56 protein-coding genes and 5 tRNA genes (2 of these 61 only partly in view) are annotated in these 55,880 nt (G+C 55.8%); 40 read left to right on the top strand and 21 right to left on the bottom strand.

What is annotated here, in order from left to right:
- A protein-coding gene (locus MHM37_RS00570; protein WP_239295726.1) for an inositol monophosphatase family protein crosses the window boundary here: on the top strand, nt 1-219 show its end. The gene continues 594 nt to the left of window position 1, outside the view; only the last 219 of its 813 coding nucleotides appear in the window; its start codon lies off the left edge, out of view; the stop codon is at nt 217-219.
- 123 nt (nt 220-342) lie between these two features.
- Nucleotides 343-419, top strand: a tRNA-Pro gene (locus MHM37_RS00565).
- Nucleotides 420-797: 378 nt separating this feature from the next.
- Here MHM37_RS00565 and MHM37_RS00560 read toward each other — a convergent pair.
- From MHM37_RS00560 to ppnN, 3 genes are all read right to left on the bottom strand, one after another.
- On the bottom strand, nt 798-998 hold the full coding sequence (locus MHM37_RS00560) for a hypothetical protein (RefSeq protein ID WP_139527470.1): 201 nt from the start codon (nt 996-998) through the stop codon (nt 798-800).
- A gap of 123 nt (nt 999-1,121) precedes the next feature.
- A complete protein-coding gene (locus MHM37_RS00555; RefSeq protein WP_239295727.1) occupies nt 1,122-1,850 on the bottom strand; it encodes a sulfite exporter TauE/SafE family protein in 729 nt (242 codons plus the stop codon).
- A gap of 48 nt (nt 1,851-1,898) precedes the next feature.
- Entirely contained in the window at nt 1,899-3,281 is a 1,383-nt protein-coding gene (gene ppnN / locus MHM37_RS00550) for a nucleotide 5'-monophosphate nucleosidase PpnN (RefSeq protein ID WP_139527473.1), read from the bottom strand.
- A 209-nt stretch (nt 3,282-3,490) separates the two neighbouring features.
- Between ppnN and MHM37_RS00545 the strand changes: the two genes are divergently transcribed.
- Nucleotides 3,491-4,393: a LysR family transcriptional regulator gene (locus MHM37_RS00545; protein ID WP_219861036.1), complete on the top strand. Its 903-nt coding sequence runs from the start codon at nt 3,491-3,493 to the stop codon at nt 4,391-4,393.
- 38 nt (nt 4,394-4,431) lie between these two features.
- Here the strand turns inward: MHM37_RS00545 and gcvP are convergent, their stop codons facing one another.
- Together gcvP and gcvH are read right to left on the bottom strand one after the other, a co-directional pair.
- Nucleotides 4,432-7,326 carry an aminomethyl-transferring glycine dehydrogenase gene (gene gcvP, locus MHM37_RS00540; RefSeq protein WP_239295728.1) on the bottom strand — a complete coding sequence of 965 codons (2,895 nt, stop codon included), beginning with the start codon at nt 7,324-7,326 and terminating at the stop codon, nt 4,432-4,434.
- A gap of 85 nt (nt 7,327-7,411) precedes the next feature.
- The gene (gcvH, locus tag MHM37_RS00535) at nt 7,412-7,801 is read right to left on the bottom strand and encodes a glycine cleavage system protein GcvH (protein WP_139527479.1); all 390 of its coding nucleotides are present in this window, start codon (nt 7,799-7,801) and stop codon (nt 7,412-7,414) included.
- 407 nt (nt 7,802-8,208) lie between these two features.
- Here gcvH and MHM37_RS00530 point away from each other — a divergent pair, with 407 nt between their 5' ends.
- Both MHM37_RS00530 and gcvT read left to right on the top strand, forming a co-directional pair.
- The gene (locus MHM37_RS00530; protein WP_239295729.1) at nt 8,209-9,612 is read left to right on the top strand and encodes a sodium:alanine symporter family protein; all 1,404 of its coding nucleotides are present in this window, start codon (nt 8,209-8,211) and stop codon (nt 9,610-9,612) included.
- An 88-nt stretch (nt 9,613-9,700) separates the two neighbouring features.
- Nucleotides 9,701-10,813 carry a glycine cleavage system aminomethyltransferase GcvT gene (gcvT, locus tag MHM37_RS00525; protein ID WP_239295730.1) on the top strand — a complete coding sequence of 371 codons (1,113 nt, stop codon included), beginning with the start codon at nt 9,701-9,703 and terminating at the stop codon, nt 10,811-10,813.
- A gap of 63 nt (nt 10,814-10,876) precedes the next feature.
- Here the strand turns inward: gcvT and MHM37_RS00520 are convergent, their stop codons facing one another.
- The 3 genes from MHM37_RS00520 to MHM37_RS00510 all read right to left on the bottom strand — a co-directional run bounded on the left by MHM37_RS00520 (nt 10,877) and on the right by MHM37_RS00510 (nt 13,683).
- The gene (locus MHM37_RS00520; RefSeq protein ID WP_219863852.1) at nt 10,877-11,758 is read right to left on the bottom strand and encodes a LysM peptidoglycan-binding domain-containing protein; all 882 of its coding nucleotides are present in this window, start codon (nt 11,756-11,758) and stop codon (nt 10,877-10,879) included.
- 32 nt (nt 11,759-11,790) lie between these two features.
- Nucleotides 11,791-12,672, bottom strand: coding sequence for an acyltransferase (locus MHM37_RS00515; protein WP_239295731.1), 882 nt, complete (start codon nt 12,670-12,672; stop codon nt 11,791-11,793).
- A gap of 111 nt (nt 12,673-12,783) precedes the next feature.
- A complete protein-coding gene (locus tag MHM37_RS00510; protein WP_239295732.1) occupies nt 12,784-13,683 on the bottom strand; it encodes a LysR family transcriptional regulator in 900 nt (299 codons plus the stop codon).
- Between the two features lie 171 nt (nt 13,684-13,854).
- Between MHM37_RS00510 and MHM37_RS00505 the strand changes: the two genes are divergently transcribed.
- Nucleotides 13,855-14,553 (top strand): CoA transferase subunit A, encoded by a 699-nt coding sequence (locus MHM37_RS00505; protein WP_139527488.1) that lies wholly within the window; start codon nt 13,855-13,857, stop codon nt 14,551-14,553.
- 48 nt (nt 14,554-14,601) lie between these two features.
- A complete protein-coding gene (locus MHM37_RS00500) occupies nt 14,602-15,264 on the top strand; it encodes a CoA transferase subunit B (RefSeq protein ID WP_139527491.1) in 663 nt (220 codons plus the stop codon).
- Between the two features lie 37 nt (nt 15,265-15,301).
- On the opposite strand, the gene MHM37_RS00495 is transcribed toward MHM37_RS00500, so the two are convergent.
- Together MHM37_RS00495 and MHM37_RS00490 are read right to left on the bottom strand one after the other, a co-directional pair.
- A complete protein-coding gene (locus tag MHM37_RS00495) occupies nt 15,302-16,069 on the bottom strand; it encodes a DUF1338 family protein (RefSeq protein WP_219861031.1) in 768 nt (255 codons plus the stop codon).
- Between the two features lie 112 nt (nt 16,070-16,181).
- The gene (locus MHM37_RS00490) at nt 16,182-16,445 is read right to left on the bottom strand and encodes a GrxA family glutaredoxin (protein ID WP_139527494.1); all 264 of its coding nucleotides are present in this window, start codon (nt 16,443-16,445) and stop codon (nt 16,182-16,184) included.
- A 137-nt stretch (nt 16,446-16,582) separates the two neighbouring features.
- On the opposite strand from MHM37_RS00490, the gene hybE reads away from it, so the two are divergent.
- The gene (hybE, locus tag MHM37_RS00485; protein ID WP_139527496.1) at nt 16,583-17,032 is read left to right on the top strand and encodes a [NiFe]-hydrogenase assembly chaperone HybE; all 450 of its coding nucleotides are present in this window, start codon (nt 16,583-16,585) and stop codon (nt 17,030-17,032) included.
- 77 nt (nt 17,033-17,109) lie between these two features.
- Entirely contained in the window at nt 17,110-17,883 is a 774-nt protein-coding gene (locus tag MHM37_RS00480) for a 3-hydroxybutyrate dehydrogenase (RefSeq protein WP_139527497.1), read from the top strand.
- A 55-nt stretch (nt 17,884-17,938) separates the two neighbouring features.
- Here MHM37_RS00480 and MHM37_RS00475 read toward each other — a convergent pair whose 3' ends face one another.
- The 3 genes from MHM37_RS00475 to MHM37_RS00465 are packed head-to-tail and all read right to left on the bottom strand — an operon-like array spanning nt 17,939 to nt 20,211.
- Entirely contained in the window at nt 17,939-18,478 is a 540-nt protein-coding gene (locus MHM37_RS00475) for a response regulator transcription factor (protein ID WP_139527499.1), read from the bottom strand.
- Between the two features lie 36 nt (nt 18,479-18,514).
- Entirely contained in the window at nt 18,515-19,786 is a 1,272-nt protein-coding gene (locus MHM37_RS00470) for an ATP-binding protein (protein ID WP_139527501.1), read from the bottom strand.
- Between the two features lie 8 nt (nt 19,787-19,794).
- Nucleotides 19,795-20,211: a hypothetical protein gene (locus tag MHM37_RS00465; protein WP_139527503.1), complete on the bottom strand. Its 417-nt coding sequence runs from the start codon at nt 20,209-20,211 to the stop codon at nt 19,795-19,797.
- Nucleotides 20,212-20,360: 149 nt separating this feature from the next.
- Between MHM37_RS00465 and pyrC the strand changes: the two genes are divergently transcribed.
- The gene (pyrC, locus tag MHM37_RS00460; protein WP_239295733.1) at nt 20,361-21,398 is read left to right on the top strand and encodes a dihydroorotase; all 1,038 of its coding nucleotides are present in this window, start codon (nt 20,361-20,363) and stop codon (nt 21,396-21,398) included.
- Nucleotides 21,399-21,516: 118 nt separating this feature from the next.
- Here pyrC and mtnN read toward each other — a convergent pair whose 3' ends face one another.
- Nucleotides 21,517-22,224 carry a 5'-methylthioadenosine/S-adenosylhomocysteine nucleosidase gene (gene mtnN, locus MHM37_RS00455; RefSeq protein WP_139527507.1) on the bottom strand — a complete coding sequence of 236 codons (708 nt, stop codon included), beginning with the start codon at nt 22,222-22,224 and terminating at the stop codon, nt 21,517-21,519.
- 50 nt (nt 22,225-22,274) lie between these two features.
- On the bottom strand, nt 22,275-23,135 hold the full coding sequence (gene folD, locus MHM37_RS00450; protein ID WP_139527509.1) for a bifunctional methylenetetrahydrofolate dehydrogenase/methenyltetrahydrofolate cyclohydrolase FolD: 861 nt from the start codon (nt 23,133-23,135) through the stop codon (nt 22,275-22,277).
- A gap of 209 nt (nt 23,136-23,344) precedes the next feature.
- Between folD and MHM37_RS00445 the strand changes: the two genes are divergently transcribed.
- The 4 genes from MHM37_RS00445 (at nt 23,345) to MHM37_RS00430 (ending at nt 23,828) form a co-directional block, all read left to right on the top strand.
- Nucleotides 23,345-23,421, top strand: a tRNA-Pro gene (locus tag MHM37_RS00445).
- An 86-nt stretch (nt 23,422-23,507) separates the two neighbouring features.
- A tRNA-Arg gene (locus MHM37_RS00440) sits at nt 23,508-23,584 on the top strand.
- Between the two features lie 61 nt (nt 23,585-23,645).
- Nucleotides 23,646-23,720: transfer RNA gene (locus MHM37_RS00435), tRNA-His, on the top strand.
- 33 nt (nt 23,721-23,753) lie between these two features.
- Nucleotides 23,754-23,828, top strand: a tRNA-His gene (locus tag MHM37_RS00430).
- Nucleotides 23,829-23,920: 92 nt separating this feature from the next.
- Here the strand turns inward: MHM37_RS00430 and amt are convergent.
- Complete coding sequence (amt, locus tag MHM37_RS00425) at nt 23,921-27,298, bottom strand: ammonium transporter (protein WP_139527511.1); 3,378 nt, start codon at nt 27,296-27,298, stop codon at nt 23,921-23,923.
- A 334-nt stretch (nt 27,299-27,632) separates the two neighbouring features.
- Between amt and MHM37_RS00420 the strand changes: the two genes are divergently transcribed.
- The 4 genes from MHM37_RS00420 (at nt 27,633) to MHM37_RS00405 (ending at nt 31,771) form a co-directional block, all read left to right on the top strand.
- A complete protein-coding gene (locus tag MHM37_RS00420) occupies nt 27,633-28,874 on the top strand; it encodes an FAD-dependent oxidoreductase (protein ID WP_239295734.1) in 1,242 nt (413 codons plus the stop codon).
- Nucleotides 28,875-28,976: 102 nt separating this feature from the next.
- On the top strand, nt 28,977-29,186 hold the full coding sequence (locus MHM37_RS00415) for a putative motility protein (RefSeq protein WP_139527516.1): 210 nt from the start codon (nt 28,977-28,979) through the stop codon (nt 29,184-29,186).
- A 188-nt stretch (nt 29,187-29,374) separates the two neighbouring features.
- Nucleotides 29,375-30,964: a peptide chain release factor 3 gene (locus MHM37_RS00410; RefSeq protein ID WP_139527518.1), complete on the top strand. Its 1,590-nt coding sequence runs from the start codon at nt 29,375-29,377 to the stop codon at nt 30,962-30,964.
- A gap of 18 nt (nt 30,965-30,982) precedes the next feature.
- Nucleotides 30,983-31,771 (top strand): TatD family hydrolase, encoded by a 789-nt coding sequence (locus tag MHM37_RS00405; RefSeq protein ID WP_239295735.1) that lies wholly within the window; start codon nt 30,983-30,985, stop codon nt 31,769-31,771.
- Here MHM37_RS00405 and MHM37_RS00400 read toward each other — a convergent pair.
- Nucleotides 31,762-32,718 (bottom strand): folate-binding protein, encoded by a 957-nt coding sequence (locus tag MHM37_RS00400; protein ID WP_239295736.1) that lies wholly within the window; start codon nt 32,716-32,718, stop codon nt 31,762-31,764. The genes MHM37_RS00405 and MHM37_RS00400 overlap by 10 nt on opposite strands.
- Nucleotides 32,719-32,903: 185 nt before the next feature.
- Between MHM37_RS00400 and MHM37_RS00395 the strand changes: the two genes are divergently transcribed.
- The 7 genes from MHM37_RS00395 (at nt 32,904) to MHM37_RS00365 (ending at nt 40,572) form a co-directional block, all read left to right on the top strand.
- A complete protein-coding gene (locus MHM37_RS00395) occupies nt 32,904-33,101 on the top strand; it encodes a hypothetical protein (RefSeq protein WP_139527524.1) in 198 nt (65 codons plus the stop codon).
- Nucleotides 33,102-33,509, top strand: a complete 408-nt coding sequence (locus MHM37_RS00390) for an OsmC family protein (protein ID WP_239295737.1) — start codon at nt 33,102-33,104, stop codon at nt 33,507-33,509.
- 24 nt (nt 33,510-33,533) lie between these two features.
- A complete protein-coding gene (gene uvrB, locus MHM37_RS00385) occupies nt 33,534-35,558 on the top strand; it encodes an excinuclease ABC subunit UvrB (RefSeq protein WP_219861021.1) in 2,025 nt (674 codons plus the stop codon).
- A 3-nt stretch (nt 35,559-35,561) separates the two neighbouring features.
- The gene (gene nei, locus MHM37_RS00380) at nt 35,562-36,392 is read left to right on the top strand and encodes an endonuclease VIII (protein ID WP_139527529.1); all 831 of its coding nucleotides are present in this window, start codon (nt 35,562-35,564) and stop codon (nt 36,390-36,392) included.
- A gap of 176 nt (nt 36,393-36,568) precedes the next feature.
- Nucleotides 36,569-38,074 (top strand): fumarate hydratase, encoded by a 1,506-nt coding sequence (locus MHM37_RS00375; protein WP_239295738.1) that lies wholly within the window; start codon nt 36,569-36,571, stop codon nt 38,072-38,074.
- Nucleotides 38,075-38,179: 105 nt separating this feature from the next.
- The gene (gene cls / locus MHM37_RS00370) at nt 38,180-39,598 is read left to right on the top strand and encodes a cardiolipin synthase (protein ID WP_239295739.1); all 1,419 of its coding nucleotides are present in this window, start codon (nt 38,180-38,182) and stop codon (nt 39,596-39,598) included.
- 56 nt (nt 39,599-39,654) lie between these two features.
- Nucleotides 39,655-40,572: a LysR substrate-binding domain-containing protein gene (locus tag MHM37_RS00365; protein WP_139527535.1), complete on the top strand. Its 918-nt coding sequence runs from the start codon at nt 39,655-39,657 to the stop codon at nt 40,570-40,572.
- Between the two features lie 10 nt (nt 40,573-40,582).
- On the opposite strand, the gene MHM37_RS00360 is transcribed toward MHM37_RS00365, so the two are convergent.
- Nucleotides 40,583-41,677, bottom strand: coding sequence for a bifunctional nicotinamide-nucleotide adenylyltransferase/Nudix hydroxylase (locus tag MHM37_RS00360; RefSeq protein ID WP_239295740.1), 1,095 nt, complete (start codon nt 41,675-41,677; stop codon nt 40,583-40,585).
- A gap of 174 nt (nt 41,678-41,851) precedes the next feature.
- Here MHM37_RS00360 and MHM37_RS00355 point away from each other — a divergent pair, with 174 nt between their 5' ends.
- Complete coding sequence (locus MHM37_RS00355; RefSeq protein WP_219863769.1) at nt 41,852-42,751, top strand: YihY/virulence factor BrkB family protein; 900 nt, start codon at nt 41,852-41,854, stop codon at nt 42,749-42,751.
- A gap of 16 nt (nt 42,752-42,767) precedes the next feature.
- Nucleotides 42,768-43,043, top strand: coding sequence for an acylphosphatase (locus tag MHM37_RS00350; RefSeq protein ID WP_219863766.1), 276 nt, complete (start codon nt 42,768-42,770; stop codon nt 43,041-43,043).
- Nucleotides 43,044-43,072: 29 nt separating this feature from the next.
- Here MHM37_RS00350 and MHM37_RS00345 read toward each other — a convergent pair whose 3' ends face one another.
- Nucleotides 43,073-44,023 carry a D-2-hydroxyacid dehydrogenase gene (locus tag MHM37_RS00345; RefSeq protein ID WP_153843336.1) on the bottom strand — a complete coding sequence of 317 codons (951 nt, stop codon included), beginning with the start codon at nt 44,021-44,023 and terminating at the stop codon, nt 43,073-43,075.
- A gap of 200 nt (nt 44,024-44,223) precedes the next feature.
- Here MHM37_RS00345 and MHM37_RS00340 point away from each other — a divergent pair, with 200 nt between their 5' ends.
- From MHM37_RS00340 to MHM37_RS00280, 13 genes are all read left to right on the top strand, one after another.
- A complete protein-coding gene (locus MHM37_RS00340; RefSeq protein WP_139527544.1) occupies nt 44,224-44,499 on the top strand; it encodes a zinc ribbon domain-containing protein in 276 nt (91 codons plus the stop codon).
- A gap of 63 nt (nt 44,500-44,562) precedes the next feature.
- Nucleotides 44,563-46,344, top strand: coding sequence for an aspartate--tRNA ligase (gene aspS / locus MHM37_RS00335; protein WP_239295741.1), 1,782 nt, complete (start codon nt 44,563-44,565; stop codon nt 46,342-46,344).
- Nucleotides 46,345-46,441: 97 nt separating this feature from the next.
- The gene (ruvC, locus tag MHM37_RS00330) at nt 46,442-46,993 is read left to right on the top strand and encodes a crossover junction endodeoxyribonuclease RuvC (protein WP_239295742.1); all 552 of its coding nucleotides are present in this window, start codon (nt 46,442-46,444) and stop codon (nt 46,991-46,993) included.
- Nucleotides 46,994-47,060: 67 nt separating this feature from the next.
- Entirely contained in the window at nt 47,061-47,669 is a 609-nt protein-coding gene (ruvA, locus tag MHM37_RS00325; protein ID WP_139527553.1) for a Holliday junction branch migration protein RuvA, read from the top strand.
- A gap of 51 nt (nt 47,670-47,720) precedes the next feature.
- Entirely contained in the window at nt 47,721-48,758 is a 1,038-nt protein-coding gene (gene ruvB / locus MHM37_RS00320) for a Holliday junction branch migration DNA helicase RuvB (protein WP_139527555.1), read from the top strand.
- Complete coding sequence (ybgC, locus tag MHM37_RS00315; protein ID WP_139527557.1) at nt 48,755-49,153, top strand: tol-pal system-associated acyl-CoA thioesterase; 399 nt, start codon at nt 48,755-48,757, stop codon at nt 49,151-49,153. The genes ruvB and ybgC overlap by 4 nt, the downstream gene beginning before the upstream one ends.
- A 28-nt stretch (nt 49,154-49,181) precedes the next feature.
- The gene (gene tolQ / locus MHM37_RS00310; RefSeq protein WP_139527559.1) at nt 49,182-49,877 is read left to right on the top strand and encodes a protein TolQ; all 696 of its coding nucleotides are present in this window, start codon (nt 49,182-49,184) and stop codon (nt 49,875-49,877) included.
- Between the two features lie 11 nt (nt 49,878-49,888).
- Nucleotides 49,889-50,326, top strand: a complete 438-nt coding sequence (tolR, locus tag MHM37_RS00305) for a protein TolR (RefSeq protein ID WP_139527561.1) — start codon at nt 49,889-49,891, stop codon at nt 50,324-50,326.
- A gap of 13 nt (nt 50,327-50,339) precedes the next feature.
- Entirely contained in the window at nt 50,340-51,521 is a 1,182-nt protein-coding gene (gene tolA / locus MHM37_RS00300; protein ID WP_239295743.1) for a cell envelope integrity protein TolA, read from the top strand.
- Nucleotides 51,521-52,807, top strand: a complete 1,287-nt coding sequence (tolB, locus tag MHM37_RS00295) for a Tol-Pal system beta propeller repeat protein TolB (protein WP_239295744.1) — start codon at nt 51,521-51,523, stop codon at nt 52,805-52,807. Before tolA ends, tolB begins: the two co-directional genes overlap by 1 nt.
- A gap of 45 nt (nt 52,808-52,852) precedes the next feature.
- Nucleotides 52,853-53,392 carry a peptidoglycan-associated lipoprotein Pal gene (pal, locus tag MHM37_RS00290; RefSeq protein ID WP_139527566.1) on the top strand — a complete coding sequence of 180 codons (540 nt, stop codon included), beginning with the start codon at nt 52,853-52,855 and terminating at the stop codon, nt 53,390-53,392.
- Nucleotides 53,393-53,439: 47 nt separating this feature from the next.
- A complete protein-coding gene (ybgF, locus tag MHM37_RS00285; protein WP_139527568.1) occupies nt 53,440-54,249 on the top strand; it encodes a tol-pal system protein YbgF in 810 nt (269 codons plus the stop codon).
- 33 nt (nt 54,250-54,282) lie between these two features.
- Nucleotides 54,283-55,044 (top strand): YciK family oxidoreductase, encoded by a 762-nt coding sequence (locus MHM37_RS00280; protein ID WP_139527570.1) that lies wholly within the window; start codon nt 54,283-54,285, stop codon nt 55,042-55,044.
- 12 nt (nt 55,045-55,056) lie between these two features.
- On the opposite strand, the gene MHM37_RS00275 is transcribed toward MHM37_RS00280, so the two are convergent.
- Nucleotides 55,057-55,731, bottom strand: a complete 675-nt coding sequence (locus MHM37_RS00275) for an HAD-IA family hydrolase (RefSeq protein ID WP_219863850.1) — start codon at nt 55,729-55,731, stop codon at nt 55,057-55,059.
- A protein-coding gene (gene ubiG, locus MHM37_RS00270) for a bifunctional 2-polyprenyl-6-hydroxyphenol methylase/3-demethylubiquinol 3-O-methyltransferase UbiG (RefSeq protein ID WP_139527572.1) crosses the window boundary here: on the bottom strand, nt 55,731-55,880 show its 3' portion. 594 nt of this gene lie beyond the right edge of the window; only the last 150 of its 744 coding nucleotides appear in the window; its start codon lies beyond the right edge, outside the window; the stop codon is at nt 55,731-55,733. Before ubiG ends, MHM37_RS00275 begins: the two co-directional genes overlap by 1 nt.

Below are 55,880 nucleotides of genomic sequence, written 5' to 3'. Positions count from 1 at the left end.
GATATTGCCTGTGGGCGCCTGGATGCCTATTACGAAACCGTATCCCCTTGGGATTTTGTGGCAGGCTGGGTGATTGCCCGGGAAGCCGGAGCACGCGTGGGACATTTGGTCGAGGTGCCGGAAGGCATTCCTGCCGACCTTTTTCCAGAGCAGCTGTTGGTAACTGCCCCCGGTGTGTACGATGCCATGGCGGCGCTGCTGGCAAGCGTGGACCGCTAGCCTGACGGGTGCTTTTCAGCACAGTACGGCAACCATTTGAAAAGAAAGCGCAAAAAGGGCTTTTCATTTGGCTAATAAAGCGCTAGTATACGCACCGTCTTGAGGCAAATGCCAAACAGACCTCGGAGTGTGGCGCAGCTTGGTAGCGCGTTGCAATGGGGTTGCAAAGGTCGCAGGTTCGAATCCTGTCACTCCGACCAATACTGAAAAGCCGCTTCGTTTATCGAAGCGGCTTTTTTGTGTTTCACTCAACATAAAAACAGGCCCCGTTTCAGGGCCCGCCGGGTAATAAAAGGATTAGCGGTGACTGTCGCTAGGGGAGTTGGGCTGCCGAGGCGTGCTTCTTCCTGACATCGGTGTGGAAGCGCCCGGTGGACGCTTCCGCTGCCCGCGTAAGTCATTCCAGGCTGCTTTGGCTTTCTGGCGATTGGCTGGCTTGCGAAGCCAGTTGACGAGGGCCATCACTATCCATTTCCTCATAGAAACCTCCGGGTTTCCTGTGCGCCAATTATCGGTCTCCGGTTCTCAGCTCTGCGTCACGATACTGTATGTGTGAAACGTCATCAGCAGCGCGATGACTATCCCTGCGCTTTGTGATCGGCGAGCGCTGCCGCCACGGCCTCTTCCCATTGACCGGCGGTAATGCCCCAGTGCTCCATTTCTGCTTGATCGGGAGCGCCTTCTGCGGCGCTGTTGAGCTCCTCGGGGGAGTTACGCTCGAAACAGTGCTTGGCGAAGGCTTTAGTTTTACCGTCTTGCAGTTGGTCGATCATTTCCATATCGAATTTCTCTCCTTGAGACGCGGTGATATGACTCCATGGCCGACGGCGATGTGTGGTCGTCGAACTCAGGCTTAGTGTAGCGGCAATTGGGCTACTCTGCAGAGAGAAGGAAGCTGTCGATCATGCCCAATACGTATCGATGATGATTTTCAATGCAATACTGGCTAGCAGGCACATGATCAGGTTATCGAACCAGCGATGTGGCAAGCGCTTACCTAACCGAGCACCCAAAGGCATGCCAGTGAGAATCACTATCAGCGCACCCAGGCTGTAGAGGGTGCGTTCAGCCGTCAGAATGCCTGCGCTTAGAAGGGCAGGAATTTGCACCAGGGTGATGGCGACGAAGAATACCGAAATGGACCCGATGAAGACGCGTCGCTCCAGTCGCATGGCGTTTAGGAAAGTGACCGATGCCGGTGCGGACATTCCTGCGGCGCCTTGAAGCACTCCCGCCAACAGGCCAACGGGAAGAGCGATGCGTTCGGCCACGGATAAAGGTAGCGTGGCCGAACGTTTGGAAAGTTTGATGGCAAGATACATGGCAATGGCGCCCGCGACTCCCAGCGAGAGATAGTCTGGGGAGATGACGACGAGCCCCCAGGTGCCGAGAACGATGCCTACGCCGCCAGCGATGGCGAACGTCAACAAAAAGCGCCAGGGCAAAAGGGAGTGGCGGTATTGCCATACCTGAAGGGCATTGCTCAATAAATTAGGCGCAACCAACACCGCAATGGCCAATTTGACATCGTAGAGCATGGTCAGCACTGGGACGACGACAACGGGGACGCCGGAGCCGATCGCACCTTTGATAATGCCAGCAATGACAAGAGTAAGCAGAGCTATGATCACGGTCAGAACCTGTCGGTAGGCACCGATGTGCCTGCCTGGGCGATAGTGCTATTTCAGCACGTAGCAGGGCGTGTAGGGCTGCCCATCCAGTTTCATACGGCCTTGAGCAACAAACGAGCTGAGCAGGGCGTCCAGTCGCTCCATGAGCGCCGGTTCGGCGGTCAGCACGAATGGGCCATGGGCTTCGATGGCTCGGATGCCAGGTTCTTTGACATTACCTGCCACGATGCCAGAGAAAGCACGGCGGAGGTTGGCGGCTAGCTCATGCGTGGGCTGCTGGCGGTGGAGTGCTAGCGCACGCATGGCGTCGTGAGTGGGCTCGAAGGGGGCTTGAAACTCACGCGCGATGGTCAAGCGCCAGTTGTAATAGAACGCATCCTGGTGTTGGCGGCGGAAATCGGCAATTTGATCGATGCCCTCACGCATTTTACGCGCGACCGCCACCGGGTCGCCGGTAATGATGGTGTAATAGCGGCGGATCTCCTCTCCCAGCGTGTAGACCAAGAACTCGTCGATTTTCTGGAAATAGGCCGCCGAGCTGGCTGGGCCGGTGAAGACGAGCGGAAAAGGAATCTCTTTGTTGCTGGGGTGCAGCAAAATGCCCAGCAGGTAAAGGATCTCTTCGGCGGTGCCCACGCCGCCGGGAAAGACGATGATGCCATGGCCTAGCCGAACGAACGCCTCCAGGCGCTTCTCGATGTCGGGCATGACCACCAGTTCGTTGACGATGGGGTTGGGGGCTTCGGCGGCGATGATACCCGGCTCCGAAATACCCAGGTAGCGGCCATCTTTACGGCGCTGTTTGGCATGCGCCACGTTGGCACCTTTCATGGGGCCTTTCATTGCGCCGGGGCCACAGCCGGTGCAAATGTCCAAATCGCGCAACCCAAGGTGGTAACCCACATCCTTGGTGTACTCATACTCTTCGCGAGAAATCGAATGGCCACCCCAGCACACGACTAGACTCGGGTCGCGGCCCGGTTTGAGTGTGCCCGCCTTGCGCAGGATGTGGAACACCGCGTTGGTCGTGCCTTCGCCGGTGGTTAGGTCAAAACGGTTATGTTGCTGAATCTCGTTATAGACGTAGACGATGTCGCGAATGATCGACGAGAGATGTTCACGAATACCGCGAATCATGCGCCCATCCACGAAGGCTTCAGCGGGGGCATTAGTCAGCTTCAGCCGAATGCCCCGGTCTTGCTGTAGGACCTCGATATCGAAGTCTTTGTAGGCTTCGAGGATCGCCAAGCTGTCATCGGTGGGGCTGCCGCAATTGAGAACAGCTAGCGCACATCGGCGCAATAAATCGTGCAAACCACTTTTGGACGTGCTCTTCAGCCGGTTGACCTCATGCTGAGAGAGGACTTCAAGGCTGCCTTCGGGAGAAATAATGCTGGAAATCGTGGCACGAGGCGCTGGGGTCTGCGTCATTAGTTGAACTATCCCTAAGTGTGTTCATAACGAGCCTGCATACTAGCACGCTGCTTGGTACGGTTCAGCAGTGGGTCCTGCGACCGACCCCGCGGGGTTTATGCTACTCTAGGCCAGCGGCGCGTACGGTAGGCCGAACCGCGACGGTGACGTTAGTACGCCAAAGAGCGGCTAACGATGATGGATAATGAGGATGTTGTTCGAACCCTATGTTTAATGCCCAATATTTTCGGACGTTTATAACGTTGGTGGAAACTGGCAGTTTCACACGAACGGCGCGTCGCCTAGAAATGACGCAGCCAGGGGTTAGCCAGCATATTCGCAAGTTGGAAAGCTATCTGGGCAAAACGCTGCTCGAGCGTCGTGGTAGGAGCTTCACACTGACCGAATCGGGACGTCGTGCCTACGACTATGCGTTAAAGCTGTTTGCCGAGCATGAGCAATTTCGCCATGGTCTCGATGATGATTCGCTGGATAGCGGCGAGTGCCGCATCGCCTCGCCCGGCAGTGTGGGACTGATGTTCTATCCCTATATTCTAGGGCAGCAACAGATGCATCCCAATCTCACGGTCAATTACAGCTTTGCGTTCAACCATGAGATCGTCAACGACCTGTTAGAAGGGCGGTACGACATCGGTATTGTGACCGAGCAGGTCAATCATCCAGAGCTTACCTGTACGGTATGGCATAAAGAGCCGCTTTGCTTGGTGGTGCCCGCTGACTTTGCAGGCAGTACGCTATCGGAGCTAATGGGCATTGGCTTCATCAATTACTACGACGGTATCAATCACGCCAACGCGCTGTTGCGCGCGAATTACCCCGATGATTTTCGCTCCATGACACACTTTCGCCATCAGGGCTTCACTAATGAGGTCAGCATGGTGTTGGACGCCGTAGCACGTGGGTTGGGCTTTACGGTGGTGTCGCGCCTAGTGCTCGAAACATCGCCTTGGCAGCGGCAGGTCAAGGCGTTAGCGCTGCCGCAAGCGATTAATGAAGTTCTCTATCTATTGCGCCGCCAAGACTCCGTGTTGCCTAAGCGCTATGAAAAACTGCTGAACGGTTTTCACGACCAGCGTCTTCAAGAAACGACGCCCCTGGTACCCGAATAACGGGCCAGGGGCGCTATTGGCTGCTAAACGTTCAAGCGTTATTGGCGATATTCGTCGATACTAGGGCACGAGCAGATCAATTGGCGATCGCCAAAGACGTTGTCGACCCGGTTCACCGAAGGCCAATATTTAGACGCCATCACCGCTTCGGTAGGGAAGGCACCAAGCTGACGGTCGTAGGGCCGTTGCCAGGTGCTATCCATCAGGTCGGCTTGCGTATGTGGCGCATTCACCAGCGGGTTGTTATCCAGCGGCCACTCACCGCTTTCAACCCGGGCAATCTCTTCACGAATCGCAATCATGGCATCGCAGAAGCGGTCAATTTCATAAAGCGACTCTGACTCCGTCGGCTCGATCATCAGCGTGCCCGGCACCGGGAACGACATGGTCGGCGCGTGGAAGCCATAATCCATCAAGCGCTTGGCGATATCCTCTTCACTAATGCCAGAGGCGCTCTTTAGCGGACGGATATCGATGATGCATTCGTGAGCGACCGTGCCGTTCTGACCGCGATAGAGAATCGGGTAGGAGGCTTCTAAACGCTTGGCAATGTAATTAGCGTTGAGAATGGCCAACTCGGTAGCCTCGCGCAGACCACGGGCTCCCATCATCTTAATGTACGCCCATGAAATCGGGAGAATGGACGCACTGCCGAAAGCCGCCGCCGAGACCGCGCCGCTGTCTGGATTGACACCGTTAATGGGCGTCACCACATGGTTGGAGACGAACGGAGCAAGGTGCGCTTTCACACCGATGGGGCCCATGCCGGGGCCACCGCCGCCGTGGGGGATGCAAAACGTTTTGTGCAGGTTGAGGTGAGAAACGTCACCACCGAAGTCACCAGGGCGGGTTAGGCCCACTTGGGCATTCATGTTTGCTCCATCGACATACACTTGTCCGCCATTCCGGTGTACCACGTCACATACCTTGCGAACGTGAGATTCGAATACGCCGTGCGTCGATGGATAGGTAATCATGACCGCTGAAAGACGCTCGCTGTGCTGTTCGGCTTTGCGGGTCAAATCGTCTAAGTCGATGTTGCCGTTTGCATCACATTCGACGACGACCACTTCCATGCTGAGCATGGCGGCAGAGGCAGGGTTCGTGCCGTGTGCCGAGCTAGGAATCAAGCAGACGTCACGGTGCGCTTCACCTTGTGCTGCTTGGTAACGGCGAATTGCCAGCAGGCCCGCGTACTCCCCCTGGGCACCCGAGTTGGGCTGCATCGAGATGTGGTCATAGCCGGTGACTTCGACCAGAAACGCCGCCAATTCATCGATCATTTGATGATACCCCGCCACTTGGTCGCGGGGCGCAAACGGGTGCAGGTTGGCAAACGCAGGCCAAGAGACAGGAATCATCTCGCTCGTCGCATTGAGCTTCATGGTGCACGACCCCAGCGGAATCATGGCGTGGGCTAGCGACAAATCTTTGTTTTCGAGACGCTTTAGGTAACGCAGCATTTCGGTTTCGCTGCGATAGCGCTTGAACGTTGGGTGCGTCAGGAAATCGCTGTTTCGCTGGTACGCCGTTGGAATCCCACTTAGCTGCTCGGCAACGACCTGCTCATCTAGTGCGGAAACCGCCAAACCATGCTCATCGCCCAGCAGAACGTCGAAAAGGGCGGCGACATCGTGAGCAGTGGTCGTTTCGTCCAGGCTGATGCCTACGTCACCATTGGCGAAATAGTGCAAGTTGATGTCGTGGGTCATGGCGCGGCCATGAAGTTTACCCGCGTCCACCTGCGTGAGGCGCAGCGTATCGAACCACGTGTCGTTGGCTAGCTGAACGCCTGCGCGCTTCAAGCCGGTTGCCAGCACCGTGGTGAGGCGGTGCACGCGGCCAGCAATTTTTCGCAGACCTTCAGCCCCATGATAGGTAGCGTAGAAACCAGCGATATTGGCCAGTAGCGCTTGCGCGGTGCAAATGTTCGAGGTCGCTTTCTCACGACGAATGTGCTGCTCGCGGGTCTGCATGGCCATACGTAGCGCCGTTTTGCCTCGGCTGTCTTTGGAGACGCCGATGATTCGCCCTGGAATCGACCGCTTGAGTTTGTCGGAGGTTGCGAAGAAAGCGGCATGTGGCCCACCAAAGCCCATAGGCACACCAAATCGCTGCGAGTTACCGACGACGATGTCTGCGCCCATTGCGCCCGGCTCTTTGAGGAGTACCAGGCTGAGCAAATCGGTCGCTACACATGTCATGATACCGCGCGCTTGCGCCGCCTCGAGCATTGGGGCGAGATCGATAACGCGGCCGCTAGCAGAGGGGTACTGCACCAGTGCTCCAAATACATCGTGCTCGGCAAGGCGCTCGGCAGGAGCGATGATCAGTTCGAAGCCGAAGAACTCTGCGCGGGTCTTCACGACGTCTAGCGTTTGCGGAAAGAGGTCGTCGGCGACGAAAAAGGCGTTCGACTTGCTCTTTTTGTTGCCACGCTTGCAAAGCGCCATGGCCTCTGCGGCGGCCGTGGCTTCATCCAGCAAGGAGGCATTGGCCAGTTCCATACCGGTCAGGTCCATGATGACCTGCTGGAAATTGAGCAGGCCTTCCAGGCGGCCCTGAGAAATTTCCGGCTGGTAAGGCGTGTAGGCGGTATACCAGCCTGGGTTTTCCAGCACGTTTCGCTGAATCACTGCTGGCATGTGGGTGTTGTAGTAACCCTGGCCAATATAGCTCTTGGTGACGCGGTTTTGACGGGCAAGCTGGCTCAAGTACTCCAACGCTTCCGCTTCACTGCGGGGGTCGTCAAGGGCAAGTTCACGACCAAGCCGAATATCGCTTGGCACGGTTTGCTCGATCAGGTCTTCCATGCGCTGCATGTTGAGCGCTTTTAACATGGTGGCGACATCGTCGGGGCTTGGCCCGTTATGGCGTTTGATAAAAGCATCGTGGTCGGCCAATTCGGCCAAACGGCGTGATTCGAAAGGCATGGGGAGATTCCGGACGTGATGAGAAAACCGTGCAGAGGCGATCGATCAGCGCCTGTCAGATGGGCAGGCGCTGAGGCGACGTTGATCAGTCGTCGTTGCTTAGCGTCGCTTGATACGCATCGGCGTCTAATAAGCCTTCAAGGGCTTGGTCGGTGACACGAACTTTCATGATCCAGCCACCTTCGTAAGGGGCATCATTAACCGTTTCAGGGGCGTCTTCGAGGGCTTCGTTGACTTCCACCACTTCGCCATCGACGGGGGAGTAAAGGTCGGAAGCCGCTTTGACGGACTCGATGACACCAAACTCCTTGCCTTTATTCAGGGCTTGACCGACCTCGGGTAGCTCGACAAACACCACATCGCCTAATGCTTCTTGTGCGTGGTCAGTGATCCCAACGGTCACGGTGCCGTCTTGGTTGTCCAGCACCCATTCGTGGCTGGCAGCGTAACGAAGATTGGCAGGAAGATTGCTCATGATGTTTCCCTTTGCATTCAGTGGACGGAACAACGGCATACTAGCGCTTGTCGTTCGCCTTGGCGACTGTAGCCAGCTCGATGGAGCGTATGAGTCTCTCTATGGTACCGTGTTTCTTATCGGAAACAAGTTTCTTCATTGGTACTAAAACCTCACTTGTGGAGCGCCTTTTCCTAGCCTCCGGTCGTTTGTCGATTTCATAAAGAGAAGCTTTCTCTGCTAGCAAGCGACACGGGCGTGGATGCCCACTAAGAAAATGGTGTAAAACATACTCATCATGCGTTTTTCCAGCGAGAATTAAGCGCTATGGTAGAGACGCTTGGTGTTTTCATCTGCCTGATGGGTGGTGGGTGAGCAACCTAACCTTCATAACAAACGCATCAATCGAATTGGGTAAGGAGAGTCGTGTGGAAACGTTGACCAGCCTATTAGGCGCTATTAACGGGGTTGTGTGGGGCCCGTTGATGCTGATCCTGTTGCTAGGGGTCGGTATCTATCTGCAAATTGGCTTGAAACTGATGCCGATACGCAAACTCGGCATGGGTTTCAAGCTAATGTGGCAAGGACGAGATGCCAAACCGTCTGCAAAGGCATCGTCAACGCCCAGCGATGAGGGGGAAATTTCTCCCTTTAACGCGCTGATGACCGCGCTATCGGCAACGATTGGTACCGGTAATATCGCCGGTGTGGCAACCGCCATTGCGCTCGGTGGCCCTGGCGCCGTTTTTTGGATGTGGATCACCGCGTTAGTGGGTATGGCGACCAAGTTTGCCGAGGCAGTGCTGGCGGTGCGCTACCGGGAGACCGATAGCACCGGTTATCATGTGGGCGGGCCGATGTTCTATATCAAAAATGGCCTAGGCCGTAAGTGGCTCTGGTTGGGCGGCCTGTTCTCTTTCTTTGGCGCAGTGGCGGCGTTTGGAATCGGTAACACCGTTCAGTCCAACTCGGTAGCGGAAGCCATGGATGCCACTTTTGGTGTTCCTCACTGGTTAACCGGCGTCATCATCATGGTCCTGGCAGGCGCGGTGATTCTCGGCGGCATCAAACGTATTGCCAAGGTTGCTGGTAAACTGGTGCCGGTGATGGGCATTGCCTACGTCATTGCGGGCTTGCTGGTACTGGTCGTCAATGCAGGCCAAATTGGCGATGCCTTTGGGCTGATCTTCTACTACGCCTTCAACCCCATGGCAGCGGCCGGTGGGTTTGCTGGTGCCGCGGTGATGGCTGCCATCCGCTTTGGTGTGGCGCGCGGTATTTTCTCCAACGAAGCCGGTTTGGGGAGCGCACCTATCGCCCACGCAGCGGCACAAACGAAAAATCCGGTACGTCAGGGTTTGATTGCCATGCTGGGGACGTTCATCGATACCATCATCGTATGTACCATCACTGCGCTGGTCATTTTGACTTCGACGGTGTGGATGGAAGGAGAGGCGGGAGCGTCACTGACCGCGCTCTCTTTCGATGCAGCGCTGCCTGGTTTTGGTAACCAAATCGTGGCCATTGCGCTGGCGATCTTTGCCTTCACCACGATTTTGGGATGGTCTTTTTATGGGGAGAAGTGCTGCCAGTTCCTGTTTGGCACTCGCTCCATCATGCTCTACCGCGTATTGTTCGTGCTGGCCATTCCGTTGGGTGCCATTGCTCAGCTGGGCTTTATCTGGCTGATGGCCGACACCTTCAACGCCATGATGGCTATCCCCAACCTGATTGCGTTGGCGCTGCTCTCTCCCGTTGTCTTCAAGCTGACTCGGGATTATTTTGCAGGTAAGGACGTGCTGCCGGGCGAAGCCCTGGATCATGACAAGTAAGGCCTGCGCTTAAGGGCCGCGCACGTTGTAGTAGAGCCGGGAAGCCTAGTCAGGCTTCCCGTTTCTCTTTTTTGATAGAGGATATGCCATGACTGATCTGAACCGAACGCCACTTCACACGCTGCACACACAACTGGGTGCCAAGATGGTACCTTTCGCTGGGTACGAGATGCCGGTGCAGTACCCGTTAGGGGTGAAAAAAGAGCACGAGCATACCCGACAGTACTGCGGTTTGTTTGATGTGTCGCATATGGGACAGATTCTAGTGTCGGGTGGGCAAGTCGCTGAAGCGCTGGAAAGCTTGATTCCCGCTGATTTGGTGGGATTGCAAAAAGGGCAGCAGCGTTATGGTCTTTTCACCAGTACCGACGGTGGCATTCTCGATGATCTGATGGCCGTCAATGCAGGGGATCACTTCTATCTGGTGGTGAATGCGGCATGCAAAGAGCAAGATATTGCCCATTTGCGTGCCAATTTGGGGAATAGCCACCAAATTGACGTGCTCGACCGCGGGTTGCTGGCGCTACAAGGACCCCAAGCGCGGGAAGTGATGCAGCGACTTTGCCCCCAGGCTTGCGAATTGACGTTCATGCAGCATGGGCGTTATACCCTGGCGGGGCATGACGTTTGGATCAGCCGCAGCGGCTACACCGGTGAAGATGGTTTCGAGATCTCTGTCGCTGCCGACGAGAGCCAAGCGTTAGCAGAGACGCTATTGGCTGAGCCGGAAGTCGAAGCAATTGGCTTGGGGGCTCGGGATTCTCTGCGCCTTGAAGCAGGCTTATGTCTCTATGGCCACGATATGGATCAGAACACCACGCCCGTCGAAGCCGGCTTGATTTGGGCCATTGGTAAGTCGCGTCGGCGCGGTGGCGAGCGCGCAGCGGGTTTTCCGGGTGCCGATGTGATTCTGCATCAAGTGGATGCCAAAGATCATCCCCGAAAGCGCGTGGGCTTGGTCGGAGAAGGACGAGCGCCGGTCCGTGAAGGCAGCCTGCTAGTTGACGAAGCGGGTAACGAGATCGGTGTGGTGACCTCGGGGGGCTTCGGACCTAGCGTCGGTAAACCCGTCGCCATGGGGTATGTGACTCGAGAATGGGAGGCTCCCGGTACCGCCGTCTATGCACTGGTGCGCGGCAAGCAGCTCCCGATGAACGTCACTTCCATGCCTTTCGTAACGCCCGGCTACTATCGAGGATAGTCGTTCAGATAGTGGAAGAGCCCCTCATCGTGGAGGGGCTTTTTGTCAGCGCAGTACTTGTTGTCAGCGCAGTACTTGGCGCGGATCGATGGGTTTGCCTCCTTGACGTAAATCGAACAACAAATCATAGCGCTGTGTTGCGTTGCTTTGTCCCACTTCGCAGAGCTCGTCCCCCGCGCTGACTTGATCGCCTACGCGGACCAATATTCGTTCGCAAAGGGCATAGACGGTTTGCAAATTGTCTGCATGGTGAACGATGACGACATCGCCAAGCTGCCGCATGCTGTCTGCAAAACGAACCTCCCCGGGGGCGACGGCCTTAGCTCGGGCTCCTTCCTGCGTGGCGAGTAACATGGGTTGCAGGGTGCCACGGCTATCCGCCCCAAAGCGGCGCACCACGCGGTAATCCTCCAGTGGCCATGGCCAACGACGCGCTGACGCGGGCAGGCTCGCGCTGGGTGCGGGTGTCGGCGCCGATGAAGCACTCGACGAGCTGGTGCTTCGTGAACCGTTACGCTGGCTTGACGGCGTGGTTCTGGCCGCACTGCTGAGAGGAACGCTGATAATTTGTCCGACGCGCAGCCCGGTCGGCGACGTGCCCTGATTCGCGCTCTGTATACGTCCGGACGTGGTACCAAAATGTCGTGCGATGCCTGAAAAGGTATCCCCAGGGCGAATTTGATAGCGGTAAGGGCCGCCAGAAGGCGCTCGTTCCTGCTGAGTGGGGATGAGTAGACGCTGTCCCACCGCTAAACGGCGTGGGTCGACGCCCGGATTGAAGCGCTCGAGTCGCTCCAGTGGTACGTTGGCTCGCGCCGCGAGCTGACCAAGCGTATCGCCTCGTCTAACGACTACCCAATCACCACTGATACTGCTCGTCGAGCTGGCGGCAGGCACGCGCTGTCCCGAAGAGGAGGGCGACGAGCCAGCACAGCCAACGAGCATGCTCGCCAATACGCAAATCGTCAGCCAGTGGCTTAATCGTGGTCGCTGAGGCGGTCCAGCAAGGTATCTTTTTCCTGCCAGAGTGAATTGATCCATGCGTGGAAGCGTTCCTTGTGCTGCGGTTCGTCATGGTAATGAGCAGTCGACATCCACTCCGGAATGTCGAGCTGCCGAGCTTTAAGCGTAATGGGGGCTTCTTGACCACATAAAAAGCCTAAGAACGTGGGCGATGGGTTGGTATAGCTGATGGTGACATCTAAAATGCCATCTAACTGGTCGCCTAAAAGGCTCAATACTTGGGCAATACCGCCTGCTTTAGGGCGCAACAGGTGCTGAAAAGGGCTTTGTTGAGCGTCTCGCTTGGCGACGGTGAAGCGGGTCCCCTCGACAAAATTAAAGATCGCAATGGGCGCATGTCGTGCCCGGCGGCACATCCGCTCGGTGGATTCTCTATCCACGGTAGCCAGTCTAGGATTTAGCGCAATTTGTTCACGGCTGAAGCGGCGCATGAAAGGAAACTCGAGCGCCCAAAAAGCGAGGCCGACGATGGGAATCCAAATGAGCTGATGCTTGAGGAAAAAGCGCGGCATGGGAATACGGCGATGCAGGGCCATGAAAAGAATGAAAATATCGGTCCAACTACGGTGGTTGGAAATGACGAGCCACCACTGTTCTGAACTCAATGCATCGGGCACGTCAATCGATACATCGGGCTTGAGCCAGCGTCGCATCCACCACAAGTTGGCGCCAATCCAATTTAGCGCCACGGCACAAAGCCCTTTCAGCAGCCACTCCTTTTGTCGCCGCCCAGGAGCGATGACTTTCAGCAGTGTCAACAAAATGAGGGGAACGCCCCAAAACAGCGTGCACAACGTCAGCAACAAGATGCTAACGCCCCCTTTTATGATTGGCATACCACAATCCTCACAGCGACCTGACAGCGTGTCCTGTCTTACTCGACACGCGCTCTAGGATAAATGCTAATGGATCAACGTCACGCTGCCCAGCATAACCGCATCAAGATGTTAGGACGACGCCAACAGCGAGGGTGTTTTGATGCATTCCAATAGAACGCTGCGCAGCGCATGGGCGGCTACCGAAAGTTCTTCTTGCGTGAGGATGCCCACTCGACAAGCGATACTGGGTGCTTCAAGGGGCACGCAGTGAGCCCCTAGTTCATGCATTTGCCGAATGCACATCGATGGGACAGCGCTAACCCCCAGCCCCTCCGCCACCATACGGCCCACCGTGGCTAGCTGATGGCTCTCGAAGGCGACGGGAAGCGCCATTTGGCGTTTCCCGAGTTCCTGTTCCAATAAACGCCGTACCATCGAAGGGCGCTGAAGTGTCATGAAGTTGTGCGCCAGGAGCTGCTGCCAAGAGAGCGAGGTGGAGCCCGCCAGCGGGGAGGAGGAGGAGACGACGGCAACGAATCGATCCTCAAAAAGCGGCGTGAAATTCAAGCTACCAGTGCCTTCCGGAGCGAAGGCAATGCCAATTTCTACCTGCCGAGAGCGGACCATGTCCATCACCTCTTCATTGATGACGTCATGAACGGTGACGTTGATCTTAGGATACTGCTGACGAAACTTGATCAGCGCGCTTGGCAACAAGTTACCGGCAAATGAGGGCATGGCGGCCACGCTGAGTCGTCCCAGCTGGAGGGTGAAGCGCTGACGCAGTCGCTCTTCGGTATTGTCCCATTGGGCTAGCAAATGCTTGGCGAGAGGGAGTAGGGACGCTCCCTCGGGGGTAAGTCTCACGCTTCGCGTACTGCGGATGAGTAGTTTTCCGCCGAGAGAATCCTCTAACCCTTTGATAGCAAGGCTCAAGGCGGGCTGTGAAAGGTGCAGACGCTCGCATGCTTGAGTGAAGCTGAGGGTTTGCGCTACAGCCAAGAAGGCGCGAAGCTGCTTAACGGTCATGGCGTCTCTTTATAAGTTGTTAAAATAAATTGATAAGAAAAACAAACTTAACAAATATATCATCCGAGACAACACTGGCAATAGGGCGACAGCCGAGCTAACGCTGCTTACACTGTTTCAATCAGCATTCTCGACACCGAACCGTATTCAACAACAACGTGAGGCATGACAATGGCAGGATTCGATAAGCGTGTGGCTTCCTACGAAGAAGCAATGGAAGGCATCGAGAGCGGTATGACCGTAATTGCCGGTGGTTTTGGGTTATGTGGTATCCCTGAAAACCTGATTGCCGAGATCAAACGTCGTGGCGTCAAAGACCTTACCGTGGTTTCCAATAACTGTGGCGTTGATGGTTTTGGTTTGGGCGTACTGCTCGAGGACCGCCAAATCAGTAAGATTATCGCCTCGTACGTGGGCGAGAACGCTCTGTTCGAACAGCAGATGTTGAACGACGAAATCGATGTCGTACTGACGCCACAAGGGACGCTCGCCGAAAAGATGCGGGCAGGCGGGGCGGGTATTCCTGCATTCTATACCGCCACCGGCTATGGCACGCCGATTGGTGAAGGCAAAGAAGTACGGGTCTTTGATGGACGTCATTACATTTTGGAAGAGGCGATCAAAGGCGATTTTGCAATCGTCAAAGGCTGGAAAGCCGACCGATATGGCAACGTCATGTATCGCCATACGGCACAGAATTTCAATCCCATGGCGGCAACCGCAGGCAAAATTACCGTCGTTGAAGTTGAGGAGATCGTTGAGCCAGGTGAACTGGAACCCAGCCAGATTCATACACCGGGAATCTACGTCGATCGCATTATTCAAGGTACGTTCGAGAAACGTATCGAGAAGCGCACCGTGCGCAGTTAAGCGAAGAACGCCAACAATCAACTCAGGACTAAGACAAGAGGTGGCACCATGGCTTTAACTCGTGAACAAATGGCGCAGCGTGTAGCGCGTGAATTGCAGGATGGTTTCTACGTCAATCTAGGTATCGGTATTCCCACGCTGGTGGCCAACTATATCCCGGATGGCATGGATGTCATGCTCCAGTCCGAAAATGGGCTGCTAGGAATGGGGCGGTTTCCCACCGAGGAAGAAGTAGATCCAGACATGATCAATGCGGGTAAGCAGACCGTTACTGCCCGCCCTGGGGCGGCGATTTTTTCCTCCGCTGAGTCGTTTGCCATGATTCGCGGCGGTCATGTGGATTTGACCGTTCTGGGTGCGTTTGAAGTCGACCAAGAGGGCAACATTGCGTCCTGGATGATACCCGGAAAGCTCATCAAAGGCATGGGCGGCGCCATGGATCTCGTGGCAGGTGCAGAAAACATCATTTGCACCATGACCCATGCGTCGAAACACGGCGAATCCAAATTGCTAGAAAAGTGTAACTTGCCTCTGACAGGTGCTGGTTGCATCAATCGTGTGTTGACGGACCTAGCCTATTTGGAGATCAAAGATGGCGCCTTCATTCTCAAGGAGCGAGCGCCAGGCATTAGCGTCGAAGAGATCGTCGAGAAAACCGCTGGTAAACTGATCGTTCCCGATCACGTCCCGGAAATGACGTTCGACGAATAAGCATTTTTTTTCAGTAGCATAAGGCGTGGGCGAGCGCTCACGCCATTTCGCAGCGAGTGTGAAAGGGCAGCAAAATCTCTGCCACACGTTCGTGATCATCACTGACCTGTTTTTGAATCAGGGCTAATCCACCCAAGCACAAGCGGTGCTCGTCGCCGTCGTTGAAGACCATTTTTTGCGGCATCGCCGGGTAAAAACGGTGCTCGAGTAGATTGGAAACGGAAAAGACACCGTTTTGTTGGCCACTTAGTGGCGGCATGCCGGCCTTCTCTAACTGTTCGTTTAGGGTGGCGAGGGGCGCCTGCATTCGATGGCAGTCGAAACCGGCATGATGCAGCCGAGGCCCCATAACGGCAAGCCAAGCGGCTAGTGGGTGCGCGCTGTATAGCTGTCGGTAGAGTGTCCATGAGGGCATTGGCCAAGGCCTACCTCGGCACAAAAGATTATGCCCTTTGCAATCAGCCGGGTGGCTTTGATGCACCAGCGTCGTCAGCGCTTCTCTGGGCGCTTTCGAAAGCGTGCCTATTTGTAGCTCAGCAAGGACCAGCCAACTGGTATCGTCGCTGGGAGCCATCAAGTGAATCAGCAGCCCTTTGTCAGCCATGGCGTAATACCCCGCCGAGCGGTAGCCCATGCGTGCCAAAGGGAGTCCTAGAGCGTTCATGGCGAAGGGGCCGTAATTCAGCGTGACCAGCGTCAAATATTCTGCCTGGGTGTTGAGCGGCCACAACCTTAAGCTGCCGATATCGGGGTGGGTGTGGACGTAGTCCAGCCACAGCTGTTGTAAAAACTCCTCGCGCTGCATGGGGAATCCTCGCCGCCTAAAGACGTCCGTAAGTCAACGGATAGTTGAAGTCAGTATAGGCAAGCAAGGAATTGACAGGTTCAACGGGCTTAAACGGCCAATTTAACGCCTATTAGGAAGCCAGCAGCTGTTTTTCACGCACGAATTGATCAAATTCGGTGTAGCCGCCGACGTGCTGCTGATCGACGAAGATTTGAGGAACGGTATGGATGGGCTTACCCGCCGTTTTGGCGATATCATCCTTGGTGACTCCTTCAGAGGGCATGTCCACATAGCGGTAACCGTCGATCTTGCCGCTGTTTTCAAGATGCTCGGCAAGTTGTTTGGCGCGAACGCAAAAAGGGCACGACATGCGCCCAAAAATGACCACAAACATGGCAGTGACTCCTTTACGATATGAGCGTTAAATGAAAATCGATGCTCATTGTGGCGTAGGGAGCGCTTTTTAGCCAATAGCGCCACGCTACGTTTGCTATAAAGCACACCAATCAGCGACATAGATCAGGAGAATCCATGCAGACCTTGGCACCGCATGAGTATGGACATTTAGCCGAGCTGGCTAAGTGTTATCGCGATGATCATTTGGCAACGCTGAAGCAGCAGCCGCACTTCAACCCTCGATTAGGGGTGGATGCTCTCTGTTTTCAACATCTCGACACGCGGATTAGCGGTGCTAGCGTCATGGCGGGTGCACTGATTACCCCCTGTGAGCTGTGGTTGGTGGCGTTACCGGAACAGGCTACGTTACAGGCTCCGCTGGATTCGCAGTGTGTGCTGGCGCTGCCATCTGGCCGTTATGCGTTGGTGTTGGAGCGTTTGTCTACGGGTATCGAGCTCTACAAGCGAAAGATACTGGATGACTTGAGCGATCTAGAGTCTTTGCAAGAAACGGCTCGCCTCGCCCAGCGCATGATGCAGCAGTTGATGACGCAGCCCAGCGCTGCTTATGCGTCGCCCGAGTAGGCAGAAGCAGTAGGTGGCTCCTATACTCACCAACGTTTATCTCTTCATTTTCATGTACGTCATAAAAGGAAACTGGGATGGCATCGCAAAAAGCGACAACACCACGGGTTGCCGTGGTAACGGGTACCAGCAGTGGCATCGGGGAAGCCGTCGTTCGACATTTCTGTGAGCAGGGGCATCAAGTATTGGCCGTCGACTTCAACCCGGCTGGTAAAGAGATTGCGGAGGCAGCAGGTGCCGCGTTCTATCAAGCGGATCTTACCGATCCCGATGCGTGTCGTGGCGCGATCGCCGAGGCGGTCAAGCGTTTTGGTGGCGTGGATATTCTCGTCAATAACGCAGGCATTCAGCATGTTGCTTCGATCGAGACTTTTCCTGAAGCGAAGTGGCGCCAAATCATCGATCTGATGCTGACAGCCCCTTTCCTGCTCACCCAGGCCGCCTGGCCTTACATGCGTGAGAAGGGTTGGGGCCGTGTGGTGAACATCGCTTCTATTCATGCGCAGGTGGCGTCACCAGGCAAAGCGGCGTATATCAGCGCCAAACATGGCATGATCGGGTTGACCAAAACCGCAGCGCTGGAGGGTGGCGAGCAGGGCATTACAGCAAATGCGATTTGCCCAGCATACGTGAAAACGCCGCTGGTCGATAATCAGATCGCGGATCAAGCGAAGCTCAATCATATGGATGAGCAAGAGGTCATCGAGAAGATCATGCTCAAAAATGCCGCCGTCAAACGCCTCATCGAACCATCCGAAGTGGCTCAGCTGGTGGCTTATCTGACCTCGGACGCGGCAGGGGCCGTGACGGGGGCTAGCTGGAACATCGACCTTGGTTGGACGGCGCACTAAACAGTGCCGATTGCCTGCTCTCCTAAAAGACTCATGGGGGAGCAGGCTCAAAAGCTTAGCGGCGAACCGGACGTTTTTGCAGTTTGCGCTGCAGCGTGCGGCGGTGCATGCCCAGTGCCCGAGCTGTCGCTGAGATATTGCCGTCGTGCTCTTGTAGCACTTTTTGAATATGCTCCCAGGTGATCCGGTTGATGGAAGGAGGGTTGTCTGCCAATTCCACATTGGGATCGGCATCAGGATGCTCGAACGCTGTCATCACATCATCTGCATCCGCTGGTTTGCATAGGTAGTTGATGGCGCCCAGTTTGATGGCCTCGACTGCCGTCGCGATACTGGAATAGCCGGTCAGCACCACGATACGACAATCGGGCACGGCAGACAGGAGATCGGGCAGCAGTTTGAGTCCAGAGCTGTGTTCCAGCTTCAGGTCCAGAGTGGCCATGGTCGGCTTGAAGTGTGACGCAGTGCTCAGCGCTTGATCGGCATCATGCGCGACCATGACCTCAAATCCTCGCCGGGTCAAGGCGCGGCTCAGTACGTGGCAAAACATCTCATCGTCATCGACAATCAGCAGGCGCTGCGCTTGGTTCTGCATACTTCCCTCGTTTGTCTTGATCACTGTTGCCTCCGCTTAGTTGGGCGCTGAGCCGCGTGGCAGCGTGACCTCGGTCAGCGTTCCACCTTCGGGATGATTGTACAGGCTTACGCCGCCGCCGAAGCGGTTGATGGTGGCATGGGTGAGAAACAGGCCAATGCCCAACCCTTTGCTTTTGGTCGAGACGAACGTATCACCTAGCTGGTCGGCAATCGACATGGCCACGCCTGGGCCGTGGTCGCGTATATCGATGATCACGCTGTCGTCTTGCCAATCCAAACGAATCGCGATGTGTTCAGGGTTGGCGTCTGCCGCGTTATTCAATAAATTGGTCAGCGCCTGGTCCAGCGTGGCATCTACCGCTAGCCAGGGTCGGCCGCGGCGCTCTGCGACGTCGAAGCGATGACTGACATCGGGACGAATGACCAGCCAGCGCTGCACCACGCCCGCTAGCCATACTTCGGCGTCCAGCACTTCGGGCTCGGCCATGCGCCGACGGTCGGCACTCGTCACCAAATGCTGCAGGCGTGACTTGCAGATATCGACCTGCTGACGTAACAGCGCGATATCCTCCTCCAGTGCGCTATCTCTTGTTGCATCGGCCTGCATCTCCTTGAGCAGGACGGCCATCGTCGACAAAGGTGTGCCCAGCTCGTGGGCAGTGCCCGCCGCTTGGGTGGCAACGGCCAGCACCTGCTCGTTACGAAGGGCGGCTTCACGAGTACGCGATAGCGCTTTGTCACGACTGCGCAGTGCATGCGCCATTTTATAGATAAAAAACGTCACGAGCCCAGCCGACAGTCCAAAGTTGAGCCACATGCCCAAGATATGCAGGCTCAGCGGTCCTTCGCTACTGATATGGCCCAGCTGTGGAATTGGGTGATAGTAAAACATCAAGAAGCTGTAACCGGCCATGGCACAGGCTGCGATGATCCAAGCGTGCCGCCAAGGCAGCGTTGCTGCTGCAATGGTGACAGGGACCAAGTAGTACGTAATGAAAGGGTTCGTAGAACCACCCGAAAAATAGAACAGCAGTGTCAATCCGGCGATATCGGCCAAGAGATGCGATAGGTACTCGCCATGGCTTACGGCCTTGGGTCGGCCTAACCGCCACCAAGTGGCAATGTTGAGCAGCCCCATGGCAATGACCACGCTCACTACGGCCGTGACGGGTAGGTCGAATGCCAGGAGTTCGATGCCAACGATGATGGCCATCAAAAAGCCCGTCCAGGTGATCCCCCGAACGATGGTAAGCCGAACCAGGTTACGATTGGGCGTAGAGAGCGGTAAGGGCAGGGCAGTAGGCATGGTTCGACTTATTTGCTCGATGTTTTGACGCTATGAATGACGAACTTGATGAAAAGTGTCATGACAAACGTCAGCCAACCCGCCGATGCTAGCAGGTTGAACAGCAATATTTTGGGAGGAAGCCACGCCGAACCGAGGAGTGCCTCCAGCATGATATGAAAAAACATGGCTAGCAATAGCGGCAAGGCAAGCGTGTGGATCCACATGTCGGTGCGGCGTTTGCGAATGTGATAGCGACGCAGTAAGTGGCGTAGCGGCCTATGTGCCCAGCTAAAGAGTACCAGCGTTGCCACGACGAACATCACCGCAAGTGTCGGTTCGGTGCTTTGACGGTGCATCGATATGGAAATGGACCATGCAAGCCCCAGCCATGCCAACCCTTCCAGGCTGGCAATGAAATCTGCATAGCGGCGTACGTTCTGCATAAACAACTGAATCCTTGATCTTACAGCGTGGCGTCATGATACGACACTTGCGCGGACCTGTGGGAGCACGCGCAGATTTATCCTAACGGCGTATTGGGTATACTGTGGCCGCTCGCAGATCCCCTTCACCTAGATCAATAGGATTCGCCGTGGACGCTATTACTTTGACCCGCCCTGACGATTGGCACCTACACTTGCGTGATGATGAGGCACTTCGTGCCGTGGTGGGGCACACCGCCGCACAAATGGGTCGCGCGATCATCATGCCGAACCTAAAACCACCGGTGACCACGACAGAGCAGGCCGTCGCGTACCGCGAGCGCATCCTTGCCGCTTTGCCCAAAGGCAGCACCTTCGAGCCGTTGATGGTCCTTTACCTGACGGATACGACACCGCCCGAGGAGATCGAGCGTGCCGTCGAGAGTGGTATCGTCAAAGCCGTGAAGCTATATCCAGCAGGGGCCACGACCAACTCTGCCTCGGGTGTGACAGATATTGCTCACTGCGACGCCACCATTGCCATGATGGCAAAGCTGGGTATGCCGCTGTTGGTGCATGGAGAGGTCACCGATCATGAGATCGATATTTTTGACCGGGAAGCGGTGTTCATCGATCGCGTTATGAAGCCGTTGTTGGCGCGACACCCTAACTTGAAAGTCGTATTCGAACACATCACCACGCAGCAGGCGGCGGAGTTCGTGGCTAGCGCGCCTGATAACGTGGCGGCTACTATTACTGCTCACCACCTTCTTTTCAATCGCAACCAGATGTTGGCTGGTGGTATCCGCCCTCACTACTATTGCCTGCCCATTTTAAAGCGCGAGCAGCATCGCCAAGCGCTGTTGAGAGCCGCTACGAGCGGAAGCCATAAATTTTTCTTAGGCACCGATAGCGCGCCCCATGCCAAGGGCGACAAAGAGTCCAGCTGTGGCTGCGCGGGTGCTTACACCGCCCCAGCCGCCATCGAGCTCTATGCCACTGCCTTCGAACAGATGCAGGCCCTCGACCAGTTGGAAGCGTTTGCGAGCTTGAATGGGCCACGCTTTTACGGCCTTACCCCGAATGCGGATAGCATCACTCTCGAGCGTCGTGAATGGACGCTGCCAGCGAGTTATCCCTATGCGTCTGGACAAACCATCGTGCCATTACTGGCGGGCGAGACGTTGGCCTGGGCGATGAAGAAGTAGCGGCTAAGTAGCATAAGTGCTCACATAAAGTGCTCTTAACAAAGCACTTTCAATGGAAAACGGAGCCTGGGTGGCTCCGTTTTTTTATGCATGGGCGAGCGACGAATATGAGCCGGGTTTACTGCTGTCCTAATGTCAACAGCATTTGATCGACCATGCGCGAAGAGTGGTCGGCCGCGGTATCGAGAAACTGCTCGAAAGAGAGGTGATTGTCGCCGCTGCCGGGGATGTCGGAGAGGGCGCGAATGACCACGAAAGGGCAGTCATAGAGGTAGCACGTTTGGGCAATGGCCGCGCCTTCCATCTCGACGGCAAGCATGGAGGGGAATTGAGCGCGTGTGGCGGCTACTCGATCTGGATCGGCCATGAACGCGTCGCCTGTAGCAATCATCCCTTCACGCACGTTGACTTCTCCCAGAGCGGCAATGGCGCCACGAGCGATCTCGCGTAGGCGCTTATCCGCAGGGTAAGCGGCGGGCATGCCGGGCACCTGGCCTAATTCGTAGCCAAAGACGACGGCATCGACATCGTGATGGCGAAGCTCATCGGAAATGACCACATCACCAATGGCCAAATCGGTGGCAAAACCGCCTGCTGAGCCCGTATTGATAATGGCATCCGGCTGGTGACGCTCGAGTAAAATGGCCGTGCCTACCGCTGCGTTCACTTTGCCGATACCCGATTGCAAAATGACGATCTCTAGGCCATGGCGCGTGCCGGTATGAAAGACGAAACCGGCGTGTTCGTAGCGTTCAGCGTTTTCGAGCTGTCCCGCTAAGATGCTCACTTCCTGCGCCATAGCGCCAATAATTCCAATGCGTTGCACGGGTATTCTCCGTCCTGATGCGTTGAGTACAATCGAAGGGCATTCGGTCTTTACGATTGCTGGTCGTGGCGTTCAGCCGCTTCTAACGTGTTCTCTAACAGTGTGGCGACCGTCATGGGGCCCACCCCCCCCGGAACAGGCGTGATGTGACTAGCGCGCTCGGCAGCGGCGGTAAAATCTACATCACCTACGAGAGTGCCATCTGCCTGGCGATTGATACCTACATCGATGACCACTGCACCCGGTTTGATCCACTCACCCTTGACGATACCTGGTTTGCCCACGGCGACGACGACTAAGTCAGCGCGGCTGACGTGACTGGCCAAATCTTGTGTAAAGCGGTGACATACCGTCGTGGTACAGCCCGCCAACATGAGTTCCAACGCCATGGGGCGACCAACGATATTGGAAGCGCCTACGATGGTGGCATCGAGTCCGCGCACTTCGACACCGCTTTGGGCCAGCATGGTCATGATCCCTTTGGGCGTGCAGGGGCGTAGCGAAGGGAGTCGCTGAGCCAGTCGACCCAAGTTGTAGGGGTGGAAGCCGTCGACATCTTTATCTGGGCGTATACGTTCGAGAATGGGTCGAGCATCCAAATGGGCTGGCAACGGTAACTGAACCAGGATGCCATCGACAGTGGGATCAGCGTTTAATTGGTCCACCAGCGTCTCGAGCGCTTCTTGCGAGGTGTCGGCAGGTAGCGCATGTTGAAAAGAGAGGATGCCTGCCTGTTCGCAGGCACGGTGCTTGTTGTTGACGTAAACATGAGAGGCGGGGTCCTCGCCGACCACGACAACGGCTAGTCCGGGAGCGCGAGCGCCCGCTTGCTGGCGCGCCGCGATGAGATCGGCCACGCGTTGACGGACATTAGCGGCGATGGCTTTACCATCGATGAGTTGGGCGGTCATGTAATGAGATCCCTATGCGGTTTAAAAGCGAAGCAATGACAAGCGCCGACGACAAGGCGCGTTTTAAAGAGAAGGCGATTTTCGCATGGTAGGGCATCAAGGCAAAGCGCCCAGCGAATCAATCACTTTAAGTGTTGACTTTAAAATCAGAAATAGTAATATATGCCTCGCTTGAGACGGGACACGCAGCAGCGTCTAAAGCAAGCAATCGGGATGTAGCGCAGTCTGGTAGCGCGCCTGCTTTGGGAGCAGGATGTCGGGGGTTCGAATCCCTCCATCCCGACCACTTGCCTAAAACGGAAGGTGTTAATCTGCTTCTCCAAATTTTGGTTGTGGTCAAGTGCTCATCCGTATTCTTTGGATACATCATGTGCGCCCATAGCTCAACCGGATAGAGCAACGGCCTTCTAAGCCGTAGGTTGCGGGTTCGAGTCCTGCTGGGCGTGCCAATCAAATACGTATCCGTGTTTGTTTTCCAGTCGGATGTTATCAAGCTAGCTTTCGTCAGTGGTGGATGTAGCTCAGTGGTAGAGCCCCGGATTGTGGCTCCGGTGGTCGTGGGTTCGATCCCCATCATCCACCCCATTGACGAACAAGCGAATTGTTTTACAGGTTGTGGTGGATGTAGCTCAGTGGTAGAGCCCCGGATTGTGGCTCCGGTGGTCGTGGGTTCGATCCCCATCATCCACCCCATTAACCTGATCGCTGTTTTCCTGCCTATCATATTTTCCCTCTTTTCTTCTCCTTCCTTTTTGTGCTTCTTCTTATTTGTTCGGCCGTTTTGTTTATCTCGGCATGACTTTTATCCGTCCCTCCGCTGTCACGGTGATGGGCTCCGGTTGACCCAGTAAATACCCCTGCGCGTAATCGATTCCCAGTGAACGCAGCGTGTCCAATGTCGATTGATGTTCGACGTATTCGGCTACCGTGTCGATGTGCAGAGCTTTCCCAACCGCATGAATGGCTTCTACCATCGCGCGATCGATAGGATCGGTATGAATATTGCGGATGAAGCTGCCATCGATTTTGAGGTAGTCGACGGAGAGTTGCTTCAAGTAGCTAAAAGAAGAGAGACCGGTGCCGAAGTCATCGAGGGCAAATCGGCAGCCTAGAGATTTGAGCGACTGAATCAGTTCGCTCACCTTGGAGAGCTGTGCAATCGCAGCGCTTTCGGTAATTTCGAAACATAGGGTGCCGTCAGGCAGACTGGCACCACGCACGTGCTGTATCAGCTCCTGACAAAAATCGCTGTCTGATAGGGAGTCCCCCGATAAATTGATCCCCCACTGGCCAATGGTATCTCCCTCAGCGCAGCGATGGCGGTCACTCAGCCAGGCGAGCGTATTGCGCACCACCCAGCGATCGATGCGGGGCATGAAGTGATAGCGTTCAGCGGCAGGTAGAAAGCTGCCAGGAGCGATCAGTGTGCCGTTCTCCTCCAAGCGCAGCAAGATCTCTCGATAGCCTGAGTGATGACCGTTAACCGCGGTAATAGGCTGTGCGAACAAGCGAAATGTATCGTTATCCAAGGCATTTTGCAGCCGCTGAACCCACTGCAACTCTCCATGACGCTCTAGTAGCAGATGATCGTCCGGTTGGTAGCAATGAAGACGATTTCGACCCGCTTCCTTGGCGGTATAGCACGCAGCATCGGCGGCGTGGAGTATGTCCGACAGACGCATGGCGTGCTCGGGCGTCATCGCGACCAAGCCGATGCTAACGCCAATGCCAAAGGTGTGGCCTTGCCATGCAAAGCGAAAATGTTCGATATCGCGACGAATCGCTTCACAGATGATATTGGCCTTCTTCATCGGGCAGTGAGTCAAGACGAGCGCAAATTCGTCCCCGCCTAGACGAGCAACCGTATCGCTATCCCGAACGTGTGCTTTCAGTTTTAACGCTATCTGTCGCAAAAGCTCATCCCCCGCCAGGTGTCCGCAGGTATCGTTGACGATCTTGAATTGATCCAGATCGAGATAGCAGAGCACGTGGTGGTGCTTCTCCTCCTGGGTGAGCAGTTTGGTCATCAGCGTCTCGAAGGCTCGCCGATTGAGGAGCCCTGTCAGATTGTCATGGGTCGCCTGGTAGCTGAGCTGTTCCGAAAGTTGTCGGGTCAAACTAACGTCTTGAAACACCACCACGGCACCAAGAGTCAGGCCACCCCTCGAACGAATCGGGGCAGCGCTGTGCTGAATGGGCACGCGTTTGCCGCTATGGTGCAGTAGCTGGCAATGCTCGCTGAAATGCACCGCACGATGTTGGGTCAATACCTGTCGCGCGGGATTGCTGATGGGCTCGTCGCTCAGCTCGTCGCGAAGCTGATAAACGGTGTGAATCGGTTTGTTCGTCGCTTCGGTGAGCGTCCACCCTGTTAGCCGTTCGGCCTCACCATTGATAAAGGTAATGTTACCGCTGGCATCACAGGTGATCACGCCGTCGCCAATGGACGCTAGCGTGGTACGGGCCAAGTCTCGCTCTCTATTCAACTGCTCCTGAAGCTGCTTGCGCTCGGTGATGTCGCGCACCATGCCAGAACACTCTGAAGCCGAGCCGATAGCACCTTCACTTATTTGGAGTTCCAAGTAACGCACTTGCTGGTCCTCCAGTCGAAGCTTGATTTCATGCTTAGCGCCAGGGGCGAGGGGGGTATGGGGAAGCAGCGTGGTCACCGGACGACCAACCAGCTGTTCGGCGTCCACGTCGAACAGTGCTTCTGCGCCGGGATTCAGTCCCGTCAGTGTTCCATCGGCTTGCCAAGTAATGACACCATCGCGCAGGTTGCGCAGCATGACCTGCGTATGTCCCACTGCGCGTTCCAGCGCCGCTGATACACGGTTGTAACTAGCGGCGATTTCGCCTACTTCGGTGAACGGGTCCGCTTCGATCCGCTGGCGCATATCGCCCTGCCTTTCATGCTGGCGCATATGCTCGAGGAGTTGGTGGAGTTCGTTCTTGGCGCCATGCTCGGCGAGGTTGAGCCCCATTTTTTCCGCGTCCTCAGAGACCCGCAGAGGAAGAAAGCGACGTGTGATGCGAAACAGCATCCAGGCCATGCCAAAACTCCAAAGGCCGCAGGTCAACACGCCGAGTAGTTGAGTCCCAAATTGCTCCATGCGGCTAACATCGTTGCCGAGTCTGCTCATGTCCGCGAACCAAGGAAGGGCGAGGGTGCCCCACACACCGCTAACCAAATGAGCTGGGATGGCGCCTACTGCATCATCGATACGCTTTTTCAGCAGCCATTCGCTGGCCAGTACCATCAGCACGCCGCTTACGCTACCCAGTAAAAAGGCGGCATGGAGTGACAGCGCATGAGCACCTGCCGTGACGGCCACCAGACCAGCGATGGCCCCGTTGATGGCATACATGACATCGGCGTAGCGGCGCACCCGCCAGCCCACCAGCAGGGCCGATAAAATGCCGCCTACGGCACCCAGCATGGTGTTGGCGATAATCCCAGGCACGGAGCTATTCAGCGCGAGTGTGCTACCACCGTTAAATCCAAACCAACCCAGTATCATGAAGAGCGCCCCCAGCATTGCCAGCGGCAAGTTCCCCGCTGGAAACGCGGTGGGGGGATGATCGATCTGAAAGCGCCCTTGGCGCGGACCAATGACGATTACGGCTGCGAGGGCTACCCAGCCGCCAACACTGTGCACCACGGTCGCCCCGGCAAAGTCGATGAAGCCAAGTGTGGCCAACCAGCCAGGCATGCCTCCCAGTAAGCCGCCCCAGGCCCAGTGGCCGAACACCGGGTAAATCAATAGGGCAATCCAAAAGGCGGTCCATAAATAGCCAAGGAAGGGCATGCGCTCGGCAACGGCGCCTGCAACGATGGTAGCGGCCGTGGCGCAAAACATGGCCTGAAAGACGAAGACCGTCATGAGCCATGCGTTGGTAGGTTCCAATTGCCAGCCAAACAGGGAGCTGCCTAGCCATCCCATTTGCGAAATGCCAAACATCATGCCGAAACCGGCTAGCCAGAAAACGCTAACGGCAATAGCAAAATCCGCCAAGTTCTTCATTGCTACGTTGATGGCGTTTTTCGTGCGCGTAGTGCCCGCTTCCAAACAGAGAAAACCTGCTTGCATGACGAAGACGAGCGCTGCCGCCCATAGCACCCAAAGCGTGTCGATCAAGGTGGAGTCGAAGCTATCGGCCATGGTGTTTTCCTTGTACTGTTTTGGTGCATCGCAGACATGAAGGGGGTGCAAAGAATGTCGAGTTGCTTCTCATGAACGCAGCGTCCAGCCTAAAAGTGTCCATAACGATGGAGTGGCTCAGGTAGTGTTAATGGTAATGAAGCAATTGTTGTGCCGCAGATAGTGAAGTCATCCTTTATTGCGCTTTAAGCGTGATAAATGACTAAAAATGATAGATAAAACAGTTTTTATGACTGTGCAAATGCGGTTTGATTGGTGATATTTTTCAATATGTTAACCATGCTGCTCACAGTATGAGTCTGAACAATATCCAGATAGAAAGGAGTGCATCAAAATGGCGCGTCAAACGGTGGTGTTGGGGGCAGGCATGGTAGGGGTCAGTATTGCTTGGCAGCTGCAGAAACGTGGCCATCAAGTCACGCTGGTCGATCGTCGCCAACCTGGCCGAGAAACCTCGTTTGGTAACGCGGGCATCATTCAGCGAGAGGCGGTTCGGCCCTATCCGTTTCCTCGCGATATGAAGACCATCCTTAGCGTGTTGCCTAATCGTCGTGTCGATATCCGTTACCGGCCCGCCGGAATGGTCAATGCCGCTTCACCGCTGCTGAGCTACTGGCACCACTCCTCATCTCGGCTTTATAAAAAAATCGTGCCCGAGTACGCTTCACTGATTCAGCTTTGCCTAGACGCCCATGGCCCGATGATCGAAGCGGCAAAGGCCGATCATTTGGTGCGTAAGGAGGGCTGGTTGGAGATATATCGCACTCAAGCGAAGCTCGATAAACGCATTCAAGAAGCTAAAGAGGCCCGCGAACTCTATGGCGTCGAATTTGCTGTGCTCAACCGCGCTGCGTTAAGCGTTAAAGAACCGCAGCTTGGTGATGACATTATTGGTGCCATTCACTGGCTCGATCCCTGGACCGTTGCTGACCCCGGTGGCCTGGTGGCGGCGTATGCGACGTCATTCGAGGCCATGGGTGGGGAGTTGTTACAGGCCGATATTACCGGCGTCACCCAGCACGGTGAGCGCTGGACCGTAACGACCAACGCAGCGTCGTTAGAGGTAGATCAAGTCGTCATGGCCTTGGGGCCGTGGGCGGGCCAGTGGATGAAGCCGCTGGGCTACCATTTCCCAACGTTCGTAAAGCGCGGCTATCACATGCACTATGCGACTCAGCCAGAAGCGAAGCTGAATTACTGGTTGATGGATGCCGAAGTTGGTTATTTGCTGGCACCTATGAATGCGGGAGTGCGCTTGACCACTGGCGCGGAGCTGGACCGTCTTGAATCCCCAGCCGATGAAGAGCAATTGGGCGCTGCTGAGAAAGTCGCGCGCTCGATCTTTCCACTTGGGGAACGCAAGGACAGTGCGGCATGGAAAGGGGCTCGTCCATGCCTGCCGGACATGAAACCCGTCATTGGCCCAGCATCGCGCCATCCCGGCCTTTGGCTTGCGTTTGGCCATGGCCACCAAGGATTTACTCTGGGACCTGCGACTGGCCAATTACTAGCGGATATGATGGAAAATAAACCAACGGCCATCGATATGAGCCCCTTCCGTGCGGATCGCTTTTAAACGCCTTGTCGCACGTCTTTACATAATCACGCGGGAGAAACATGGCTCCGTCGGTTTGGGTTTGCTAGGCTATGAATGTCATCTATAGGAGCGAGGTGTAGTATGGATGTAGCTGCAAGTAATGCCGTCAGCACAGCGCTGTATATGAATCAGGCGCAAACCGCTGAGCAAGCGCAAATGCAAATGTTCCGCGAGGCTCTGGACGTTCAAGCTGAGCAAATCACTGAAGTGTTGGCCTCTGCTGACACCGGTGCTCAGCCGAACCTTGCTCAAGAGGGTAGCGTGGGCACCCAAGTGAATACCTACGCCTAACGCTTGCTCTTGTTGAGTGCTTGCCTCAATAGACCCAAACGCCGACACTGTCGGCGTTTTTTTGTGCACTGGACGTTACTCACGTGGTGGTATGCCGTTGTAGGCGACTTGCGTTACCATAGGCCTATTGCGTCGAGGATTTGGCGCCAAGTTTTAAGTCATCACGTTGCACCTTCTTAGAGAACTCCATGTCTGACGCCCAAATAGCGCGCGAAGCCGAGCTGCGCCGTACTTTTGCGATTATTTCGCACCCTGACGCCGGCAAAACCACGATCACAGAAAAGATGCTGCTGTTCGGGAATGCCATTCAGCTGGCGGGGTCGGTGAAAAGTAAACGTAATGATCGCCACGCAACGTCCGACTGGATGAAGATGGAGCAGGAGCGCGGTATTTCGGTCACTACCTCCGTGATGCAGTTTCCTTACGGCGGCCGTATTGTCAATCTGCTGGATACGCCGGGTCACGAGGATTTCTCCGAAGATACCTATCGTACCCTGACAGCGGTGGATTCTGCGCTGATGGTCATCGACGGCGCGAAAGGCGTCGAAGATCGCACGATCAAGTTGATGGAAGTATGTCGTTTGCGCACGACGCCCATTCTGACGTTCATCAATAAAATGGATCGCGATATACGCGATCCCATCGAAGTCATGGATGAGGTCGAAACGGTCCTCAATATTCAGTGTGCGCCGATGACGTGGCCGATCGGGATGGGGCGCCATTTCAAAGGGGTGTATCACCTCTACAATGATGTCATCCATCTTTACACGCAAGGGCAAGGCAACCGTATTCCTGAGGATAAGCGAATTGAGGGATTGGATAACCCTGAGGTAGACGCGATCCTGGGCGAGGAGCAAGCCGAAGAGCTTCGCATGGAGGTCGATTTGGTGCGCGGCGCGTCTCACGAATTCGACTTAGAAGCCTATCGTCGTGGTGAACTAACGCCGGTCTATTTTGGTACCGCCATGGGTAACTTTGGCGTGCGTGAAATGTTGGATGGCTTCGTTGAGCATGCGCCATCACCACAACCTCGCGAGACCGATACCCGCGAAGTGACCGCGAAAGACGAGCGATTCACTGGTTTCGTCTTCAAAATTCAAGCCAATATGGATCCGAATCATCGTGACCGCATTGCGTTTCTGCGCGTCTGTTCGGGTAAGTATGAAAAGAACATGAAAATGCGCCATGTGCGCATTGGTAAAGACGTCAAGATCGCCGATGCCCTGACGTTCATGGCCTCGGACCGCTCTCAGGTAGAGGAGGCGTGGCCTGGCGATATCATCGGCTTACATAACCACGGCACGATTCAGATTGGCGATACGTTCACCGTCGGTGAAGATATGCGCTTTACGGGGATCCCTCATTTCGCTCCTGAGCTTTTCAAGCGGGTTCGCCTAAAGGATCCGCTCAAGATGAAAGCGCTGCAAAAAGGCCTGCAGCAGCTCTCTGAAGAAGGCGCTACGCAGGTATTCATGCCGATGGACAACAACGACCTGATTCTGGGTGCCGTGGGTACGCTTCAGTTCGATGTGGTCGCCCACCGTTTGAAAGAGGAGTACAAGGTCGACTGCCTTTACGAGGGCGTCAATGTGCAAACCGCACGCTGGGTCTATTGTGACGACGCGAAAATGCTCGAAGAGTTCAAGCGTAAGGCAAGCGCCAACTTGGCTATCGACGGTGGTGGCTATCTAACCTACATCGCGCCGACGCGGGTCAACCTGCAAATGACCCAGGAGCGCTGGCCAGACATTCGTTTCCAGCCAACCCGCGAGCATTAATATCCGCAAGGGGGATAGATGCTGATAGACGCCCACTGTCATTTGGACGTTGCGGAGTTCGAGACGGACCGTGATGCCGTCATCGCCGCTGCGAAGGCCGTGGGCGTCTGCCGCTTCATCGTGCCTGCGACGGTGCGGCAGCGTTGGCCGCATGTGCTGGCGCTCGGCGAGCGTGACGATGTCCGCACCTGTCTCGGGCTTCATCCTTACTTCATTGAGCATCATCACTCAGATGATTTGACGGCTCTCGAGGCGTTGGTCACCCAGCAGCTCGAGGGGGCGCCTAAGGACCGGCCGGTGGCGATTGGTGAGTGCGGTATCGATGGTCGTTTTACCGATAGTCTGGACGCTCAGTGGCACTACTTCGATGCCCAGCTTTCTATCGCCAAGCGAAGCCGTCTACCGGTCGTGGTTCACTGCGTCAAGGCCAATGACAAAGTCAGTCAGCGGTTGCGCCAACAAGCGTTGCCAAGGGCAGGGCTCGTTCATGCCTTTTCTGGCTCCTACGAACAGGCCGCCAAGTTTTTGGATATGGGCTACATGCTGGGATTGGGGGGGGCGGTGACCTATGAGCGTGCTCAAAAGTTACGCCGCGTAGTGGCAAAATTGCCTGATGATGGGTTCGTGCTGGAAACCGATAGCCCCGATATGCCGTTAAGTGGCGACCAAGGCCAGCGCAACGAACCTTCGCACGTGGCGCAGGTGGCGAAGGTAGTGGCAGAGTTGAGAAAACAGCGCTTCGCAACCGTGGCGGCATTGAGCAGTGCCAACGCCGCCCGGCTGTTTGCATTAGACGATCAGTTCTGAGCAAGCTGAGCGGCTATCTGCTCAGGGTCCAAGCGCTCAATCGGATAGGGAAGCGCCTGCAAGGTAAGAGGTGTTGTCTGCCAATAGACGGTCACGCCGTCTTCCATCACCTTGGTATTCATTACGGCCAGAAGCTCGATGTGCTGATCATCGCTGGTTGCACTGCTGACGACTTCGCCTAACGATTTACCGCTCTCATCCATTAGGGTGGCACCCAGCTCGGGCAGCGAGGCAGTGTGTGCGCGGGCGTGCACGAGGCGCTTCTTGACTTGGCCGCGGAAATGGGCGCGGGCAACAACCTCCTGGCCGGTATAGCACCCTTTCTTGAAACTAATCCCGCCCAACGCTTCCCAATTCAGCATTTGTGGTAGGAACTGGTCCTGCTGAGCGGCCGTGAGCCACGCCAGTCCGCTACGGATATCTGACAGCTTCCAGGCGTTGAGCAATGCCTCGCTGTCTGTCAAGAGATTTTGAGGCTCTTCTTCGAACATGAATAGCCAACGAGGAGACCCTGGGAGGCGTAGCACCGTGCCAGACGTGCTAGTGGCGTGGGTGTAGGGCTGCTCTGGCAACGTCACGCCCAGACAATAGGCCAAGTTTTCGGCTGACTCACTGACGCCTGCGAAAATGATGTTTTGTGCCACTGATAACTCCGCTTTGTAAAAAGCGGCAAATTTGTTCAGGTGTTTGGCCAGATCATTCGCCAGAGAGGCGTCGAGAATCAGCCGATAATGATTCATCTCGAGCCTACACAGCTGTCCGTTGGCCAACATGCGGCCCTTTGGGGTACAAAAACAGGTAAGCGGCGCAAACGAGCCGTTTGCCAATCCCACTTGCGCGCTGGTTTGACCTTGCAAGAATTTCTCCGCATCGGCCCCTTTGATATCCAGTGCAGCATATTGATCCAACCGTACGGCACTAGAGGGCGGCGTCTTCTCCATGGTCATGGTCGCTCCTGAACATTGTGGGTAAGCATCGTCTATCTTTATCAAAATGTGGGCAGACTTGTTGGATTGCAAGGCCTTGACGGCATGCTAGACTCTTCATTCTGTATCAGGTTTGCATAGGTAATGGTCGTTGCCGGTTACCACGACGCAACCTAGGCAAACACTTTTCCTCGAAAGGACGTTCCATGGCAGTTCAATCATTGAGTTTTCAGGGTGTTACCACCGCAGAACAAGTCAACAAAATTACCACCGCTCTGATGATGTTGGATGGCGTCGATAGCGCTGAAGTGGGGCGCTATGGTGCAGAAGTGGAGGGGCGCGCGAAACGAGACGCTCTCATCAAGGCCATTGAAAAACTCAACCTGCGCATCAAGGTATCGTAAATGCACCCGCCTATCGTGGTGATCAGTGAACGAAATAGCGCCTTTCGTCAGCGCGTCGAGGTCAACGGCATGGATGACCTCTTTGCGGACGTGCCCACGGTGGTAGGAGGAGATGAAAGCGCTCCAGATCCCCATGACTATTTTGATATTGCGCTGGGAACCTGCAAGGCGATCACGGTCCAAATGTACGCCAAACGTAAGCAGTGGCCGTTGGAAGGGGTGACCGTCACAGTGCAGCGCGATGACAGCGGCGAACGCCAAGGTCACTACAAGCTGGACGTGACGTTAGAGCTTCATGGCATCAGCGTTCCAGAGCAACGCGCTAAACTGGAGGAGATAAGCCATCGCTGCCCGATCCAACGCCTGATGACCCAGGCGACGATCGAGATAGCCACCCACACCGTGTAGGCCCATTCGCCAATAGGAGCAAAGATGAGCAAGGAATTTCGTCTGCAGTCAAAATTTCAGCCTGCGGGCGATCAGCCTGCGGCCATCCGCGGGTTGATTAGCGGTTTGGAATCCGGACTTGCCCATCAGACGCTGCTTGGTGTCACCGGTTCGGGTAAAACCTTCACTATGGCCAACGTGGTTCAGCAGTTGCAACGACCCACGATCGTCATGGCGCCCAACAAAACGCTAGCAGCCCAGCTTTACGGGGAGTTCAAGTCGTTCTTTCCTGATAACGCCGTCGAGTACTTCGTTTCGTATTACGACTACTACCAGCCAGAGGCCTACGTGCCTTCTTCAGATACGTTCATCGAGAAAGACGCTTCGATCAATGACCATATCGAGCAGATGCGCTTGTCCGCTACTAAAGCCCTGTTAGAGCGTCGGGATGCGCTGATCGTCGTTTCCGTATCGGCGATCTATGGTTTGGGGGACCCCGATCAGTACTTGAAGATGCGTCTTCATTTTACACGCGGTGAACTGATCGATCAGCGTGCGTTTTTGCGCCGTTTGGCCGAGCTTCAGTACACCCGTAATGATATGGATTTCCGTCGCGGTACCTACCGCGTGCGGGGCGATGTCATCGATATTTTTCCAGCGGACTCGGACGAAGAGGCGGTGCGCGTCGAGCTGTTCGACGACGAAATCGACTCTATTCGTTTGTTTGACCCGCTGACCGGCGATGTTCGTGGTCAAGTACCTCGCATGACGATCTACCCGAAGTCCCACTACGTGACGCCCCGAGAAACCATTCTTGAAGCTATCGACGCCATCAAAGCCGAGCTCAAAGAGCGCTTGGAGTGGCTGCGTCATCACGAGCGTCTGGTAGAGGCTCAGCGGCTAGAGCAGCGAACGCTCTACGACATCGAGATGATGCTCGAATTGGGCTACTGCAACGGGATTGAAAACTACTCGCGCTACCTCTCAGGCCGTGCTCCTGGCGAGCCGCCTCCCACGTTTTTCGACTACTTGCCGGATGATGCGCTGCTGTTTATCGACGAGTCACACGTCAGCGTGCCTCAAGTGGGAGGGATGTACAAAGGCGACCGTTCGCGTAAAGAAACGCTGGTGGAGTATGGATTTCGCTTGCCGTCCGCGTTGGATAACCGGCCGATGAAGTTCGAGGAGTGGGAGGCGATCTCACCCCAAACGATTTTCGTGTCGGCGACACCTGGGCCTTACGAGGCCGAGCACGCAGGTCAAATCGTCGAGCAGGTCGTGCGACCAACGGGCTTGTTGGATCCGCAGATCGAAGTGCGCCCGGCCAGTTCGCAGGTGGACGACCTGCTGTCGGAGATTGGCTTACGTAACGCCGTTGGCGAGCGCGTGCTGGTGACAACGCTGACCAAGCGCATGGCGGAAGACCTGACGGATTACCTCGACGAGCACGATATCCGGGTGCGCTACCTGCACTCCGATATCGATACGGTCGAGCGTGTCGAGATCATCCGAGACCTGCGGCTGGGTAAGTTCGATGTCCTGGTGGGTATCAACCTGCTTCGGGAAGGGTTGGACATTCCTGAGGTATCGCTGGTCGCCATTTTGGATGCCGACAAAGAAGGCTTCCTGCGCGCTGAACGCTCGTTGATCCAAACCATTGGTCGTGCCGCACGCAATGCCAACGGCAAGGCGATTCTGTACGGTGATCGAATCACCGATTCCATGCGTAAAGCGATCGATGAGACCGAGCGACGCCGTGCCAAACAGATGGCGCATAATGAAAAGCATGGTATTACGCCCACAACGGTCACGCGCTCCGTGGCGGACATCCTCGAAGCGGCCCAAACGCCGGGTAAAAAGGGCAATCGCCGTAAGGGTAGCGAGCGTAAAGTGGCTGAGCCATCAGGCGGATACGATGTGGCGTCCATGAACCAGCAGGAGCTTCTGGCCGCCATCAGCAAGATCGAAGATGCCATGTTCGAAGCAGCGCAAAACCTGGAGTTCGAAGAGGCTGCCCGGCTCCGCGACCAGCTGCATCAAATGAAAGAAAAACAGCTGGCGCTAGGATAACCGATGCCCGAAGGTCCCGAGATCCGCCGAGCGGCGGATCGCATTGAAAAGCAGATTGGTGGAAAAATTCTCGAGGATGCCTGGTTCGCCTTTCCCGAGCTTGCCAGTCAAGCCAGCTCGCTGATCGGTGTCAGGGTGTCGGCAGTGGACTCGTGGGGAAAAGCCATGCTGATTCGGTTTGCCGACCGTCGTGTGCTTTACTCGCACAACCAGCTTTATGGCGTATGGAAACTGCATGCTGACGACAAGCCACCCAATACGTCGCGCTCCTTACGAGTTCGTTTGGTGGCGGAAGGGCGTGCTGCCAGTTTATACAGTGCTTCTGACGTTTCGCTTTGGGAAGAGGACAGGCTGGCGCATCATCCGTTTTTATCCCGTTTAGGACCTGACTTGCTGAGCCAGCAAGTCAGTGCTGCCGACGTAGAGCAACGTCTTTTGTTACCGGCGTTTAGGCGCAGAAGTTTGGGAGCACTACTGCTCGACCAGGGGCTGGTCGCCGGCCTGGGTAACTACTTACGTTCTGAGATTCTGTTTTTTTCCCAGTTGCATCCCAAGCAGCGTCCTTGTGACCTCACGAGTGAGCAGCTAGCGGTGTTGTCGTCGCGCATCATCGATATTACCCGCACGGCTTACCGAACAGCAGGTGTCACCAATCAGGACGCGTGGATCGAACAAGCCGTTGCCTCTGGTGAGTCTCGCCGCCAATGGCGGTTCAGCGTGTTCGAGCGTGCCGGATTATCGTGCCACCGCTGTGGTTATGTGATTGAGCGTACGACAATAGGGTCACGGCGACTCTATTGGTGCCCTCGGTGTCAGCCACCTCCATCGCCGTAAATTTTATACCGTTATCTCAATTTTGATGATTCATAATCCTACCAAAGAGCTAAGTGAACAAAGCGCGTAGCCCACTGGATTGGCTGCCGCCTTGGGCCTCAATACGGTATACTTCCCGCACACTTAGACGGCCGCCAAGGCTGCAGCCTAGACGTTAACCGAGGAGCTGTTAATCCATGACCGTGATTCGCCAGGACGACGTGATCCAAAGCGTTGCCGATGCTCTGCAGTACATCTCTTACTACCATCCCAAAGATTTCATTGACGCCATGGCGGCGGCCTACGAGCGGGAAGAGAACCCGGCAGCCAAAGATGCCATCGCACAGATTTTGATCAATTCCCGCATGTGCGCTACGGGTCACCGCCCGATTTGCCAAGACACCGGCATCGTGACGGTCTTCGTACATGTGGGCATGAACGTCACATGGGACGCCGAGATGAGCCTTGACGACATGGTCAACGAAGGCGTGCGTCGTGCATACCAGTTGCCGGATAACGTATTGCGAGCCTCGGTTCTGGCCGATCCGGACGGCAAGCGTCAAAACACCAAAGACAACACGCCCGCCATCATCCACCATAAAATCGTGCCGGGCGATAAAGTCGACATCCATGTGGCCGCGAAGGGAGGCGGTAGCGAAGCAAAATCGAAATTCGCCATGCTTAACCCTTCCGACAGCGTAGTCGATTGGGTAATGGAGCAGCTTCCCAAAATGGGGGCGGGCTGGTGCCCACCGGGCATGCTGGGTATTGGGATTGGTGGCACCGCTGAAAAAGCGATGGAGATTGCCAAAGAAGCGCTGCTCGACCCTATCGATATCCAAGAACTACAGGCTCGCGGTGCCAGCAACCGTGCCGAAGAGCTGCGTCTCGAGCTATTCGACAAGGTGAACAAGAGTGGTATCGGCGCGCAGGGGCTGGGGGGCTTGACCACCGTGCTGGATATCAAAGTCAAAGATTACCCCACCCACGCGGCGAACAAGCCAGTGGCGATCATTCCCAACTGTGCCGCTACCCGCCACGCCCATTTCACGCTGGACGGATCCGGCCCTGTGGCCTTACCGGCGCCTAAGCTCGAAGACTGGCCGGAAATTACCCGTGAAGCGGGCGACAACGTGAAGCGTGTCAATCTGGATACCGTCACCCCCGAGGAAGTGAAAACCTGGCAGCCTGGCGACACGCTGTTATTGAACGGTAAACTGCTCACGGGCCGTGATGCGGCTCACAAGCGCATGGTCGATATGATCGCCAAAGGCGAGCCGCTGCCTGTCGATATGAAAGGTCGTTTCATCTACTACGTTGGGCCGGTCGATCCGGTGGGTGACGAGGTGGTCGGCCCGGCTGGCCCTACGACGGGGACGCGAATGGACAAATTTACCCGTACGATGTTGGAGGAGACGGGGCTATTGGGCATGGTGGGTAAGGCCGAGCGTGGTCAAGCTGCCATCGAGGCGATTCGTGATAACCAAGCCGTCTATCTCATGGCGGTGGGTGGCTCTGCCTACTTAGTGGCGCAGGCCATCAAGAAATCGCGGGTCGTAGGGTTCGAGGACCTAGGAATGGAAGCCATCTACGAATTCGAAGTGGAAGACATGCCCGTTACCGTTGCGGTGGATAGCCAAGGCACATCGGTGCACCAGACCGGTCCGGCCAAATGGAAAGAGATCATTGCTGAAAAAGCGTGATAGGCTGATGCAATAGACGTTGTATCACGACAGGAGCCCCGTTTTAGCGGGGCTCCTGTGTATGGAGCGACGTCGTGAGACCTAACGGATGTTGAGGAATAGCCCATGACCTCTTGGTTGCTAGGGACAGGGATTATGTTGATTCACGTGCTGGGTATGATCTCGGCCGTGATGGCTCTGATGTCGAGTCGCACGTCACAAGGTGCAGTCGCGTGGATCATTTCATTACTGACGTTTCCCTACGCCGCAGTCCCTGCCTACTGGCTATTTGGTCGTCCACGTTTTTATGGTTATGTGACCGCAAGAGGCGCTCGCGATTCGGTACTGCGCCGGGTGCTCGTACGTTATAGGCATAACGTAAAACCTCACGTTGCACACTCTAACAATACCGACATACAGGCCGTCGAGCAGTTGGCCATGATGCCGTTGACGAAGGGCAATAGCACCAAGCTTTTGATCGATGGCAAAGCAACGTTCGAGAGTTTGTTCCAAGGTATCGAACAAGCGCAGGACTACCTGCTCATCCAGTTCTTCATCGTCCGTGACGACGAGTTGGGTCGACAGCTCCTTCGACAATTGAGCGCGGCGGCCAAGCGAGGAGTGCGCGTCTATTTTCTGTATGACGAAATTGGCAGCCGTAAACTCAACGACAGCTACTTTAACGAGTTGAGAGAAAGCGGCGTCGAAGTATCGCCATTCCGTTCGTCACGCGGACTCAAACACCGTTTCCAGCTCAATTTCCGAAACCATCGCAAGATTGCTGTAGTAGATGGTAAGCAAGGGTGGATTGGCGGCTTCAATGTGGGGAACGAGTATCTAGGTAAGAGCGCCAAACATGGCCCTTGGCGAGATACCCATTTAAACGTGCAAGGCCCTTGCGTGTTGGGATTACAAGAAGCCTTTTGGGAAGATTGGCACTGGGCAACGGGAGACGTCATTACCTTGAACTGGCATGCAGAGTGCCACCCACAGCAAGATCAGCAAGTAGTCATCGTGCCTTCTGGCCCAGCCGACAAGCAGGATACCGCAGGGTTACTCGTACAGCAGCTGATCCATAGTGCCAATCACCGCTTTTGGGTTACAAGTCCCTATTTCGTACCCGATCAAGGCGTACAAGACTCGCTACGACTAGCCGCCATGCGTGGTGTTGATGTACGTGTGATGATTCCAGAACGGCCAGATCATTTACTGGTGTTTCTTTCCGCCTTTTCGTTTTTGCCTGACATGTTAAGAGCAGGCGTAAAAATATACCGTTATCAGCCTGGGTTCTTGCACCAAAAGATCATGCTCATCGATGACTCTTCAGCAACAGTCGGTACAGTAAACTTAGATAATCGTTCGTTTCGGCTAAATTTTGAGATTACGGCATTCGTGCCAAGTGCTGATTTTGCTGCCGATGTGGCCACCATGTTAGAAACCGATTTTGCAAGGTGTCGCCGTGTAACGCTCGATGAAGTGAGCCAGCGACCTATGTGGAAAAAGGTCGTTTCTCGCGCTGCTTATTTAATGGCCCCCGTGCAATAGAGTCTCAGCGTCACCAACGGACGAAACTCTCAACGAACAAACAATAGGAGACATGGGTGAACCTAGAAACAAAATGGCTGGAAGACTTTGTCGCCCTTGCAAACACTCGGAGTTTTTCAGCCTCTGCTCGACAGCGCCATGTCACCCAGCCCGCGTTCAGTCGGCGTATCAGGGCCTTGGAGCAGGCCGTTGGCGTCACCCTGGTGGATCGATCCACCACCCCCATTGGGTTGACCTCAGAAGGGCAACTCTTTTTGGTGACTGCACGCAATTTAGTCGAACAGCTTAATGAATCGCTGAGTCATTTACGCGGCTTGTCGATTGCCAACGAAGCGCTGGACATCGTCGCGGCGCATTCGCTCGCGCTGAGTTTCTACCCCCCCTGGATCTCAAGACTGCAAAAAGGGCTGGGGGAGTTGCCGACGCGCTTGGTCGCCATGAATGTCGGTGAAGCCATTCATGTGCTGCGCGAGGGTAACTGCGACCTGATGCTGGCCTACTACGACCCTTTCGCGACGATGCAGTTAGATGCAGAGGTCTTTCCATCATTCTCCATCGGTAAGGTCAAGATGTTGCCCGTCTCGCTACCTGATACGCAGGGTAAGCCGCTATTTTCGCTGCAGCGTGATAGCTCGATTCCTTATTTGGCTTATACCCAAGGGGCCTTTCTAGGCCGCAGCGTGCGCATGCTGCTGAAAAATGACCCATTACGAATGAAACTTCGAACCGTTTATGAGACGGCGATGGCCGAAGGTTTGAAGGGCATGGTATTACAAGGCGTTGGTGTTGCTTGGATACCTGATTTTTGTATACGCGACGAGTTAAAAACCGGCAAGCTCGTGAGAGCTGGGGATGAGAGTTGGGATATACCGCTAGAAATACGTCTCTATCGCTGTTCGCTAGTGCACAAGCCGGGGGTAGAGCGGCTGTGGCGGCAGATGATGAAACTGCCGCGTGATTTCTTGCAGGCCTAAACGTGTAGCTCTAAAGAGAGCCAAAATCTGCGGGCAGGCCGAGGAAGTTTTGGATAATGAAAAAATGGTCTTCAAAGAGGCTTTCGGGCTCCAGGTCGGCAAGCGCCACCCAGCGTGCGTGATCGCCGCCCTTGACGGGTTTAAGGCGGGGCAACTGCTGGTCGGGCCGCAAAGCAAAGTAAAACGCCTCGGCCAACGTGCGACCTCGCCAGCTGCGGTGTGGCTCATCGAACAGCCGCTGACCCTTTAGCGAGCCTTTCAAAACGGGCTCTGGTACTTTCAGCCGGAGCCGTTCGCGAAGTTCACGCAAGCAAGCATCTAGCAAACGCTCATGGGGGTTGATGAAACCACCGGGGAGGGCGAACAATCCTTTGCCCGGCGCCGCCGTACGCTTGACTAACAGCACATGACCCGACTGAACGACAACAGCGTTCACCGTGACGAAAATAGGCGGATAGGGTGCCTGGGACCAGGCGTGACGATATTGGTCTAGAAGCTGCTGCTCTTCCAGCAGCCGATGGTAAGCATTTCCTTTGCAAAAATCTCTGACGCTCTCTACGACGCCGGGTGGCAAGTCATGGTAAGCACCGGTACTCAAGTAGTCATCGGTAGAGCCAGGGGAACGAAACAGCCGCTCACGAATGTGACTAGCTGAAATACCTTCGACCAACGGGACACTGACGGACTCCCACTGGGGGAAAAGCGAGAGATAGTAGCTTGATTGGCCGCGACTCGCACCAATGAGCCCAATACGCGGTAAGCGTGCATTGGCGGGGGTAGCCAGATGGCGCACCTTGCGCTGTACGTCTCTCACCCACACATCATCATTATAAAGCGCATCCAACAGGGGAGTGATTTCAAGCCGCTGATTGTCCGCATCGTCAAATCCTGAGCGAAGCATCGATTGGCGCTCATTGAAATGCCAGGGATTGCGTAACGACCGTGCTTGCCAGGATGAGCCCACCATGACGATCACTTGGCGCGCTTTTTTGAGCGCTTCTCGAATAATGGCCAGATGCCCCAAGTGGGGTGGCTGAAATCGACCTATGAACACTAAGCAATCAAAGTCGTAAGATGTGGCAGATCGGGCTGCATCTGAGTTCATCGCATTTCCTGATTGCGGAAAATGAAGAATAGAGCGGTGCCATTATGATCGCCACCCTACATCCCTGCAATGCAATCATGACTGCGCTCAACGCTTTGATTAGGTATGCTTATTCATTCGTTGTCAGACCGGCGTTGCAAAAGAACGCTATACACTGCGTTGAAGGGAAACACTATGATTAAAAAGACACTCACGTTTTGGTGGAACGTGGTTCAGGATGCAACGTCGTTATGGCTCGAGCGCAATGCGTTCAGTTATGCCGGATCATTGGCATTTTATACGCTGTTTTCGCTCGCACCGACGGTTATCATTGCCGTTACCGTGATTGGTGTGGTGTTAGGAGAAGAGGCCGCCCAGGGCCAAATTGTCGCCCAATTACAAGGCACTTTAGGAGTGGATGCGGCCTTGGCGATCGAGCAAGCCGTGGCGCAATCGCGCATTGAAGAGTCGGGTATCCTGCCGACCTTACTTGGCTTTATTGCGTTACTCGTCGGTGCCACGACCGTCTTTGCCCAGATGCAGTTCTCGCTCAATACCATTTGGGGAGTGACCGCTAAACCGACCAGTAACAGTGCATTTATTTTCATCAAAAACCGACTGCTCTCGTTGACCGTCGTACTTTCGATTGGCTTTATTCTGCTCGTCTCGCTTGTGCTCGGTGTCATGCTCAGAGGTATGCTTCACGCTGCTAATGACCTTCTCCCTTTCGCGAGTCTACTGACGACGACCGCAGAGTCTTTGATTTCACTGGCCATGGTCGCTTTACTCTTTGCCACTATCTTTAAAGTACTGCCGGATGTCGTGTTACGCTGGCAGGATGTATTGATTGGCGCTGTCGTCACTGCCGTGCTTTTCACCATTGGGCGCAGCGTGATTGCGATCTACTTGGCTTATACCGCGACGGCGTCGACCTATGGAGCGGCGGGGTCCGTCGTCATGATTCTTTTGTGGGTGTACTATAGCTCGCTTATTTTGCTGTTTGGTGCTGCTTTTACGCGCTCGCTGCTGTTACGCCGTGGACGTCCGCTAGTGCCACGCAATAGCGCCGTACTGGTCAAGCGAGAACTGCTTTGATGTTAAGGAGTGGACGATGGCTCAATGCTGTGTACGTGCATTCGTAACGGGAAAAGTGCAGGGCGTCTGGTATCGCCGTGCTACTCAAGAGCAAGCACTCTTGAGAGGCGTCACCGGCTATGCGAAAAACTTGCCTGATGGTCGTGTGGAAGTGCTCATGTGTGGCCAGGTTGCGGCTGTCTCAGAGCTTGGTCAATGGCTATGGCAAGGTCCACAAGGGGCGCAGGTCACTCATGTCACGCTGGAGACACTCGAGAACCAACACGCCCCTGACCACTTCTCGACCTACTAGATACGTGCTACTGGCACTGGGTGAAAAAGTTAGTGAGCCTCGGTTTGCCAAGCGCGGATATTGTCGGCAGTGAGGCCAACGATGTTTTGCCGTGCTTCAGGCGTTATCCAAGCGTTGTGAGGCGTTACGATCAAATTGAGCGGTTCTGCTTTTGCCAGAGCATCGAGGAGCGGATGCCCGTCTTTGGGCGGCTCGGTAGGCAGCACATCGACCGCTAACCCACCAATGTCCCCGTTACGAAGGGCCTCGAGCGCCGCCACTTCGTCGATGATGCCGCCACGGGCACAGTTGACGATCAAGAGTGACGGCTTGGCCTTGGCAAGACGCTCCTTGTTGAGAAGGTGTTTCGTAGCCTCGTTCAGCGGACAGTGTAGGCTGATGACGTCGGCGGTGGGCAGCAGTTCGTCCAAGGACGGCCGCTGATCGTTGTGCTCATTGCCGGGTCGGGCGGCAAACGTGACCTGCATACCAAAGGCTTCGGCTAAACGTGCCACTTCAGACCCCAGTTCCCCTTGGCCGACCATGACCAGTTGCTTGCCAGACAACTGCAGTGTGGGATGTTCCTGCAAGCAGAAAAAGTCACTGTCCTGCCATTTTCCATCGGCAATGTCCGCTTGATAGCGGGGGAGGCGATTGGCCAATGACAGCATGAGCATGAGGGTATGTTGCGAGACACTGGCTGTGCCATAGGCCGAGACGTTCTTGACGGCGATGTTATGCGCTTTAGCGGCCTCCAGATCGATGTTGTTCAGCCCAGTGGCCAGCACACAAATGAGTCGCAACGAAGGTAGCTGAGCGAGCGTGTCGGCGTCGAGTTTGACCTTGTTGACGATCGCGATCTCTGCTTCGACCAAGCGTTCACGAGCTTGCGTCGTGGTGCTCTGCTGATGGATCTCTAAGTGCGTGACAGCGTTACGAATCGCCGTCAAATCGATGTCTGGGCCAAGGCTTTGGGCATCCAGTATGACCGCGTTGGGCATTGCATGTTCTCCATTCATTGCCGAAAGCCGCTTGGCCTTGCTCGGCAGGGGGCACAAAAGGGTATAATGACCGCTCTATCGACCGCAGTCTTGGAATTTATCCTGGCAGGCCACATATTGTCAGCCTGGTAACGTCGGGTGAACCGCGATACCGACAAGACGAAACCTGTTGGAGTTGAGCTTTTTCAGGAGCCATCAACATGCCCATCTATGAGTACGAGTGCAAGGCCTGCGGCCATCGCATGGAAAAACTTCAGAAAATTAGCGCAGATCCGTTAAAAAGCTGCCCTGCATGTCAGCAAGATGATCTGGAGCGCTTGGTCTCTGCAGCCGGGTTCCGCTTAGCGGGTGGCGGTTGGTACGAAACTGATTTCAAGACAGGCAGCAAAAAGAATCTTGCTGCTGAAGGACAAGCTTCCGGTAGCGCGAAAAGCGATGCCAGCAGCACGTCAACAAACAAAGGCGCCGCGGCATAGCCGCGGCTGTCAGGGCCATGGCCCAAGACAACTTAATTGCCACGAAACAGAACAGGATGTGACATGCGCAGCCATTATTGCGGCCAGCTTAACGAAACATTGGTGGATCAAACGGTCACCGTTTGCGGTTGGGTTCACCGCCGTCGTGACCACGGTGGGGTTATTTTTCTCGACATGCGCGACCGTGACGGTATCGCCCAGTTCGTCGTCGACCCCGATACCGCCGAGGCGTTTGCTAATGCCGATCGTGCTCGCAGTGAATACGTTCTGCGCATCACTGGCCGCGTTCGGCTGCGCCCCGAAGGCACTCAGAACCCCAACATGCCCACCGGCATGATCGAAGTGCTGGCAAAAGACGTCGAGGTGCTCAATACCGCCGCAACGCCGCCTTTCCAGCTCGACGAGCATGGCAAAGTTGGTGAAGAAGTGCGTTTGAAGCATCGCTATATCGATTTACGTCGGCCCGATATGATCGAGAAACTGCGTCTTCGTTCGCGTATTTCACATAGCGTTCGTGCCTACCTGGAAAACCAAGGGTTCTTGGACATCGAAACGCCGGTACTGACCCGTGCCACACCTGAAGGCGCGCGAGACTATCTGGTACCTAGCCGCACCCATGCAGGCAGCTTCTTTGCGCTGCCGCAGTCCCCCCAGCTGTTCAAGCAGCTGTTGATGGTGGCGGGTTTCGATCGCTACTACCAAATTGCCAAGTGTTTCCGTGACGAGGACCTGCGTGCTGACCGTCAGCCGGAGTTTACGCAGATCGATATCGAAGCCTCTTTCGTGGAAGAGAACGACATCATGGGCATTACCGAAGCCATGATTCGTCAGTTGTTCCAGGAAGTGTTGAGCGTCGAACTTCCCGAGTTCCCGCGCATGACCTGGCATGAAGCCATGGACCGCTTTGGTTCCGACAAGCCCGACCTGCGTATTCCGCTGGAGCTGACGGATGTCGATGACCTCATGAAGCAGGTGGATTTCAAGGTCTTTTCCGGCCCGGCCAGCGCAGACGACGGTCGTGTGGCGGCGCTCAAAGTGCCGGGTGGCGCCAAGCTTTCTCGTAAAGAGATCGATGAATACACCAAGTTCGTGGGTATTTATGGTGCGAAAGGCCTGGCGTGGATCAAGATCAACGAACGTGCCAAAGGGCTGGATGGCTTGCAGTCGCCGATCGTCAAGTTCATGGAGAACGTCGTCGAAGAGCTGCTGGACCGTGTGGGGGCCGAGGATGGCGACATCATCTTCTTCGGTGCCGACAAAGCGCGTATCGTCAATGAAGCCATTGGTGCGCTGCGCGTCAAGCTCGGGGCCGATCTTGACCTCTACACCCAGGCGTGGGCGCCCCTGTGGGTCGTTGACTTCCCCATGTTCGAAGCCGACGACAATGGCCGCTTAAGCCCGCTTCATCACCCGTTTACGGCACCGTCTTGTTCGCCGGAAGCGTTGAAGGCCGACCCGGCCAAAGCGCTCTCCCGCGCTTACGACATGGTGCTTAATGGTACGGAACTTGGCGGTGGCTCTATCCGTATCCATGACCAAACCATGCAGAGCACCGTGTTCGAGATTTTGGGTATTGGGCAAGAAGAAGCGCAAGAGAAGTTCGGCTTCTTGCTGGATGCGCTGCAGTACGGCGCACCGCCCCACGGCGGCCTTGCCTTTGGTTTGGATCGTCTGGTCATGCTCATGGCGGGCGCAAAAACCATTCGTGAAGTCATTGCCTTCCCGAAAACGCAAAGTGCGGCTTGTTTGATGACCGACGCCCCGGGTGAGGTCAGCGCTGACCAGCTCAAAGAGCTCAACATTCGCTTGCGCCAAAAAGTAAAGGCGGATGCTGCGGGCGAATAAGATCGCCTTATCGCATTGACGAGTCAAACACCGACGCGCCAGCGTCGGTGTTTTTGTTTCAGGTAGTACTAAAGGAAGAGGGCGAAGAGAAGTGTCCATGGACGAAAGACAGCCCCCTGCGACGATTAGAATTCTGGGGATCGATCCAGGTTCCAGGATCACCGGGTATGGAGTGATTGACCTAGTAGGGATGAAGCCACGCTATGTAGCCAGCGGCTGCATTCGAACGGCTGAGGGAGCGCTAGAGCAGCGCCTGGCTCAGATTTATGCAGGGATTGGCGAGGTGATAGGGCTTCATCGCCCCGATGCCGTCGCCGTCGAGCGGGTGTTTATGGCCAAAAATGCAGACTCCGCGCTGAAACTCGGTCAAGCCCGTGGAGCGGCGCTGGTCTGCCTAGCGAACCATGGATTAAGCATTGCCGAGTACGCAGCGCGGCAGATCAAACAGGCGGTAACCGGGCAAGGGGGAGCCGATAAAAGCCAAGTTCAGCACATGGTCACTACGCTGCTTGGCCTATCGGACACCCCCCAAGCGGATGCTGCCGACGCGCTGGCGATTGCCTTGACACACGCCTATGCAGGGAGTGCGCTCGTCATGGCGACGCCATCTCGCAGTAAACGCCGCGCTACCGGTCGTTGGCGGCTTTAGGGTTACTGGTCATCTGTACAGAGTAGCTTTATAGTGACCGCTACTTCGAATGGCTGTGAGGCAAAGGATGATTGGACGTTTGACGGGCTTATTGCTGGAAAAACAGCCGCCGTGGATGGTGGTTGACGTTCACGGGGTAGGTTACGAGCTCGAAGCCTCAATGAACACCTTCGTGGCGCTGCCAGCCCCTGGCGAGCAGGTGATGCTATATACCCATCTGACAATACGTGACGATGCCCATTTGCTTTATGGCTTTGGACGCGAGCATGAACGGGCATTATTTCGTGCGCTAATCAAAGTCAACGGCGTCGGCCCCAAGCTCGCCTTGGCGATTCTATCCGGTATGGATGAAGACGCTTTTATGCGCTGCGTGCGAGACGACGACAGCAAAGCACTGACGAAGCTGCCAGGAGTGGGTAAAAAAACGGCGGAGCGTTTGATCATCGAAATGCGCGACCGCTTTCCGGATTGGGAGCAGGGCAGTCATGCTCCCCTCGCTTTAGAAGCTACCAGTGGACGAGCCGCGCCTAGAGACCATTTGGCAGACGCAGAAGCCGCTCTCGTCAGCCTGGGTTATAAGTTGACCGAGGCGGCCAAAATGCTCGCCGATGTTGATCCGAACCAGAGCACCGAAGCCCTCATCAAAGCCGCATTGACCAAGCGAATGTCTGGTTGAGCTGTACGGGTATCATGAGTACGCCTTGGTAAGCACTCCAGAAGAGTCACTATGTTAGAACACGACCGATTAATTGCCGCCGAGCCCGAGCAAGGCGAAGTGCGCATCGACCATGCGATTCGTCCCAAGCACCTCAAGGATTATATTGGCCAGCCACGGGTGCGCGAGCAGTTGGAGATTTTCATTGGGGCGGCACGGCTGCGCGAGGAGAGTCTGGACCACACCCTGGTCTTCGGCCCGCCAGGGTTGGGCAAAACGACGCTCGCAAACATCATTGCCACCGAAATGGGCGTCGGGTTGAAATCGACGTCTGGTCCGGTGCTCGAGCGCGCCGGCGACCTTGCCGCCATGCTCACGAATCTCGAGCCTGGCGATGTGCTGTTCATCGATGAAATCCACCGCCTCTCTCCCGTGGTAGAGGAAGTTCTGTATCCGGCGATGGAGGATTTTCAACTCGATATCATGATCGGTGAAGGCCCCGCAGCGCGATCCATCAAGCTGGATCTCCCAAAGTTCACACTGGTAGGTGCCACGACACGAGCAGGACTGCTCACGTCTCCGCTACGCGACCGCTTTGGCATCGTGCAACGCCTCGAATTTTATAACCTCGAAGAGCTAACCGAAATCGTCGCGCGCTCCGCCCGTTTGCTTGGCGTGGAAACCAGCCGTGAAGGGGCCATCGAAGTCGCCCGGCGCTCTCGTGGGACGCCTCGTATTGCCAATCGGTTGCTGCGCAGGGTACGCGACTACGCCGACATCAAGGGCGACGGCGTGGTGGACGTGACGCTCGCCGATGCGGCACTCAATATGCTAAACGTCGATCATCACGGGTTGGATCATATGGACCGACGCCTGCTGCTGGCCATGATCGACAAGTTCGATGGCGGTCCGGTCGGGGTCGACTCACTGTCTGCCGCCATTGGCGAAGAGCGCGATACCATCGAAGACGTTATCGAGCCGTATTTGATTCAGCAAGGCCTAATGATGCGTACCCCCAGGGGACGCGTGGTTACCCGCCAAGCTTGGTTGCACTTCGACCGCGTGCCCCACGAGCATTCGATCAATGCCGAGGGAGAGCGTCGACCATGAGCGAAACATTTAGCATCCCCGTGCGGGTTTATATGGAAGATACTGACGCGGGGGGAATTGTCTACTACGTTAACTACTTGAAGTTTATGGAGCGTGCACGCAGTGAGTGGTTGAGAGATTTAGGCCTCGACCAGCAAACGCTGCTAGACGAAGGTACGCAGCTAGTGGTATACCGCATGGCCTGTCACTATGCCAAACCGGCCCGGTTAGATGAGGCGCTCACGGTGACGGCCAGCATCGCGGAGCAGGGACGCTGCCGAATGACTTTCGCGCAGCAGGTTTTTCGTGAAAAGGAACTCTTGTGCTCTGCCACAGTCGAGATAGCCTGCTTGCACGCAGCAACACTGCGCCCCAAAGCGTGGCCATCATCACTTAACACCGTATCCCGTCGATAACGACACTAATTGATTGAAGAGGGCAACTGTGAACGATAACGCCATGTCCATTCCCCACTTGATAATGAGCGCCAGCACGGTCGTACAGCTGGTCATGTTGCTGCTCGTGGTGGGGTCAATTCTCTCGTGGGTGGTGATTTTTCAGCGCAGTATCGCGCTACGACGAGCCAAGCAGGAGTACAACCAGTTCGAAGAGTCGTTTTGGTCTGGCGTTGACTTGAACGAACTCTACCGTGAGATTCCTGCGGACGATCCTCGGCACGGCGCAGAGCATATTTTTCAAGCTGGTTTTCGTGAGTTCAATCGCTTGATGCCCAAGACTCGCAGTGCTGACACCGTACTCGAAGGCGTTCAACGCAGCATGCGCGTTGCCTGGTCGCGGGAAGAGGATCGTCTGACTCAGCATCTCGTGTTCTTGGCAACGGTCGCCTCTGCCAGTCCCTATATCGGCCTATTTGGCACGGTGTGGGGCATCATGGGGTCGTTCCAGTCGCTCTCCATGACGCAACAAGCCACGCTCGCCACGGTGGCCCCCTGGATTGCAGAGGCGCTGATTGCCACCGCCATGGGGCTCTTCGCTGCGATTCCCGCCGTTATTTTTTATAACCGTCTCTCCAACAATGCGTCCCGCCTACTGGGCAAATACGAAGACTTTGCTGAGGAGTTTCACGCCATTTTGCATCGTAATCTGCAAGGGCGTGACGGCAAACCTAGCGCTGGTTAAGGGAGTCTGCCATGCAAGGTCCGTTCAATCGTAGTGGCAAAAGCAAGCCGATGGGGGAAATCAATGTCGTCCCCTTCATCGACGTCATGCTCGTGCTGTTGGTCATCTTTATGATTACCGCTCCTATGCTGACGCAGGGTGTTCAGGTCGACCTTCCACAGGTCACCTCCGAGCCTATTGAGACGCAGGAAGATAATGACCCGATCATCATCTCAGTCGATCGAGAGGGCGGCTACTTCATTACGTTGGGTGAGGACTCGACGGCCGTGACGCTCGACGAGATGTCGGAAAGGGTCGTGGCCATTCTGCAGCGCCGCCCGGGAACACCGGTCATGGTGAGGGGTGACCGCAATGTACCCTATGGCCAGATCGTTCTTCTGATGAGCACGCTGCAGCGCTCGGGTGTCGCCAACGTGGGGCTGCTTTCCGAGCCGCCGCAAGATGGTTAAGGGCGAGTCGCACATGGCTGTGAAACCACCGCGTGACCCTCAAGACGTTGGCTATACGTGGCCGACGATTTTGGCCATTGCCGTGCACCTGCTCGTCATCGTGTTTAGCTTGATAAAGCTACCCAGTATGACGGCCGAGCCTGACTCCTCTTCGATCGTACAAGCGACGTTCGTGAGCACGGAAACGTTTACCGATCAGGCTCAGCAAGTCACCGAGCAGCAGGCGGCTATGAACAGTGCCACTGAGCCTGAAACGCCCGATCCAGAACCGCCCAGCGAAGAGCCCTCTGCAGAGGAGCAGGCCGCCGCCGAAGCCCAGCGACAAGCGGAGGCCGAAGCGGCTGAACAAGCCCGCGCCCTCGAACAAGCGCAAGCAGAGGCCGAAGCCGAGGCGCAGCGTCGTGCTGAAGAGGCTGAACGGTTGGCCGAACAGCAGGCAGCCGAAGCTCAGGCTCGCGAAGCCGAAGCGCAGCGTGCTCGCGAAGAAGCAGAAGCCCAGCGTCAGCGAGAGGTGGAAGCAGAGCGTGCACGAGCGGAAGCGGAGGCTCAGCGTCAGCGTGAGGCCGAGGAGCAGCGCCAACGCGAGGAAGAAGCTCAACGTCAGCGCGAGGCGGAAGAGCAGCGTGCTCGCGAAGAGGAGGCTAGACGTCAGCGCGAAGCCGAAGAGCAGCGCGCACGTGAAGAAGCCGAAGCGCAACGTGCTCGGGAGGCAGAGGCGGAGCGTCAGCGCGAAGAGGAAGCTCGTCGCCAACGAGAAGCAGAGGAGCAGCGCGCGCGTGAGGCAGAAGCCCAGCGCCAACGGGAAGCCGAAGAGCGTCGCGCCGCAGAGGCGGCAGAAGCCGCTATGCAGCGCCAGCTCGCTGGAGAAGCAGAGGCGGCTGCCAATGCTCAGCAAGCACAGCAAGCAGCCAATAGCTTCATCAACATCGTGCGCCGTGCCGTTGAGCAGGCGTGGCTGATTCCGCCCGCTGCGAGTGATTCGATGAGTGCTACGATACAAGTACGGCTTGGCCCATCGGGTGAGCTGTTAGCGACTTCTGTGGCCGCCTCCAGCGGCGACAGTGCATTTGATCGTTCGGCCATGCAAGCGGTCGAGCATGCTGCCCCGTTCAGCGAGTTACGTGACTTGCCAGCGGAGCAGCAGCGTTCTTTACGTCAATTTAATCTGCGATTTACCCCGGGGGATGTTCGCTGATGGAAACGTTAAGCAAAGTGTGGCTCTTTTGCGTACTGCTACTGATCAGCAGCGTAGCAAGTGCCAATCTAACCATTGAAATTACCCGCGGCAGTGATCAAGCGCTGCCCATTGGCGTCGTTCCCTTTGCAGGCAACGAAGGATTACCCGAGGACGTTGCTCAAATCGTGCAAGACGACCTCGAGCGTAGCGGTTTTTTCGCACCGCTCGAGCGTAGCGCCATGTTTGACCGTCCCAGCCAAGCGTCGGACGTCGAGTTTGGCACCTGGAGGTCGCTGGACGTTCGCTACCTCGTCGTGGGGCGTGCCCAGCAAACAGGTGGGGGATATGAGTTACAGTTCGATTTGGTCGACATTAGTGGCCAGCGCCCCATGATCAGTGAAACCGTCACGGCGAGCAGTAACGATCTTCGCGGCGCAGCGCACTACATCAGCGATCAAATCTTCGAAGCCATTACGGATATTCGCGGTGCATTTTCGACGCGCATTGCCTATGTGACGGCTCAGGGGCTGGGCGACAACATGCAGTTTGGCCTGTACGTTGCCGATGCCGATGGCCGCCGCAGTCAGCAAGTATTGACATCCGATCAGCCGATTATGTCACCGGCATGGTCCCCGGATGGCCGCAAACTTGCCTACGTCTCGTTCGAGACTGGCAAGCCATCTATTTACATCCAGGATGTCAATACAGGCCAGCGCGTTCAAGCCACCTCGTTCGACGGCATCAATGGCGCACCGACGTGGTCTCCCGATGGCCGCCGTATCGCCATGTCACTTTCTAAAGACGGTCAGCCAGAAATTTACGTGCTGGACGTGGCCAATCGTTCTTTGGAGCGTATCACTCAAAGCAATAGTATCGACACCGAACCCGCTTGGTCTCCGGATGGGCGTAGCCTGATTTTTACCTCCGATCGCAGCGGCGGCCCACAAATCTATCAGACCTCGCTGGGTAGTGGAGAGACCAACCGATTGACCTTCACGGGTAACTATAACGCCCGTGCACGCTTTTCACCTGACGGTGAAGAGATCTTTATGATTCACCGTTCGAGCCGCGGTTTCCAAGTGGCCAAGCAAAATCTTGATGGCGGTCGCTTGGTGGTGTTGAGCGAATCCACAAGAGATGAATCTCCTAGTGTTGCACCGAACGGGACCATGGTAATCTTCGCTACCCAACAGGGTAATAGCGGAGTACTAAGTGCCGTTTCAGCCGATGGCCGCTCGTCATTTAGGTTGCCCGCAGCACAAGGTGATGTACGTGACCCTGCGTGGTCGCCTTTCTTAAATTAATAGATGAACAGCACTAATCTCTGTTTTCAGGCAAGGAGTCTGATTATGCAACTTAAGCCGTTGGCTCGCTCATTGGCAGTCGCGTTATCTATCGTAGTGATCGCTGGCTGTTCCAGCACCGGCGGAACCCAGGACGGTGACTCGTACGGAAGCCAGGATGGCAGCAGTATGGGTGCTAACACGTCGGGTGTGGGCACAGGTGGTCAGTATGGTTCAACATCGGGTTCAGGCGCTGGCCAGCAGGCCGATTCGCGCATTCCTGAAGTGCGTACGATCTACTTCGATTACGATCGTGACACGATCAAGAGCGAGTATGAATCCGTCGTGATGGCGCATGCGCGCTACCTGCGTGCCAACCCGAATGCCCGTGTGGTTTTGCACGGCCACACCGACGAACGTGGTACTCGTGAATACAACATGGCACTAGGCGAGCGTCGTGCCGGCGCCGTGCAGCGCTTCCTGAACATTCAGGGCGTTTCTCCGTCACAAATGAGCGTAGTTAGCTACGGTGAAGAGCGTCCGGCAGCGAGCGGCCAAAACGAAAGTGCTTACTCGCAGAACCGTCGCGTCGTCTTTAACTACTGATCGTATTGGCGTGTGCAGGCACGCCAATCGCATCGCTCGGAGCTAATATGAATCACAGTCTCAAGCGCTATGTTGAGAGGCTGTGCGGTGCGGGAGCCCTGGCGCTCCCGCTTTCCGTATTGCCCTTATCATTTTTGTCCGGTACAGCGTTGGCACAACAGCCCCTCGTGCAAGATCTCTCTTCTGGTTCTTCCAGCGGCTTTTATCAGCAAACGCAGCGGCAAGAAGCATCGGGTGGCAATCTGGTGCTGTTCAATCAAGTGCAGGAACATCAGCAGGAAATCCAGCAGCTACGGGGCCAAATCGAAGAGCTGCGGCATCAATTGGAGCAATTGCGAAACCAGTCGCAGCAGCAATACCTGGATATCGAAGATCGCTTGATGAGCAGCGCGCCAAGTCAAATCGAGCAGGCCACTCCTGAGGTCGAGCCCGAGGCTGCAGAGCAGGTCGTACAGGCACCTTCCTCGCGAAACGTTTCCGAAGATGCCCAGGCCGACTATCAAGCTGCCTTTGCCCATGTACAAGCCCGCCAATTTGGGGACGCTATTGCGGCGTTCGAGGCCTTTGTGTCCAACCACCCCGATAGCAGCTTGACCGCGAACGGTCATTACTGGCTTGGCGAGCTCTACGCTGCGGAGGGTGAGCTGGACGCTGCAGACCAAGCGTTTACCCGTGTCATCGAGCAGTACAGCGGCAGTACCAAAGTGCCCGATGCGCTCTACAAGCTTGGCTTGGTCAAAGCACGTCAAGGGGAAGCTCAACGCAGTCGTGAACTGTTAGAGCAGGTCCGCGACGACTATCCGCAAAGCAGTGCCGCAGGGTTGGCCAACGATTTCTTACGCCAATCCGCAGGTTAACAAGTGTGAAGAGAAACGCCTCAAGGAAACCTCATGAGCTGTAAAATCGACTATCAACCAGCGCCCAATCTGCTCGAAAATCGCGTCGTGTTGGTAACCGGTGCGGGAGATGGGATTGGTCGCGCGGCGGCATTAGCCTATGCCCGCCATGGGGCTACCGTGGTGCTGTTAGGGCGCACGATTGCCAAGCTTGAACGCGTTTATGATGAAATCGAAGCAGCGGGAGGCCCACAGCCCGCCATTTTTCCGCTCAACTTCGAAGGCGCGACCCTCAAGGACTTCCATGATATGGCAGAAACGCTGGACAAAGAGTTCGGGCGTTTGGATGGCCTATTGCATAATGCGGGATTGCTGGGCCGTATTACCCCTTTCGAGCAGTATAATCCTGAGCTGTGGGAACAGGTGATGCAGGTCAATATCAATGGTCCCATTTGGATGACACAGGCGCTGCTGCCGTTGCTGCAAGCATCCGATGATGCTTCGGTAGTTTTTACGTCGTCTAGCGTAGGGCGGAAGGGCCGCGCTTACTGGGGAGCCTATTCGGTCTCCAAATTTGCAACGGAAGGCTTTGTGGAAGTGCTCGCTGACGAGCTGGATAAGCAGCCCAACGTGCGGGTCAATACGTTGAACCCTGGGGCAACGCGGACACAAATGCGCCGTACCGCTTACCCTGGAGAAGATCCCTTCACGCTGCGCACGCCTGAAGAGATCATGCCAACATATCTATGGCTCATGGGGCCCGATAGTAAAGGCGTCAGCGGCCAGAAATTCGATGCCCAGCCGCCACGCGCCTGACCGTTTCTCTTTTTAAGTCGTTCGGTGGCCGTGCAAAGCGGCCACCAGCTCGGCGCAGGTCGCAAACCATAGGTCGGCGGGCCACTGCTGATAGTCATCCTCTTCACTGATATAGCCATAGCCCACGGCCACGGCGGTCATGCCAGCCGCTTTGGCGGCTTCCATGTCTCTCACATGATCACCGACGTACCAACACGCCTCGGGTGGAATGCCCAATCGCTTTGCTGCTTCCCAAAGTGGTTCAGGCGCTGGTTTTTTGACCCTCAAGTCATCAGCACACAACAAAGCCCCCGGGGTAAGCGCCAGCGCCTCGATCAATGGTTCGGTATAGCGGCGTGGTTTGTTGGTGACGATTCCCCACTTACGTGCTTCCCCCTCCCAGGTAATCAACCACTCATCTAGGGGAGCGAACAGTCTGCTATCGACGGCCAAGGCCTGCTCGTACGCATCCAACAAGAACTGCCTGGCCGCATCGTGCTCAGCACTACCCGCCTCCAGCCCGAGTGCCAACGTCACCAATGCACTGCCGCCATTCGAGACTTGGGCGCGTATGACGTGAAACGGCAAAGGATCTAAACCGTGATGCGTACGCAGTGCATTCGTCGCCGCCGCGAGATCCGGTGCGGTGTCGACCAGCGTGCCGTCCAAGTCGAATAGAATCGCAATGGGGGGAGTAGCTGACGTCATCATTCGCTCACTTTACGGCAATACATCATATAGTTAACCGACACATCGTGGGGCACCAAGCGATAATGACGCGTAATGGGGTTATACGTCAGCCCTGTTTGTTCGCGTACTTCTAGCGCTGACGAGCGTGCCCATTGGGCCATCTCAGA

The sequence above is a fragment of the Halomonas sp. MMH1-48 genome, from assembly GCF_022348105.1.
Lineage (GTDB): Bacteria > Pseudomonadota > Gammaproteobacteria > Pseudomonadales > Halomonadaceae > Vreelandella > Vreelandella piezotolerans.
Note: the sequence above shows the minus strand (reverse complement) of the source record. Positions and strands in the feature narration are given on the sequence as shown.

Bases quoted from the DNA above. Each gene is read 5' to 3' on its own strand.
- MHM37_RS00560 (WP_139527470.1), bottom strand. From the start codon at position 998: ATGGAAATGATCGACCAACTGCAAGACGGTAAAACTAAAGCCTTCGCC.
- ppnN (WP_139527473.1), bottom strand. From the start codon at position 3,281: ATGACGCAGACCCCAGCGCCTCGTGCCACGATTTCCAGCATTATTTCT.
- MHM37_RS00545 (WP_219861036.1), top strand. From the start codon at position 3,491: ATGTTTAATGCCCAATATTTTCGGACGTTTATAACGTTGGTGGAAACT.
- gcvP (WP_239295728.1), bottom strand. From the start codon at position 7,326: ATGCCTTTCGAATCACGCCGTTTGGCCGAATTGGCCGACCACGATGCT.
- gcvH (WP_139527479.1), bottom strand. From the start codon at position 7,801: ATGAGCAATCTTCCTGCCAATCTTCGTTACGCTGCCAGCCACGAATGG.
- gcvT (WP_239295730.1), top strand. From the start codon at position 9,701: ATGACTGATCTGAACCGAACGCCACTTCACACGCTGCACACACAACTG.
- MHM37_RS00520 (WP_219863852.1), bottom strand. From the start codon at position 11,758: ATGCTCGTTGGCTGTGCTGGCTCGTCGCCCTCCTCTTCGGGACAGCGC.
- MHM37_RS00515 (WP_239295731.1), bottom strand. From the start codon at position 12,672: ATGCCAATCATAAAAGGGGGCGTTAGCATCTTGTTGCTGACGTTGTGC.
- MHM37_RS00510 (WP_239295732.1), bottom strand. From the start codon at position 13,683: ATGACCGTTAAGCAGCTTCGCGCCTTCTTGGCTGTAGCGCAAACCCTC.
- MHM37_RS00505 (WP_139527488.1), top strand. From the start codon at position 13,855: ATGGCAGGATTCGATAAGCGTGTGGCTTCCTACGAAGAAGCAATGGAA.
- MHM37_RS00500 (WP_139527491.1), top strand. From the start codon at position 14,602: ATGGCTTTAACTCGTGAACAAATGGCGCAGCGTGTAGCGCGTGAATTG.
- MHM37_RS00495 (WP_219861031.1), bottom strand. From the start codon at position 16,069: ATGCAGCGCGAGGAGTTTTTACAACAGCTGTGGCTGGACTACGTCCAC.
- MHM37_RS00490 (WP_139527494.1), bottom strand. From the start codon at position 16,445: ATGTTTGTGGTCATTTTTGGGCGCATGTCGTGCCCTTTTTGCGTTCGC.
- hybE (WP_139527496.1), top strand. From the start codon at position 16,583: ATGCAGACCTTGGCACCGCATGAGTATGGACATTTAGCCGAGCTGGCT.
- MHM37_RS00480 (WP_139527497.1), top strand. From the start codon at position 17,110: ATGGCATCGCAAAAAGCGACAACACCACGGGTTGCCGTGGTAACGGGT.
- MHM37_RS00475 (WP_139527499.1), bottom strand. From the start codon at position 18,478: ATGCAGAACCAAGCGCAGCGCCTGCTGATTGTCGATGACGATGAGATG.
- MHM37_RS00470 (WP_139527501.1), bottom strand. From the start codon at position 19,786: ATGCCTACTGCCCTGCCCTTACCGCTCTCTACGCCCAATCGTAACCTG.
- MHM37_RS00465 (WP_139527503.1), bottom strand. From the start codon at position 20,211: ATGCAGAACGTACGCCGCTATGCAGATTTCATTGCCAGCCTGGAAGGG.
- folD (WP_139527509.1), bottom strand. From the start codon at position 23,135: ATGACCGCCCAACTCATCGATGGTAAAGCCATCGCCGCTAATGTCCGT.
- amt (WP_139527511.1), bottom strand. From the start codon at position 27,298: ATGGCCGATAGCTTCGACTCCACCTTGATCGACACGCTTTGGGTGCTA.
- MHM37_RS00420 (WP_239295734.1), top strand. From the start codon at position 27,633: ATGGCGCGTCAAACGGTGGTGTTGGGGGCAGGCATGGTAGGGGTCAGT.
- MHM37_RS00415 (WP_139527516.1), top strand. From the start codon at position 28,977: ATGGATGTAGCTGCAAGTAATGCCGTCAGCACAGCGCTGTATATGAAT.
- MHM37_RS00410 (WP_139527518.1), top strand. From the start codon at position 29,375: ATGTCTGACGCCCAAATAGCGCGCGAAGCCGAGCTGCGCCGTACTTTT.
- MHM37_RS00405 (WP_239295735.1), top strand. From the start codon at position 30,983: ATGCTGATAGACGCCCACTGTCATTTGGACGTTGCGGAGTTCGAGACG.
- MHM37_RS00400 (WP_239295736.1), bottom strand. From the start codon at position 32,718: ATGACCATGGAGAAGACGCCGCCCTCTAGTGCCGTACGGTTGGATCAA.
- MHM37_RS00395 (WP_139527524.1), top strand. From the start codon at position 32,904: ATGGCAGTTCAATCATTGAGTTTTCAGGGTGTTACCACCGCAGAACAA.
- MHM37_RS00390 (WP_239295737.1), top strand. From the start codon at position 33,102: ATGCACCCGCCTATCGTGGTGATCAGTGAACGAAATAGCGCCTTTCGT.
- uvrB (WP_219861021.1), top strand. From the start codon at position 33,534: ATGAGCAAGGAATTTCGTCTGCAGTCAAAATTTCAGCCTGCGGGCGAT.
- nei (WP_139527529.1), top strand. From the start codon at position 35,562: ATGCCCGAAGGTCCCGAGATCCGCCGAGCGGCGGATCGCATTGAAAAG.
- MHM37_RS00375 (WP_239295738.1), top strand. From the start codon at position 36,569: ATGACCGTGATTCGCCAGGACGACGTGATCCAAAGCGTTGCCGATGCT.
- cls (WP_239295739.1), top strand. From the start codon at position 38,180: ATGACCTCTTGGTTGCTAGGGACAGGGATTATGTTGATTCACGTGCTG.
- MHM37_RS00360 (WP_239295740.1), bottom strand. From the start codon at position 41,677: ATGAACTCAGATGCAGCCCGATCTGCCACATCTTACGACTTTGATTGC.
- MHM37_RS00355 (WP_219863769.1), top strand. From the start codon at position 41,852: ATGATTAAAAAGACACTCACGTTTTGGTGGAACGTGGTTCAGGATGCA.
- MHM37_RS00350 (WP_219863766.1), top strand. From the start codon at position 42,768: ATGGCTCAATGCTGTGTACGTGCATTCGTAACGGGAAAAGTGCAGGGC.
- MHM37_RS00345 (WP_153843336.1), bottom strand. From the start codon at position 44,023: ATGCCCAACGCGGTCATACTGGATGCCCAAAGCCTTGGCCCAGACATC.
- MHM37_RS00340 (WP_139527544.1), top strand. From the start codon at position 44,224: ATGCCCATCTATGAGTACGAGTGCAAGGCCTGCGGCCATCGCATGGAA.
- aspS (WP_239295741.1), top strand. From the start codon at position 44,563: ATGCGCAGCCATTATTGCGGCCAGCTTAACGAAACATTGGTGGATCAA.
- ruvC (WP_239295742.1), top strand. From the start codon at position 46,442: ATGGACGAAAGACAGCCCCCTGCGACGATTAGAATTCTGGGGATCGAT.
- ruvA (WP_139527553.1), top strand. From the start codon at position 47,061: ATGATTGGACGTTTGACGGGCTTATTGCTGGAAAAACAGCCGCCGTGG.
- ruvB (WP_139527555.1), top strand. From the start codon at position 47,721: ATGTTAGAACACGACCGATTAATTGCCGCCGAGCCCGAGCAAGGCGAA.
- ybgC (WP_139527557.1), top strand. From the start codon at position 48,755: ATGAGCGAAACATTTAGCATCCCCGTGCGGGTTTATATGGAAGATACT.
- tolR (WP_139527561.1), top strand. From the start codon at position 49,889: ATGCAAGGTCCGTTCAATCGTAGTGGCAAAAGCAAGCCGATGGGGGAA.
- tolA (WP_239295743.1), top strand. From the start codon at position 50,340: ATGGCTGTGAAACCACCGCGTGACCCTCAAGACGTTGGCTATACGTGG.
- tolB (WP_239295744.1), top strand. From the start codon at position 51,521: ATGGAAACGTTAAGCAAAGTGTGGCTCTTTTGCGTACTGCTACTGATC.
- pal (WP_139527566.1), top strand. From the start codon at position 52,853: ATGCAACTTAAGCCGTTGGCTCGCTCATTGGCAGTCGCGTTATCTATC.
- ybgF (WP_139527568.1), top strand. From the start codon at position 53,440: ATGAATCACAGTCTCAAGCGCTATGTTGAGAGGCTGTGCGGTGCGGGA.
- MHM37_RS00280 (WP_139527570.1), top strand. From the start codon at position 54,283: ATGAGCTGTAAAATCGACTATCAACCAGCGCCCAATCTGCTCGAAAAT.
- MHM37_RS00275 (WP_219863850.1), bottom strand. From the start codon at position 55,731: ATGACGTCAGCTACTCCCCCCATTGCGATTCTATTCGACTTGGACGGC.